Annotated in this window: 42 protein-coding genes (1 of these 42 running past the window's edge); 21 read left to right on the top strand and 21 right to left on the bottom strand. The window is 68.3% G+C overall.

Going from position 1 to position 57,671, the window contains the following annotated elements; all coding sequences use genetic code 11:
- The 3 genes in view from ABIC51_RS19285 to ABIC51_RS19275 are tightly spaced (at most 44 nt apart) and all read right to left on the bottom strand, a layout consistent with a single transcriptional unit that may run on beyond the window.
- Positions 1–316, bottom strand: the 5' portion of a protein-coding gene (locus ABIC51_RS19285) for a metal-dependent hydrolase (protein WP_027789624.1). 590 nt of this gene lie to the left of the window's left edge; only the first 316 of its 906 coding nucleotides appear in the window; its start codon is at positions 314–316; its stop codon lies beyond the left edge, outside the window.
- 30 nt (positions 317–346) lie between these two features.
- A complete protein-coding gene (locus tag ABIC51_RS19280; RefSeq protein WP_027789623.1) occupies positions 347–2,134 on the bottom strand; it encodes an SDR family oxidoreductase in 1,788 nt (595 codons plus the stop codon).
- Between the two features lie 44 nt (positions 2,135–2,178).
- A complete protein-coding gene (locus ABIC51_RS19275) occupies positions 2,179–3,075 on the bottom strand; it encodes a M24 family metallopeptidase (RefSeq protein ID WP_354006587.1) in 897 nt (298 codons plus the stop codon).
- A 427-nt stretch (positions 3,076–3,502) separates the two neighbouring features.
- On the opposite strand from ABIC51_RS19275, the gene ABIC51_RS19270 reads away from it, so the two are divergent.
- A complete protein-coding gene (locus ABIC51_RS19270; protein WP_059698299.1) occupies positions 3,503–4,780 on the top strand; it encodes an HAD family hydrolase in 1,278 nt (425 codons plus the stop codon).
- Positions 4,781–5,235: 455 nt separating this feature from the next.
- Here the strand turns inward: ABIC51_RS19270 and ABIC51_RS19265 are convergent, their stop codons facing one another.
- The 4 genes from ABIC51_RS19265 to ABIC51_RS19250 all read right to left on the bottom strand — a co-directional run bounded on the left by ABIC51_RS19265 (position 5,236) and on the right by ABIC51_RS19250 (position 9,861).
- A complete protein-coding gene (locus ABIC51_RS19265) occupies positions 5,236–6,177 on the bottom strand; it encodes an Abi family protein (RefSeq protein WP_059698297.1) in 942 nt (313 codons plus the stop codon).
- Positions 6,178–6,345: 168 nt separating this feature from the next.
- The gene (locus ABIC51_RS19260; RefSeq protein WP_027789620.1) at positions 6,346–7,119 is read right to left on the bottom strand and encodes a slipin family protein; all 774 of its coding nucleotides are present in this window, start codon (positions 7,117–7,119) and stop codon (positions 6,346–6,348) included.
- A complete protein-coding gene (locus ABIC51_RS19255) occupies positions 7,116–8,705 on the bottom strand; it encodes an NfeD family protein (RefSeq protein WP_175862166.1) in 1,590 nt (529 codons plus the stop codon). The genes ABIC51_RS19260 and ABIC51_RS19255 overlap by 4 nt, the downstream gene beginning before the upstream one ends.
- A 121-nt stretch (positions 8,706–8,826) precedes the next feature.
- Positions 8,827–9,861 (bottom strand): AraC family transcriptional regulator, encoded by a 1,035-nt coding sequence (locus tag ABIC51_RS19250; protein WP_059525454.1) that lies wholly within the window; start codon positions 9,859–9,861, stop codon positions 8,827–8,829.
- A gap of 137 nt (positions 9,862–9,998) precedes the next feature.
- Here ABIC51_RS19250 and ABIC51_RS19245 point away from each other — a divergent pair, with 137 nt between their 5' ends.
- The 6 genes from ABIC51_RS19245 (at position 9,999) to ABIC51_RS19220 (ending at position 17,669) form a co-directional block, all read left to right on the top strand.
- Complete coding sequence (locus ABIC51_RS19245) at positions 9,999–11,132, top strand: acyl-CoA dehydrogenase family protein (RefSeq protein WP_027789617.1); 1,134 nt, start codon at positions 9,999–10,001, stop codon at positions 11,130–11,132.
- Between the two features lie 350 nt (positions 11,133–11,482).
- Positions 11,483–13,189 (top strand): AMP-binding protein, encoded by a 1,707-nt coding sequence (locus ABIC51_RS19240; RefSeq protein ID WP_146254689.1) that lies wholly within the window; start codon positions 11,483–11,485, stop codon positions 13,187–13,189.
- Positions 13,190–13,297: 108 nt separating this feature from the next.
- On the top strand, positions 13,298–14,827 hold the full coding sequence (locus ABIC51_RS19235; RefSeq protein WP_175897649.1) for a CoA-acylating methylmalonate-semialdehyde dehydrogenase: 1,530 nt from the start codon (positions 13,298–13,300) through the stop codon (positions 14,825–14,827).
- A gap of 15 nt (positions 14,828–14,842) precedes the next feature.
- Entirely contained in the window at positions 14,843–15,745 is a 903-nt protein-coding gene (gene mmsB, locus ABIC51_RS19230) for a 3-hydroxyisobutyrate dehydrogenase (protein ID WP_027789614.1), read from the top strand.
- Entirely contained in the window at positions 15,742–16,533 is a 792-nt protein-coding gene (locus ABIC51_RS19225) for an enoyl-CoA hydratase (RefSeq protein ID WP_027789613.1), read from the top strand. The genes mmsB and ABIC51_RS19225 overlap by 4 nt, the downstream gene beginning before the upstream one ends.
- Positions 16,530–17,669: an enoyl-CoA hydratase/isomerase family protein gene (locus ABIC51_RS19220; RefSeq protein ID WP_175854304.1), complete on the top strand. Its 1,140-nt coding sequence runs from the start codon at positions 16,530–16,532 to the stop codon at positions 17,667–17,669. The genes ABIC51_RS19225 and ABIC51_RS19220 overlap by 4 nt, the downstream gene beginning before the upstream one ends.
- A 55-nt stretch (positions 17,670–17,724) precedes the next feature.
- Here the strand turns inward: ABIC51_RS19220 and ABIC51_RS19215 are convergent, their stop codons facing one another.
- A complete protein-coding gene (locus ABIC51_RS19215; RefSeq protein WP_027789611.1) occupies positions 17,725–18,630 on the bottom strand; it encodes a LysR family transcriptional regulator in 906 nt (301 codons plus the stop codon).
- A gap of 178 nt (positions 18,631–18,808) precedes the next feature.
- Here ABIC51_RS19215 and ABIC51_RS19210 point away from each other — a divergent pair, with 178 nt between their 5' ends.
- Entirely contained in the window at positions 18,809–20,347 is a 1,539-nt protein-coding gene (locus tag ABIC51_RS19210; protein WP_175897648.1) for an MFS transporter, read from the top strand.
- 51 nt (positions 20,348–20,398) lie between these two features.
- On the opposite strand, the gene ABIC51_RS19205 is transcribed toward ABIC51_RS19210, so the two are convergent.
- The 7 genes from ABIC51_RS19205 to ABIC51_RS19175 form a co-directional block, all read right to left on the bottom strand.
- Positions 20,399–21,772 carry an efflux transporter outer membrane subunit gene (locus ABIC51_RS19205; RefSeq protein WP_059698284.1) on the bottom strand — a complete coding sequence of 458 codons (1,374 nt, stop codon included), beginning with the start codon at positions 21,770–21,772 and terminating at the stop codon, positions 20,399–20,401.
- A 13-nt stretch (positions 21,773–21,785) separates the two neighbouring features.
- Positions 21,786–23,846, bottom strand: a complete 2,061-nt coding sequence (locus ABIC51_RS19200; RefSeq protein ID WP_027789608.1) for a MacB family efflux pump subunit — start codon at positions 23,844–23,846, stop codon at positions 21,786–21,788.
- A 2-nt stretch (positions 23,847–23,848) separates the two neighbouring features.
- Positions 23,849–25,042, bottom strand: a complete 1,194-nt coding sequence (gene macA, locus ABIC51_RS19195; RefSeq protein WP_027789607.1) for a macrolide transporter subunit MacA — start codon at positions 25,040–25,042, stop codon at positions 23,849–23,851.
- A 284-nt stretch (positions 25,043–25,326) separates the two neighbouring features.
- Positions 25,327–26,055 carry a class I SAM-dependent methyltransferase gene (locus tag ABIC51_RS19190; protein WP_226128034.1) on the bottom strand — a complete coding sequence of 243 codons (729 nt, stop codon included), beginning with the start codon at positions 26,053–26,055 and terminating at the stop codon, positions 25,327–25,329.
- 55 nt (positions 26,056–26,110) lie between these two features.
- The gene (locus tag ABIC51_RS19185; protein WP_226128032.1) at positions 26,111–26,692 is read right to left on the bottom strand and encodes an HD domain-containing protein; all 582 of its coding nucleotides are present in this window, start codon (positions 26,690–26,692) and stop codon (positions 26,111–26,113) included.
- A gap of 82 nt (positions 26,693–26,774) precedes the next feature.
- The gene (locus ABIC51_RS19180; protein ID WP_226128030.1) at positions 26,775–27,332 is read right to left on the bottom strand and encodes a helix-turn-helix domain-containing protein; all 558 of its coding nucleotides are present in this window, start codon (positions 27,330–27,332) and stop codon (positions 26,775–26,777) included.
- An 84-nt stretch (positions 27,333–27,416) separates the two neighbouring features.
- Positions 27,417–28,055 carry a hypothetical protein gene (locus tag ABIC51_RS19175; RefSeq protein WP_146254697.1) on the bottom strand — a complete coding sequence of 213 codons (639 nt, stop codon included), beginning with the start codon at positions 28,053–28,055 and terminating at the stop codon, positions 27,417–27,419.
- 361 nt (positions 28,056–28,416) lie between these two features.
- On the opposite strand from ABIC51_RS19175, the gene ABIC51_RS19170 reads away from it, so the two are divergent.
- Positions 28,417–29,820 carry an HdeD family acid-resistance protein gene (locus ABIC51_RS19170; RefSeq protein ID WP_060198020.1) on the top strand — a complete coding sequence of 468 codons (1,404 nt, stop codon included), beginning with the start codon at positions 28,417–28,419 and terminating at the stop codon, positions 29,818–29,820.
- A 96-nt stretch (positions 29,821–29,916) separates the two neighbouring features.
- On the top strand, positions 29,917–30,495 hold the full coding sequence (locus ABIC51_RS19165; RefSeq protein WP_027789601.1) for a hypothetical protein: 579 nt from the start codon (positions 29,917–29,919) through the stop codon (positions 30,493–30,495).
- Between the two features lie 81 nt (positions 30,496–30,576).
- On the opposite strand, the gene ABIC51_RS19160 is transcribed toward ABIC51_RS19165, so the two are convergent.
- Positions 30,577–30,966, bottom strand: coding sequence for an OsmC family protein (locus tag ABIC51_RS19160; protein WP_124533152.1), 390 nt, complete (start codon positions 30,964–30,966; stop codon positions 30,577–30,579).
- 230 nt (positions 30,967–31,196) lie between these two features.
- Here ABIC51_RS19160 and ABIC51_RS19155 point away from each other — a divergent pair, with 230 nt between their 5' ends.
- Complete coding sequence (locus ABIC51_RS19155) at positions 31,197–31,928, top strand: ribonuclease T2 (RefSeq protein WP_060086230.1); 732 nt, start codon at positions 31,197–31,199, stop codon at positions 31,926–31,928.
- Between the two features lie 164 nt (positions 31,929–32,092).
- Here the strand turns inward: ABIC51_RS19155 and ABIC51_RS19150 are convergent, their stop codons facing one another.
- Entirely contained in the window at positions 32,093–32,731 is a 639-nt protein-coding gene (locus ABIC51_RS19150; RefSeq protein WP_175862171.1) for a cysteine hydrolase family protein, read from the bottom strand.
- A gap of 182 nt (positions 32,732–32,913) precedes the next feature.
- Here ABIC51_RS19150 and ABIC51_RS19145 point away from each other — a divergent pair, with 182 nt between their 5' ends.
- Positions 32,914–33,279: a VOC family protein gene (locus ABIC51_RS19145; RefSeq protein WP_060086232.1), complete on the top strand. Its 366-nt coding sequence runs from the start codon at positions 32,914–32,916 to the stop codon at positions 33,277–33,279.
- Positions 33,280–33,852: 573 nt separating this feature from the next.
- Here ABIC51_RS19145 and ABIC51_RS19140 read toward each other — a convergent pair.
- Positions 33,853–34,767 carry a glutaminase gene (locus ABIC51_RS19140; protein ID WP_027789597.1) on the bottom strand — a complete coding sequence of 305 codons (915 nt, stop codon included), beginning with the start codon at positions 34,765–34,767 and terminating at the stop codon, positions 33,853–33,855.
- Between the two features lie 218 nt (positions 34,768–34,985).
- Here ABIC51_RS19140 and ABIC51_RS19135 point away from each other — a divergent pair, with 218 nt between their 5' ends.
- The 3 genes from ABIC51_RS19135 to ABIC51_RS19125 all read left to right on the top strand — a co-directional run bounded on the left by ABIC51_RS19135 (position 34,986) and on the right by ABIC51_RS19125 (position 37,847).
- Positions 34,986–35,696, top strand: a complete 711-nt coding sequence (locus ABIC51_RS19135) for a response regulator (protein WP_060222264.1) — start codon at positions 34,986–34,988, stop codon at positions 35,694–35,696.
- Positions 35,697–35,760: 64 nt separating this feature from the next.
- Positions 35,761–36,891 carry an ATP-binding protein gene (locus ABIC51_RS19130; RefSeq protein WP_175897646.1) on the top strand — a complete coding sequence of 377 codons (1,131 nt, stop codon included), beginning with the start codon at positions 35,761–35,763 and terminating at the stop codon, positions 36,889–36,891.
- Positions 36,892–37,223: 332 nt separating this feature from the next.
- Positions 37,224–37,847, top strand: a complete 624-nt coding sequence (locus ABIC51_RS19125; RefSeq protein ID WP_027789594.1) for an FMN-dependent NADH-azoreductase — start codon at positions 37,224–37,226, stop codon at positions 37,845–37,847.
- 57 nt (positions 37,848–37,904) lie between these two features.
- Here the strand turns inward: ABIC51_RS19125 and ABIC51_RS19120 are convergent, their stop codons facing one another.
- On the bottom strand, positions 37,905–40,298 hold the full coding sequence (locus ABIC51_RS19120; RefSeq protein ID WP_175897645.1) for a patatin-like phospholipase family protein: 2,394 nt from the start codon (positions 40,296–40,298) through the stop codon (positions 37,905–37,907).
- A gap of 271 nt (positions 40,299–40,569) precedes the next feature.
- Between ABIC51_RS19120 and ABIC51_RS19115 the strand changes: the two genes are divergently transcribed.
- The 5 genes from ABIC51_RS19115 (at position 40,570) to ABIC51_RS19095 (ending at position 54,438) form a co-directional block, all read left to right on the top strand.
- Positions 40,570–41,604: a rod shape-determining protein gene (locus ABIC51_RS19115; protein ID WP_027789592.1), complete on the top strand. Its 1,035-nt coding sequence runs from the start codon at positions 40,570–40,572 to the stop codon at positions 41,602–41,604.
- A 260-nt stretch (positions 41,605–41,864) separates the two neighbouring features.
- Complete coding sequence (locus ABIC51_RS19110; RefSeq protein ID WP_059492091.1) at positions 41,865–42,554, top strand: YdcF family protein; 690 nt, start codon at positions 41,865–41,867, stop codon at positions 42,552–42,554.
- Positions 42,555–43,105: 551 nt separating this feature from the next.
- Positions 43,106–51,712 carry an autotransporter-associated beta strand repeat-containing protein gene (locus ABIC51_RS19105; RefSeq protein ID WP_175897644.1) on the top strand — a complete coding sequence of 2,869 codons (8,607 nt, stop codon included), beginning with the start codon at positions 43,106–43,108 and terminating at the stop codon, positions 51,710–51,712.
- Between the two features lie 155 nt (positions 51,713–51,867).
- The gene (locus ABIC51_RS19100; protein ID WP_027789590.1) at positions 51,868–54,090 is read left to right on the top strand and encodes an amylo-alpha-1,6-glucosidase; all 2,223 of its coding nucleotides are present in this window, start codon (positions 51,868–51,870) and stop codon (positions 54,088–54,090) included.
- A 96-nt stretch (positions 54,091–54,186) separates the two neighbouring features.
- Entirely contained in the window at positions 54,187–54,438 is a 252-nt protein-coding gene (locus ABIC51_RS19095; RefSeq protein WP_006482135.1) for a hypothetical protein, read from the top strand.
- 498 nt (positions 54,439–54,936) lie between these two features.
- Here the strand turns inward: ABIC51_RS19095 and penR are convergent, their stop codons facing one another.
- Positions 54,937–55,827: a beta-lactamase transcriptional regulator PenR gene (gene penR, locus ABIC51_RS19090; protein WP_060066690.1), complete on the bottom strand. Its 891-nt coding sequence runs from the start codon at positions 55,825–55,827 to the stop codon at positions 54,937–54,939.
- Positions 55,828–55,955: 128 nt separating this feature from the next.
- On the opposite strand from penR, the gene blaPEN-bcc reads away from it, so the two are divergent.
- Positions 55,956–56,906 carry a PEN family class A beta-lactamase, Bcc-type gene (gene blaPEN-bcc, locus ABIC51_RS19085; RefSeq protein ID WP_175897643.1) on the top strand — a complete coding sequence of 317 codons (951 nt, stop codon included), beginning with the start codon at positions 55,956–55,958 and terminating at the stop codon, positions 56,904–56,906.
- 479 nt (positions 56,907–57,385) lie between these two features.
- On the opposite strand, the gene ABIC51_RS19080 is transcribed toward blaPEN-bcc, so the two are convergent.
- Entirely contained in the window at positions 57,386–57,586 is a 201-nt protein-coding gene (locus tag ABIC51_RS19080; RefSeq protein WP_027789587.1) for a DUF805 domain-containing protein, read from the bottom strand.
- Positions 57,587–57,671: the final 85 nt, after the last annotated feature.

Raw genomic sequence — 57,671 nt, 5'->3', positions numbered from 1 at the left:
TTTGCGTGAACGGCTTCGTGTCGATCCCGTGCCGGTCGTAGTAGTGCTTCAGCACGCCGCCGTGCGAACGCGAGTGCACGGCCTCCTGCCGCAGGAAGCCTTCGGCCTCGTCGCGCAGGCGCGCGTCGGTGATCAGCGGCAAGGCCTTGTTGTACACGCGGCAGAACCACAGCTCGCCTTCCGGGAACAGCAGGTTCAGCGTGTTGATGATGTGCGTGCTGCCCGGGTCGTTCGGCACCCAGGTGACCGGCGTGTCGCTGAAGTCGAACTTCACGTGCCGGGCCTTGATCTTGTGATAGTCGGCGGTATCGGTCATCTTTGTCTCCCTGTGCGGCGTCGTGCGCCGTCAATGCGATGCCATGCTGACGCGGGCGATCATCCGGCCGAGCCACGGCATGAAGCGGCCGACGAAACGCATGGCATGCGCCTCGCCGCCGACGGCGACGACGGGACGGTTGCGCAGCACGCCGTCGACCATCGCCTGCGCGACGGTTTCGGGTTTCAGGCCGCGCATCTGGTACAGCTTCGTCGCGCGCTTGCGCAGCCGCGCTTCGTCCTGTGCATTGGCGCCCGCGTATTGCGTCGACGCCATGATTCCGGTCTCCGCGAAGCCGGGGCACACGGCCGTCACGCCGATGCCCTTTTCCGCGAGCTCCGCGCGCATGCATTCGCTGAGCATCAGCACGGCGGCCTTCGTCGTCGCATACGCGGGCAGGTCGCGCGACGGCCCGAACGCGGCGGCCGACGCGGTGTTGACGATGTGCCCGCCGGTGCCGCGCGCGGCCATCTGCTGCGCGAACAGCCGCGAGCCGTGGATCACGCCCCACAGGTTCACGTGCAGGATGCGCTCCCAGTGCCGCGTGCTCGTGTCGAGGATGCCGCCGGCCATGCCGATGCCGGCGTTGTTGATCACCACGTCGGCGCCGCCGAGTTCGTCGCCGACCCACGTCGCCAGCGCTTCCATTTCGTCGGCGGACCCGACGTCGACGCGTTTCGCGTGGGCCTGCGCGCCGGTCAGCCCGATCAGCAGCGCGGTGCGTTCGGCGCTCGCGAGATCGATGTCGCACGCGACGATCGTCGCGCCTTCGCGCGCGAACGCGAGCGCCGCGCAGCGGCCGATGCCGCTGCCCGCGCCGGTGACCACCGCGACCTTGCCGCTGAAGCGGCCGCTCGTTGCGCGGCGGCGCGCGTTCGCGAGTGCGGGCGGCTGGTTGCCCGATTCGACCGCGTCGATCAGTTGCCCGGCCAGATCCGCGAAGCGCGCCGGATCGGCGAGCGGCAGCCAGTGGCCGGCCGCGACCTCACGGCGGTAGTACTGCGGCACCCAGCGCGACAGGTTCTCGGACAGCGCGGGGCTCACGTACTTGTCGCCGAGCGGCACGATCGTCTGCACCGGTGCATGCGCATGGCGTTCGCGCGGCGCGAACAGGCAGCGGATGAAATTTGCGCGATAGAGGCGCACGCCGCGCGCGCCGTCGTCGGCTTGCGTCGGGCGCGGCGCGACGGGCGTTTTCTCGAGCCGGCGCAGCAGGCGCGGCCACGCGCGGCCAAGCCACAGCCGCCAGCCGAGCTCCGGGATGAACGGCAGGTGGAACAGGTACACGTACCACGAGCGCACGAGCTGGCCGCCGAGCTTGGCGAGCGACGCGGGCGTCGGGTGCAGCACGCGTTCGCGCAGCCAGAAGCCGACATGGTCGAGGCACGGCCCCGAGCACGACGTGTATGACGCGATGCGGCCGGAAAGGCGCGGATCGGTGACGAATTCCCAGCCCTGGATCGAGCCCCAGTCGTGCGCGACCAGATGTACGGCGCGACCGGGGCAGAGCGCGTCGATCACCGCGACGAAATCGTCGGTCAGCTTCGCGAGGTGGTAGTCGGCCGTGCGCTGCGGCACGCCGGACAGGCCCGCGCCGCGCACGTCGTACGCGATCACGTAGTGCTTGCGCGCGAGCAGCGGCGCGACGTGCTGCCAGACGCTGCTGTCGTCGGGATAACCGTGCACGAGCACGACCGGCGAGCGGGCCGGGTCGCCCCAGGTCCTGACCGCGAGCGTCAGGTCGCCGGAGGCGACCGCCGTTTCGCCATGAACCGATTCGAACAGGGCCAGCGGCGCTTCGTCGGAAAGAGGCTGCATCGTGAGTCCGTCGTTCAGGGAGTGGGGAGAAAGGCGGGTTCGCGTCAGGCGGCGGCCGGCACGGTCGCGACGGCCTGCGCACGCTCGGCCAGGCGGCGCTGCCAGCGGCGCACGTGCGGCAGGTCGTCGTCGAGCCAGTACGCGTCGTCTTCGGTGATCACGAGCAGCTCTTCGAATTTCGCGCCCACGCCGGCGAAGCCGAGATGCGGCTCGACGGCCCACAGGCCCGGCACGGGTGCATGCTCGGAGCGGCGGTCGATCGACCACAGCGGCGACCAGCCTTGCTGTTTCGCCGCGCGCCCCTGGTCGAGCAGCAGGTTGCGCGTCGCGTTCAGCCCGAAGCGCGCGACGAAGCGCGGCTTCGACAGCTTGTGGATCTTCGCGACGCGATGCGCGAGCACCTTGAACGGATAGGCCTTGTGGCGCGGCTCGACGCCCTGGCGGCGGCACAGCGCGTCGACTTCCTGCGCGACCTCGGCCATCGGCCGGTGCGCCTTCACAAGCCGCACGATCAGGTCGCGATGGTCCATCAGGTCGTCCTGCAGCTGCTCGAGGATCGGGTTCTGGCCGAGGCAGTGCGCGTAGCCGACGTCGGCCACGATGCCGTCGAGCACCGGCGCGACGTCGAGGATCACCGGCATGTCGGTTTCGAGCTGCCGGTTGCTCGGGAAGAACGCGAGATTGAAGCCGCCCATGTGCTTGAGGCCCGAGAAGCCCTGGAAGGCGGTGCGGTCGCCGAACCACGCGAACGGCTTGTGCAGCCAGTCCTGCACGCCGTTGTCCTGCAGCCATTCGGTCAGGAGGCGCGCGGCTTCCTTTTCGGTGATGCCGGGGTAGAGCATCGCGCCGACGGTCTCGACACAGCGGTAGGCAAGCTGCTGGACCGCGCGGAATTGCGGCAGCTCGTCGAGGTGGACTTCCGGCAGCGAGTGGTCGGCCATGATGCGTCTCCAAGGGGGCGCTGATCCGGAATCCGTCCGCCGACGTCGCCGTCACGGGTTATTCAGTCAGCATTTAATGTGTCATTGAACAATGTAACGATCATAGACGGTTCCGCGTGCCGGGACGTGAGGATTTGTCCTAATGGCAGGGGGAAATGGAGGGGAGCCTCTAGGTTTCCGGACGATGCCGCAAGCGGGTGCGTCGCCGGCCCGGACGGCCGTGTTCGATCGTTTCGTGATGCCCGGCATGTCGCGCCGGATCAACTCGCCGTCGTGTCGCGGCGTGACGCTGTCAAATTGCCGAAATAATTTCGACACATCATTCGCCCCCGATTCGAAGCCGTCCCGGCTTCGCGGTGGCGATGACCCGCCAGTGCGCCGCACGGGGCAGTGAACGGAACCGATTCGACATTTCCACGGAGAGACCATGCAACGCCGCCAGTTCATGAACACCCTTGCCGCGGCGACCGCTGCGACGTCGCTGATGCTCAAGGCCGGCACCGCCGACGCAAAGAGCGCCACCGCGCCGGACGCGCTGGACCCGGGCCGCTGGTCGCCGTTCAACGCCGCGCGCCTGCAGGCGGTGCTCGACCAGCATGGCGTCGCGAGCGCGCGCTACGACGAAAAGCGCCGCCCGTACGCGGTGTTCGACTGGGACAACACGTGCATCATGAACGATTGCGAAGAGGCGTTGCTGATGTACCAGATCAACCATCTGCAATACAAGCTGACACCGGACGAATTCGTCGGCGTGATGTGGAAGGACGTGCCGAAGGGCGCGTTCATGAAGGACTACACGACCGTCGACGGCAAGCCGGTGACGATGGAGGATCTCGCCGCCGACGTCGAATCCGACTACCGCTGGCTCTACGCGAACTACAAGGGTTTCGGCGGCAGCAAGAGCCTCGACGAGATTCACGAGACCGACCAGTTCAAGGATTTCCGCGCGAAGCTGTACTTCATGTACGACGCGATCTGCGACACGCATCCGCTCGAAGTCGGCTACAAGTGGATCATCTATTTCTACAAGAACATGACGACCGCCGAGCTGCAGGCGATGGCGGAAGCGTCGGACAACTACGGGATCGGCGACGCGCTGCGCAAGGTTCGCTACGAAAGCCCGAAGACGCTGCCGGGCAAGGCCGGCGTCGTGGCCGACACGCATTTCCACGGCATTCGCATCCATGAGGAAATCCGCGCGGTGATGCACACGCTGCGCGCGAACGGCATCGACGTGTACGTGAGCACCGCGTCGCTCGACGATGTGGTGCGCGTGTTCGCCGGCAATCCGAACTACGGCTACGGCGTGCCGCCGGAGAACGTGATCGGCCTGCGCCTCGACATGCAGGACGGCAAGTACACGAGCACCTATCCGGCCGGCTGGCATTTCAACTGGGGGCCCGGCAAGACGGTGGGCATCCGTAACGTACTCGTATCGAAGAAGGGCTACGGCCCGCTGCTGGTGTTCGGCGACAGCGACGGCGACGCGTGGATGCTGCGCGACTTCAAGGACACCGCGGCCGGCGTGATCGTCAACCGGATGAAGAAGGGCGAGATCGGCGCGGACAGCAAGCTCGCGGCCGGGCAGATCGGCCAGCCGGATGCGCGCTTCCTGCTGCAGGGCCGCGACGAGCACACGGGCCTGATGATTCCCGACGAGAAGTCGATCAAGTACGGCAAGAGCGAGCGCAAGCTGCTCGCCTGACGGGTGCCGGGTGCCGGGTGCCGGGTGCCGGGCCGTGGCGGCCCGATGTCCGGCGGGATCGACGGCGGCGCGTCGCGCGGGCCGGAACTCGCGCGTCTCAGCGCTCGCGCGGCGTACCCGGCCGGTCCAGCAACGCCCCCAGCAGATCGATCGGCAGCGGAAACACGAAAATGAAGGAGAAGCGCCGGACCGGGCGCCGGACGATCGATCGGGTGCGGGAGTGGCACCGAATCCGGAGAGGGAAGCGGATCGAGCTCGCAACGGAGGAGGCGGACAATAAAAAAGGACGCTTGCGCGTCCTTTTGCCGTCTGAAGTGTTGCGCATCGTCGAGAGGCGTCCCCAGCGTTTTCATCGGCAATGCTAGCGAAGTATCGAACGAATGTCAAAATGCAGCGCGTCGAAAGCGGAGCGTGACGGGCATCCTGCCGCGTGTTCGGTTGCATCCGTCCTGAACTCACCGCCACGCCGGCGTCGAATGCCAATCGGTCGTGAAGCCGAGATGGGCCGCCGCGTCCACGTGCTCACACCCCGTCAACGTCGCTCGCAAGGCTTCGCGCCATTCGGTCCCATGACCGAGTGGGTCGAGCAGGGCCTTCATCATCGTTGCGCGGGCGTAGAACGTCTCCGGCCGGGTCATTTCCGGGGCATACCGTGCGAGCGTTCGCCCGGCCGGCTTGGCGGGAGGCGATACCGTCAGCTTCATTCCCCAAAGCCGGGCGTGGTGCGCACACGCATTGCGCAGGTCGGTGAGCGATTGAAGCCAGCTGGTGAGCACGGTATCAGGGATGTCCGGCCACGCATGGCGTCCGGCGACCTTGCGGTCGCGCATCGAGAGCGCACTGAAGATTCGGGACAACGCGCCCAGGCTCAGCCGCTCGCAGACCAGCCAGATCGGCGGCAGGTCGGGGCTGGCATAGGTTCGATAGTAGTGAGTCAATGCCGAGCCTTTCCGGGTTTCGCACTCCCGGGCGATCTGATCCAGAATGCGCGCGTAGTGGCGCAGGTCGACGAAACGGTCCCTCTCGACGTACCAGTGGCTGCCGTAGTCGATTGCGAGGGGATTGCTGAGTGCGGCGCGCAGCGCAACCTCGATGCGCTCGACCGCGTCCATCGTGATCGAGCGCAGACGTCGATCGAATGCGTAGAGTTCAACGATGTCGGAGAATCGGGTTCGAGGCCAGAATCGCTTGGTCGTGGGGTTCTGGAACCGCCGCATGTAGACCAGCAACCGGAAATGGCCGATCGACCGGAGCATTCGCAAGTTCGCCGGGCGATCGTCGATGCGCAGGCCGCGTTGCCACAGTCGATGCAGCGTTTCCTCGGCGCTGAGGGCCACCTTGCCATAGGCCCTGGTTGGCGTCGCCGATGCCGTCTTCCTTGTCCGAGTCTTGCCCATCGTTGATCCGTACTGCCATGCATGCGGATCTCGTTGTATACGCCATCGGACCGCGAGCGGCCATCTTCCATACCATTCGGCTGATAGGGGGCGCCGGTCGGTATCGATGCCTGTTGCCCCTCGTCCGGCGAATCCGGTGAGTATCCGGCGAGGATCCGAATGTCTGTCTCACTCCTCCCGCTTCCCGCCCAACCGATCCAGCAACGCCCCCAGCAGATCGATCGGCAGCGGAAACACGATCGTCGAGTTCTTGTCCGCCGCGATCGTCGTCAGCGTCTGCAGGTAGCGCAACTGCATCGCCTGCGGCTGCAGTGCGAGCCGCTGCGCGGCCTGCAGCAGCTTCTCCGATGCCTGCAGTTCGCCTTCCGCATGAATCACCTTCGCTCGCCGCTCGCGTTCGGCTTCGGCCTGTCGCGCGATCGCGCGGATCATCGTCTCGTTCAGGTCGACGTGCTTGATCTCGACGGTCGATACCTTGATCCCCCATGCATCGGTCTGCGCATCGAGCGTCTTCTGGATGTCGGCGTTCAGCTGTTCGCGCTCGGCCAGCAGCGCATCGAGCTCGTGCTTGCCGAGCACCGAACGCAGCGTCGTCTGCGAGAGCTGGCTCGTCGCGTCGAAGAAGCGCGCGACCTGGATCACGGCCTTCTCCGGATCGACGACACGGAAATACACGACCGCATTGACCTTCACCGACACGTTGTCGCGCGTGATCACGTCCTGCGGCGGCACGTCGAACACGACGGTGCGCAGGTCGATCCGCACGACTTGCTGAACGATCGGGATGATCAGCACGAGCCCCGGCCCCTTCACTTTCCAGAACCGGCCGAGCATGAACACGACGCCGCGCTCGTACTCGCGGAAGATGCGGATCGACGACGCGACGAGCACCACGGCGAAGACGATCAGGACGCTGCTGAAGCCGAATGTGTAGCCGATCATGTTGGTTCACCTTGATGTTGTTGTTCCTGCGCCGGCACGTCGTACAGCGGCGCGACGGTGAGCATCAGCCCCTGGCGGCCGGTGACGCGTACGCGGCAGCCGGCTGCGAGCGGCACGCTGCTCGCGACGCGCCAGCGCTCGCCATGCACGCGCGCCCAGCCCGCGGCCGATGGAGCGGTGCCGGCCGCGCCGTGCGGCTGGTCGGCGCGCAGGCCGTCGTCGAGCACCTCGCCGATGCTGCCGACCATCGCCTCGGCACCCGTCACGACCGGGCGCCGCCGCGCGCGCAGCGCGACGCTCGACACCCCCGCGACGAGCAGCCCGCCGCCGAGCGCCAGGCTCGCGATCACGGGCCACGGAATCCCGTAGCCGGGCACGTCGGTGTCGATCAGCATCAGCGCGCCGATCGTGAACGACACGATCCCGCCGAAACCGAGCACGCCGAAGGTCGGCAGGAACGCCTCGGCGACCAGGCAGCCGAGGCCGAGCAGCACGAGGCCGAGGCCCGCATAGCTGATCGGCAGCAACTGCATCGCGAACAGCCCGACCAGCAGGCAGATCGTGCCGGCGACGCCCGGCAGCACGAAGCCGGGGTTCGCGAACTCGAAGAAGAGGCCGTAGATGCCGATCGTCAGCAGGATCAGCGCGACGTTCGGATCGGCGATGATCGCGAGGAAGCGGCTGCGCCAGTCGGGTTCGACGATGACGAGCGGCGCATGCGTGGTCGCGAGCTTCACCGTGCCGGCGGTGGTCGTTGCGGTATGGCCGTCGAGCTGGCGCGCGAGGTCGGCCGGATCTTGCGCGATCAGGTCGACGACGTGCTGCGCGCGCGCCTCGCTGGCCGACAGGCTGACGGCTTCGCGCACCGCGCGCTCGCCCCATTCGGCATTGCGCCCGCGCAGCTGCGCGAGGCCGCGGATGTAGGCGGACGCGTCCTGCATCGCCTTGCGGATCTCGGTCGATTGCGTGTCGGTCGGCAATGCGGCCTGCGTGGCGGCCTCGGACGCACCGGATGCCCCTGACGCACCCGGGGTTCCGGCCGGCGGGCGCGGTGCAGCGGGGTTCGCACCCGGCGGCGCGGCGCCGCCGATGCCGAACTGCACCGGCGACGCCGCGCCGAGATTGGTGCCGGGCGCCATCGCCGCGAAGTGGCTGGCATAGACGATGTAGGTGCCCGCGCTGGCGGCCCGCGCGCCGCCCGGCGCGACGAACGCGGCGACCGGCACGGGCGAGCCGAGGATGGCCTTGATGATCTGCCGCATCGACGTGTCGAGGCCGCCGGGCGTGTCGAGCTGCAGGATCGCGAGCGGCGCGTGCTGGCGTGCCGCACGGTCGAGCGAGCGCACGATGAAATCGGCGCTGGCGGGCCCGATCGCACCGTTGATCGGGATCACGATGACCGGGCGGGCGGCGGGTGCGGCGGGTGTGTCGGCGGACGGCGGCGCGGCGACCGCGGCGACCGCGGCACACACGACGAGCAGCGCCGCGAACAGCGCGGCGCGCGCGACCCGCGCGGACAGCGGGTGACGAGGGTGGCCGCCGGGCGTGGCAGGCACCGGCGACGGCCCGTGACGGTGAACGTGCATCGGGGCGTCCGGGCGGCGCGTGGCCGTGCGCCATCCGGCTTGCGGAAAGGGCGTGGGCCCGATGCTTAAAGATTAGGCGGTTTCGGCGGAAAGCGCGAAGCGAGCGCCGTGCCGGCCGGCCTCAGCTCGCGCCGCCGCCGCGCGCGAGCACTTCGTCGCGATAGTCGGCCGGGCTGCGTCCGCTCCATTTGCGGAATGCGCGGTAGAACGCGCTCGGTTCCGCGAAACCGGTTGCAGCCGCGACGTCGGCGATCGTGCGCGCGGGGTCGGCCAGCGCCTCGAACGCGAGGTCGCGCCGCAGCGTGTCCTTGATCGACTGGTACGCGTGGCCTTCCTGGTGCAGCTTGCGGCGCAGCGTGGCCTCGGCCACGTGCAGCCGCGCGGCCATCCCGCCCGCGCCCGGCCACGCGGCGGGCGGCATCCCGCGCAGCACCGCGCGCACGCGCTGCGCGAGCGCGTTCGGGTTGCGGTACTTGACGATGAAGCTCGCCGGCGCGTTGCGCAGGAACGTCTTCAGCGACTTCGCGTTCTGCACGACCGGCAGCGTCGCGAATTCGGGATCGAAATCGACATACGAATCGGGTTCGTTGAAACGCATGTCGTCGCAGAACATCGACGGATATTCATGGTCGGCGGGCGGCGTGTCGCAGCGGAAGCTCGCATGCAGCAGCGGGATGCGCCGCCCGATCAGCCAGCAGGTCAGCCCGTAGACGATGATGAAATAGGTCGCGTACGTGAACATCGCCGGCGTCGCACCGTTGTTGCGGTGCACGAAGCGCAGCCGCACGCGCTGCGGGTTCGCGTCGAGCTCGGCGTGCAGGTCGTCGAGCACGCAGTGCATGAAATTCACCGCGCGCGCCATCGCGTGCAGGCCGTCGCGCGCGGTCAGCGCCGCCTGGCTCATCGCGATGAAACTGCCGCTGCGCATCGGGTGGCGATCCTGCCCGAAAAACTCGTCGTCGAGCGTGCGCGCGATCGCGTTCCACAGTGCGCCGTATTGTTGCGCGGACACGCGTGCGCGCGGCTGCCCGAGCAGCGCCGGGGCGATGCCGGCCTGCGCGAGCAGCGGTTCGGCCGCGACGCCGCGCCGGGTCGCGAGCGCGACGCTGTAAGCGACGAGGCTGATCGCGACGGTTCCCTTGTCTTCCTGCTTCATCCGTGCCGCCGGTGTGGCAAAAACGCTCAGTGTAAATGAGCGGCGCGAGCATCGAACAGTCGCGCGTGCTTGCCTACACTTGTTGCATCGAAACGCAAGGACGGTCGCGCCCGGCGGCCGCGGGAGACAGCAGCACCATGGACGAGCTTTACACCGAAGACCAGCGGATGATCCGCGACGCCGCACGCGCCTTTGCCACCGAGATGCTGGCGCCGAACGCGGCGCAGTGGGACCACGATGCGCACCTGCCCGACGCCATCGTCGCGCAGCTCGGCGAACTCGGCCTGCTCGGGATGATCGTGCCGCAGGAGCTGGGCGGCTCGTATACGGACTACGTGGCCTACGCGCTGGCGATGGAAGAAGTCGCCGCCGGCGACGCCGCGTGCGCGACGATGATGAGCGTGCACAACTCGGTCGGCTGCGGGCCGATCCTCGGTTTCGGCACGCCCGCGCAGAAAGATCGCTGGCTGGCTGACATGGCGGCGGGCCGCGTGATCGGCGCATTCTGCCTGACCGAGCCGCAGGCCGGCTCCGAGGCGAACAACCTGCGCACGCGTGCGGAACTGCGCGACGGCAAATGGGTGCTGAACGGCGCGAAGCAGTTCGTGACCAACGGCCAGCGCGCCGGGGTGGCGATCGTTTTTGCCATGACGGACCCGGAAGCCGGCAAGCGCGGCATTTCCGCGTTCCTGGTGCCGACCGACACGCCGGGCTTCATCGTCGGCAAGCCCGAGAAGAAGATGGGCATCCGTGCATCGGATACGTGCCCGATCACGTTCGAGAACTGCGCGATTCCGGAAGAAAACCTGCTCGGCAATCGCGGCGAAGGGTTGAAGATCGCTTTGTCGAATCTCGAGGGCGGCCGCATCGGCATCGCCGCGCAGGCACTCGGCATCGCGCGTGCCGCGTTCGACAAGGCGCGTCGTTATGCGGGCGAGCGCGTGCAGTTCGGCAAGCCGATTGCCGAGCATCAGGCGATCCAGCAGAAGCTCGCCGACATGGCCGTGCAGATCAACGCCGCGCGCCTGCTCGTGCATCACGCGGCGAAGCTGCGCACGGCCGGCTTGCCGTGCCTGTCGGAAGCGTCGCAGGCGAAGCTGTTCGCGTCGGAGATGGCCGAGCGCGTGTGTTCGGACGCGATCCAGATCCACGGCGGCTACGGCTACCTGGTCGATTACGAAGTCGAGCGCCACTATCGTGACGCGCGCATCACGCAGATTTACGAAGGCACCAGCGAAGTGCAGCGGATGGTGATCGCGCGGCAGCTTTGAGCCGCGACATTCCGCGTCGAAAGGAAGCATCGCGCAGGGCACGAGGGCAGTGCGGTGAACGCGGCACGCAACGACGTGACCGTGCACCGCGACAGAGGAGACCGGGCATGCGCTGCAGTCATGTTGCCGGTTTACCGCGAGGCATGGGACGAGGGTAAGTGTTGAAGCGTCGACTCTCGTCGACCGCGCAAGGCATGGGACGAGAGCAAGCGCTAAAGCGCCAACTCTCGTCGACCGCACGAGGCATGGGACGAGAGTAAGCGCTAAAGCGCTAACTCTCGTCGACCGCACGAGGCATGGGACGAGAGTAAGCGCTAAAGCGCTAACTCTCGTCGACAGGAGACAAAACGATGACGGTACAGGCATTCCTGAACGCACGCGACTTTCTGCTGCGCCATCGCACCGACTACGAAACCGCATACCGCGATTTCGAATGGCCGGTGCTCGACGCGTTCAATTGGGCGCTCGACTACTTCGACCCGATGGCGCGCGGCAACGACCAGCCCGCGCTGTGGATCGTCGACGCGGCCACCGGAACGGGCGATCCGTATTCGTTCGCGCAGATGTCCGAGCGTTCGTCGCGGATCGCGAACTGGCTGCGCTCGATCGGCGTCGTGCGCGGCGACCGCATCCTGCTGATGCTGCCGAACCGTGTCGAGCTGTGGGACGCGATGCTCGCCGCGATGAAGCTGGGCGCGATCGTCCTGCCCGCCACCACGCAACTGTCGCCCGACGACGTGCGCGACCGCGTGCAGATCGGCGGCGCGAAATACGCGATCGTCGACGAGAACGAAACAGCGAAATTCGACCAGCCCGACCTCGGCCTCGCGCAGAAGATCGTAGCCGGCGCACCGCGCGCGGGCTGGCTCGCGATGAACGACGGTTATGCGGCGAGCGCCGAATTCGAGCCGGACGCCGTCACGCATGCGAACGATCCGATGCTGCTCTACTTCACGTCGGGCACGACGTCGAAGCCGAAACTCGTCGAGCATACGCACCGCACCTATCCGGTCGGGCACCTGTCGACGATGTACTGGGTCGGCCTGCAACCGGGCGACATCCACTGGAACATCAGCTCGCCGGGCTGGGCGAAGCACGCGTGGAGCTGCTTCTTCGCGCCGTGGAACGCACAGGCCTGCGTGTTCGCATTCAACTACGCGCGCTTCGAGCCGAAGGTGGTGCTCGATGCGCTCGTCAAATACCAGGTGACGACGCTGTGCGCGCCGCCGACCGTATGGCGCATGCTCGTGCAGCAGCCGCTCGCGTCGTTCGACGTGAAGCTGCGCGAGATCGTCGGCGCGGGCGAGCCGCTGAATCCCGAGATCATCGAGCGCGTGAAGAAGGCGTGGGGCATCGCGATTCGCGACGGCTACGGCCAGACCGAGACGACCTGCCTGATCGGCAACTCGCCGGGCCAGCCGGTGGTCGCGGGCTCGATGGGCCGGCCGCTGCCCGGCTACCGCATTACGCTGCTCGACCCGGACGGCGCGCCCGTGACCGAAGGCGAGGTCGCGCTGCCGATCGGCGCCGACGTCGCGCGCCCGGTGGGCCTGATGAAAGGCTATGCGAACAACCCCGATGCAACCGCCTACGCGATGCGCGACGGCCACTACCGCACGTCGGACATCGCGATGCGCGGCGACGACGGTTATTACGTCTACATCGGCCGCGCGGACGACGTGTTCAAGTCGTCCGACTACCGGCTGAGCCCGTTCGAACTGGAAAGCGTGCTGATCGAGCATCCGGCGATCGCGGAAGCGGCCGTCGTGCCGAGCCCCGACCCCGTGCGGCTGTCGGTGCCGAAGACCTTCATCACGCTGCGGCAGGGCTACGAGGAAAGCCCCGCGCTCGCGCTGGAGATCTTCCGTTTCTCGCGCGAGAAGCTCGCGCCGTACAAGCGCATCCGCCGCCTGCAGTTCGCCGAGCTGCCGAAGACGATCTCGGGGAAGATCCGCCGCGTCGAGCTGCGCCGCCGCGAGATCGAGCGCGGCGACGACGCGAGCGCGCGCATGCCCGGCGAATACTGGGAAGAAGATTTTGCTGCCGAACTGAAATGACGTGACCGCGGGCCGCGCGCCGCCTGTCGCGGCCGCCGCCCGCAGCCGAATTGAACTGGCCGCGCGGCGATATCGCGCTTCGCGGCCCTCTGCAAGGAGAAGGGATCGATGAACGCGAATCCGACGCCCCGGACGGGGCAAGACGTGCCGACGGTCAAGCTGCTGATCGACGGCGCTTTCGTCGAGTCCGCCACGAAAGAGTGGCGCGACATCGTCAACCCGGCGACGCAGCAGGTGCTCGCGCGCGTGCCGTTCGCGACCGTCGCGGAAGTCGACGCGGCCGTGCAGGCCGCGCACGCCGCGTATGCGACGTGGAAGAACACGCCGATCGCCGCGCGCATGCGCATCATGCTGAAGTTCCAGGATCTGGTGCGCACGAACCAGCAGCGCATCGCGAAGACGCTGACGGCCGAGCAGGGCAAGACGATTCCCGATGCCGAAGGCGACATCTTCCGCGGCCTCGAAGTGGTCGAGCACGCGTGCTCGATCGGTTCGCTGCAGCTCGGCGAATTCGCGGAGAACGTCGCGGGCGGCGTCGATACCTATACGCTGCGCCAGCCGCTCGGCGTGTGCGCGGGCATCACGCCGTTCAACTTCCCCGCGATGATTCCGCTGTGGATGTTCCCGATGGCGATCGTCTGCGGCAACACGTTCGTGCTGAAGCCGTCCGAGCAGGACCCGATGTCGACGATGGAGCTCGTCGAGCTCGCCATCGAGGCCGGCGTACCGAAAGGGGTGCTGAACGTCGTGCACGGCGGCAAGGAAGTCGTCGACGCGATCTGCACGCATCCGCTCGTGAAGGCGATCTCGTTCGTCGGTTCGACGACCGTCGGCACGCACGTGTACAACCTCGGCAGCGCGCACGGCAAGCGCGTGCAGTCGATGATGGGCGCGAAGAACCATGCGGTGGTGTTGCCCGATGCGAACCGCGAGCAGACGATCAATGCGCTCGTCGGCGCCGGCTTCGGCGCGGCGGGGCAGCGCTGCATGGCGACGTCGGTCGCGGTGCTGGTTGGCGAAGCGCGCGACTGGCTGCCCGATCTCGTCGCGAAGGCGAAGCTGTTGAAGGTGAATGCGGGCGCGGAAGCCGGCACTGACGTCGGCCCGGTCGTGTCGAAGGTCGCGAAGGCGCGCATCTTGTCGCTGATCGAAGCGGGCGTGAACGAAGGCGCGAAGCTCGAACTCGACGGTCGCGACGTGAAGGTGGCCGGCTACGAAAGCGGCAACTTCATCGGCCCGACGATCTTCTCGGGCGTGAAGACCGACATGTCGATCTACACGCACGAAATCTTCGGCCCGGTGCTCGTCGTGCTCGAAGCCGACTCGCTCGACGACGCGATCGCGCTCGTCAACGCGAACCCGTTCGGCAACGGCGTGGGCCTGTTCACGCAGAGCGGCGCGGCCGCGCGCAAGTTCCAGAGCGAGATCGACATCGGCCAGGTCGGCATCAACATCCCGATCCCGGTGCCCGTGCCGTTCTTCAGCTTCACGGGCTCACGCGGCTCGAAGCTCGGCGATCTCGGCCCGTACGGCAAGCAGGTCGTGCAGTTCTACACGCAGACCAAGACGGTCACCGCGCGCTGGTTCGACGACGACACGACGGCCGGCCCGGTGAATACGACGATCCGGCTGCATTGAGCCGTGGAGGACAACATGAAAATCGGATTTATCGGCCTCGGCCACATGGGCGCGCCGATGGCGCTGAACCTGCTGAAAGCCGGCCACGAAGTGCACGCGTTCGACCTGAGCGCCGACGCCTTGCGCGCACTGCAGGATGCCGGCGCACAGGTGGCCGCGTCGCCGCGCGATGCCGCCTCGGGCGCGACGTTCGTCATCACGATGCTGCCGGCCGCGCCGCACGTGCGCTCGGTGCTGTCCGGCGAGAACGGCGTGCTCGCCGGACTCGGCGCGGGCGCGACCGTGATCGATTCGAGCACGATCGACCCGGCGAGCGCACAGGCGTTCGGCGCGCTCGTGCGCGAGCACGGCGGCGCGTTCGTCGATGCGCCCGTGTCGGGCGGCACCGGCGGCGCGGCGGCCGGCACGCTGACCTTCATGGTCGGCGGCAGCGACGCGGATTTCGAGCGCGTGAAGCCCGTCCTCGCGGGCATGGGCAAGAACATCGTTCACTGCGGTGCGACGGGCATGGGGCAGGTCGCGAAGGTCTGCAACAACCTCGTGCTCGGCATCTCGATGGCGGCGGTGTCGGAGGCGATGTCGCTCGGCGTCGCGCTCGGCATCGACCCGAAGGTGCTGGCCGGCATCGTCAACACGTCGACGGGCCGCTGCTGGAGCTCGGACACCTACAACCCGTATCCGGGCGTGATCGAGACCGCGCCGTCGTCGCGCGGTTACTCGGGCGGCTTCGGCACCGACCTGATGCTGAAGGACCTCGGCCTCGCGAACGACGCCGCGAAGCAGGCGCGCCAGCCCGTCTATCTCGGCGCGCTCGCGCAGCAGCTGTACCAGACGATGAGCAGCCGTGGCGACGGCCAGCTCGATTTCTCGGCGGTGATCCGCCTGTACCAACCGGCCAGCAAGAAGGACGCGTCATGATCGAACTGGACTACGTCGACGACGGCGCGATCGCGTGCGCGACGCTCAAGCGTCCACCCGCGAACGCCTTTACCGCCGACGGGCTGCGGCAACTGCAGGACACCGTCGCCGAACTGAATGCGAACCCGCGCGTGCGCGCGCTGGTAATCACGGGCGACGGGCCGAAGTTCTTCAGCGCGGGCGCCGACCTCAACACCTTCGCCGACGGCGACCGCGCGGTCGCGCGCGCGATGGCGTCGCGCTTCGGCGCGGCGTTCGAGGCGCTGCACGACGCGCGTGTCGTGACGATCGCGGCGATCAACGGCTACGCGATGGGCGGCGGCCTCGAATGTGCGCTCGCGTGCGACCTGCGGATCGCCGAGACCCATGCGCAGATGGCGCTGCCCGAGCCGTCGGTCGGCCTGCTGCCGTGCGGGCTCGGCACGCAGACGCTGCCCTGGCTCGTCGGTGAAGGCTGGGCGAAGAAGATCATCCTGACCGGCGCGCGTGTCGACGCGGCCACCGCGCTGCGCATCGGCCTCGTCGAGGACGTCGTGGAGTCGGGCGCCTCGCGCGATGCGGCGCTGGCGCTGGCGCGCAACGTCGCGCGGCAGAGCCCGCACGCGGTCGCGTACAGCAAGGAGCTGATCGGCCTCGCGCGCCGCGGCGTGCCGCGCGGCGCGGCGCTTGCGGTCGAGCGCGAACGCTTCGTCGACCTGTTCGATACCAGCGATCCGCGCGAAGGCGTGGCCGCGTTCCTCGGCAAGCGCGCGCCGCAGTGGCACACCGACGGGGAGGGGCAACGATGAGCACGCCGGTCACGAATCACGACGCGTTCGCGGAGCATGCCCCCGAGGTGCTGTTCCGCGTGGTGAATCGCGTGGCGCTGATCACGCTGAACCGGCCGGCCGCGCTCAACGCGCTGTCGTACGCGATGATCGGCGAGCTGGCCGCGATGCTCGAACGCTGCCGCCACGACGACCAGATCGTCGCGGTCGTGCTGCGCGGGGCGGGCGAGAAGGGCTTCTGCGCGGGCGGCGACGTGCGCGCGCTATACAGGATGGTCGCGCAGCGCGAAACCTGGCTGCCGTTCTTCGTCGACGAATACCGGCTCGACTACACGATCCATACGTTCCCGAAGCCGGTGGTCGCGCTGATGGACGGCGTGACGATGGGCGGCGGCATGGGCCTGGCGCAGGGCGCCGCGTTGCGCGTCGCGACCGAGCGCAGCAAGGTCGCGATGCCGGAAACGCGCATCGGCCTCGTGCCCGATGTCGGCGCGACGCATTTCCTGTCGCGCATGCCGGCGGAACTCGAGCTGTACGTCGGGCTGACCGGCGCGATGCTGTCCGGTGCCGACGCGCTGACCGCGAAGCTCGCGGATCTGTGCGTGCCGTCCGCGTGGCTCGACACGTTCGAGACGCGCATCGAAAGCGTCAAGTGGGAAGGCGATGCGTTGCCGCTGCTGCGCAAGGTGTTCGAGCCGCCGTGCAACGTGGTGCCGCATGCGGCGCTCGACGGGCAGATGCCGTGGATCGTGCGTCACTTCGACAAGCGCTCGACCGTCGAGCGGATCGTCGCGACGCTGACGCAGGATCTCGCGCGCGAGGAACTGTCGCGCGAGCACCGTCAATGGCTGCAGGCGACGCTCGATGCGCTCACGGGCCATTCGCCGACGATGCTGTACGTGACGCGCGAGGCGCTGCTGCGCGGCCGCCAGATGACGCTCGCCGAATCGTTCCGGATGGAGCTCGGCATCGTCGCGCGCGCGATCGAGGAAGGCGACTTCTGCGAAGGCGTGCGCGCGCATCTCGTCGACAAGGATCGCAAGCCGCGCTGGGCGCCGGCGTCGCTCGTCGAGCTGCGCGCCGAACGCGTGCGGCATTTCCTCACGTCGCCGTGGAAGCTGTTCGCGCATCCGCTCGCCGATCTCGGCGAGGCGTGAGCGCGTAGCCGGCACGCCGCGCGGACAAACGCTGCCGCGCGGCGCGCGTTGCATCTCACCGCTCGATCATCGGCGGAATCGCCTGCGCGAACGCGTCGATCACGCAGCGCGTCTTGCGCGGCAGGTAGCGCGTCTTCGGCCAGATCGCGTGGATGTCGCCTTCGCAGACGAAGCAGCGGTCGAGCACGACCGTCATCTCGCCGCGCTTCACGTAGTGATCGAGCAGCCAGCTCGGCAGCCAGGCGATCCCGAACCCCGATGCGCCGGCCGCCGCGATCGCCTGCACGTCGTCGAAACTGAGCTGGTGCGGCATGTCGATACGTACCGTCGAGCCGTCCGGCGCGCGCAAGTCCCACGGTTGAACCACGCCCGAGCGTGAATACGCGATCGTCCGGTGATGCTTCAGGTCGTCGAGCGTCTTCGGCATCCCGTGGCGGGCGAGATACGACGGCGCCGCGCCGAGGCTCCCGTATTGCGTGCCGAGCCGCCGCACCGCGAGGCTCGTGCTGTCCGCGAGCGTGCCGATCCGCACCGCGAGGTCGATGCCTTCCTCGACGAGATCGACGAAACGGTCGGTGATCGACACGTCGATCCGCAGATCCGGGTAGGTGCGTGCGAGATCGAGCACGACGGGCGTCACGCAGTGGTGCCCGAACGCGAGCGGCACGCTCAGGCGGAGCTTCCCGCGCGGCTCGTTGCGGCCGCAGTCGAGGTCGGCCTCCGCCGCTTCCAGTTCCGCCAGCGCGCGCACGCAGCGGTCGTAGTACGCCTGGCCGTCGTCGGTCAGGCTCTGGCTGCGCGTCGTGCGCTGCAGCAGCCGCGCACCGAGCCGCTTCTCGAGCCGCGCGACCGCCTTGCCGACGGCCGAACGCGTCATGTCGAGCCGCTCCGCCGCGAGCGCGAAGCTGCCCGATTCCACTACCTGGACGAAGGTCGTCACGCCGTCGAGTCTGTCGGTCATCGGAGGGAGGGGTGATTGAGTCCTGTGCTTCCCCAGTCTGGAGAAATGCCTGCGTCAATGGGGATTGGAATTCTCACTATAGTACCGATTCCGGTTCAGCGTGCGTTGCCGGCCGCGCGCGACCCATCCTTCTCATCTGGAGGCGCGCGGCCCGTTGCCGGGCCGCCGCGCAATACGCATGACGCTATCCGACTCCCGCAGGAATGCGGTCGCGCTCGCGGCCGTCTGTCTCACGTCGCTGATGTTCGGCCTCGAAATCTCGAGCGTGCCGGTGATCCTGCCGACGCTCGAACACGTGCTGCATGGCGATTTCAACGGCATGCAGTGGATCATGAACGCGTACACGATCGCGTGTACGACCGTGCTGATGGCGGCCGGCACGCTCGCCGACCGCTTCGGCCGCAAGCGCGTGTACGTGACCGGCACCGTGCTGTTCGGCGCGACGTCGCTGCTGTGCGGGCTCGCACCGAACGTGCCGGTGCTCGTCGCGGGCCGGCTGCTGCAGGGCGCGAGCGGCGGCGCGATGCTGATCTGCCAGATTGCGGTGCTGTCGCACCAGTTCCGCGAGGGCCGCGAGCGCGGCCGCGCGTTCGGGATCTGGGGGATCGTGTTCGGCATCGGGCTCGGTTTCGGGCCGATCGTCGGCGGCGCGATCGTCGCGCTGGCGAGCTGGCCGTGGGTGTTCCTCGTCCATGCGCCGCTCGCGGCCGTCGCGCTCGCGCTGATCGGCGGCGCGGTGCAGGAGTCGCGCGATCCGCACGCGGGCAGCCTCGACGTGGCGGGCATCGTCACGCTGTCGCTCGCGGTGCTCGGCCTGGCCTTCTACATCACCCAAAGCGCGGAACTCGGGCTGACGAGCGCCGCCGGTCTCGGCGTGCTCGGCGCGACCGTGCTGGCGATGGCCGGCTTCTTCCTCGCGGAACGCGCGAGCGCGCGGCCGATGTTCGACTTCTCGGTGTTCCGGATCCGCGCGTTCACCGGCGCGATCTTCGGCTCGATGGGGATGAACTTCAGCTTCTGGCCGTTCATGATCTACCTGCCGATCTGGTTCCAGGTCGCGCTCGGCTACGACAGCGTGACGGCCGGCCTCGCGTTGCTCGCGTACACGCTGCCGACGCTGGTCGCGCCGCCGTTCGGCGAGCGGCTCGCGCTGCGCTACGGGCCGGGCGTCGTGATCCCGGGCGGCTTGTTCACGATTGCCGCCGGATTTGCGCTGATGCGGATCGGCAGCGCGGCCGACCACGCAAGCTGGGTGACGATGCTGCCCGGCTGCGTGATCGCCGGCATCGGGCTCGGGCTCACGAACACGCCGGTGACCAACACGACGACGGGCGCGGTGCCGAGCGCGCGGGCCGGGATGGCGTCGGGCATCGACATGAGCGCGCGGATGATCTCGCTCGCACTGAATATCGCGGCCATGGGCTTCGTGCTGGTCGCGGGGATCGTCGCGAGCCTGAAGGGCGGTGTCGCGGGCACGATCGGCGACGGGGCGCTGCGCCGGCTCGCGCAGGAGATTGCTTCCGGGCGAACCGACGGGCTGCACGCGATCGCACCGGCGCTCGCGCAGGCCGACCCGACCGGCGCGGTGTTGCATGCGGCGCTCGTGCACGGGTTCGGCTGGGTGATGGTGTACGGCGCGGCCGGCGTGGCCATGCTCGCGACGGCGAGTGCGGTGGCGTTCGCGCCGGCGCGGCGCGGGGCGGCCGTGTGCGAATGACGCCGCGCATGGCCGGCGGGGCGGGGGCGACCGGCCCGGTGCGCGGGCCGGTCAGGACATCCCGCCGCCGAGCGCGCGGTACAGCGTCATCTGGTTGTTGAGCCGGTCCAGCCGCGTCTGTTCGTCGGCGCTTTGCGCATCGCGCAGCCGCTGCTGCTGGTCGAGCCACGGTTGCACGGCGGTCGCGCCGGCCGCGAATTGCGCGGCGGCAAGCCGCTCGGCGCGCTGCGCCTGCGCCAGCGACAGCGCGCGCTGTTCGGCCTCGCGTTCGAGCTGGACGCGCGCCGACAGCGCGTTCTCGACTTCCGCGAGTGCCGTGTAGAGCTTCTGCCGGAACCCGACGACGGCCTCCTCGTACTGCGTCTTCGACACCTTGATCTGCAGCTGCATCGTGTTCCACTGGATGAACGGCAGGGCCAGGCCGAGCCCGAGCGTGCCGACCGGATTCGCGAGCACGCGCTCGAGGCTCGTGCTCGACGTGCCGGCCGCGCCGGTCAGCGTGAAGGTCGGGTAGAAGCTGGTACGTGTCGCGTCGACCTGCGCGAGCGATTCGCGCAGCCTGAATTCCGCCGCGCGCAAGTCGGGGCGCCGGCCGAGCAGGCTGGCCGGCAGGCCGGCCGCCACTTCCGGCGGCGGCGCGTCCGGCAGCGCCGGCGGTTCGGCCGCACGTTGCTGCGGTGGCCGGTCGAACAGGATCGCGAGGGCGTGACGGTTCTCGGTACGCTGCTGGATCAGGCGTGTCTGCGCGGCGCGTTGCGTGGCGAGGCTTTGTTCGGCCTGCGCAAGGTCGAGCCCCGACACGGCGCCGGCCGTGTGCCGTGACCGGACGACCGCGAGCGTGCGGACCGCATACGCGATGTTCGCGTCGCCGAGCGCGATCTGCCGGTTCAGAAAGCCGATCCGCCAGTACAGCGACGCGGTCGTGCCGATCAGCGACAGCCGCGCGGCTTCGAGATCGGCGGCCGTCGCGTCGGCTTCCCAGCGCGCGGCGTCGCGCAGCGCGGCCAGCCGGCCCCACAGGTCGATTTCATAGCTGAGCGAAGCGTTCGCGTTGCTCGACCGGCGCATCTGGTGCGTATCGAGCGTGCGCGACACGGCACCGTTCGCCCCGAGCGTCACGTTGGGCGTCAGGTTCGTATTCGCGAGCCCGGCCTGCAGTTGCGCGCGGTACACGCGGATCGCCGCGATCGCGAGGTCGTTGTTGGCGCGCAGCGCGTCGTCGATCAGCGCGTCGAGTTGCGGATCGCCGAAGCTGCGCCACCAGTCGCGCGTCGTGGCCGGTGCGTCGGCGGAAACCGGCGCCGACCAGTTCGCGGGCATCGCGACGGCGGGCAGCGGATCATGGCGCGCGCCCGCGCAGCCGGCGAGCAGCGCGGCCGCGCATGCGAATGCGCCGAGGCGCTGAAGCGGTGAGGAATGCGTCATGGCGGGCCTTGCGTCAGTCGCGCGCGAGCGCATCGATCGGATCGAGCCGCGATGCGTTGCGCGCGGGCATGAAGCCGAATATCACACCGGTGAGCGTCGAGCAGACGAACGCGGTCACGATCGCGCCGGCCGAGAACACCATCTTCCACTGCGCGACGAACATCGAGAACAGCGCGCCGAGCCCGAACGACAGCGCGATGCCGATCGTGCCGCCGAGCAGGCAGACCAGCACGGCCTCGACGAGAAACTGCTGCAGGATGTCGGACTGGCGCGCGCCGACCGCCATCCGGATGCCGATTTCGCGCGTGCGCTCGGTCACCGACACCAGCATGATGTTCATCACGCCGATTCCGCCGACGACGAGCGAGATCACGGCGATCAGCGACAGCAGCAGCGTCAGCGACTGGCCGGTCTTCTCGACGGTCTTCACGACGCTGTCCATGTTGTACGTGAAGAAGTCCTTGCGGCCGTGGCGCTGCTTCATCAGCGTTTCGAGGCTCTTTTCGGCGGCGGCGCTCGGCTGCCCGTCGCGCACGCGCACGGTGATGCTGTCGAGATAACGCTGCCCGAAGAGACGCCCGCTCGCGGTCGTGTACGGCACCCACACGTTCAGGCTCTTCATGCTGCCGAACGCGCTTTTCTTGTCCGCCGTCACGCCGATCACGACGCACGGCACGTTGTCGACCAGGATCACTTCGCCGATCGGGTTGCGCGTCGCGCCGAACAGCTTGCGGCGCGTGTTCTGGTCGATCACGGCCACCTGCACCTGGCGGCGCACCGCGTCCTCGTCGAATGCGACACCGAGCGCGAAGCGCATCCCGCGCGCCTGGAAGAAGCGGTCGCCGACGCCGCTCACGAGCGCGTTCACGTCGACATTGCGGTAGCGCAGCAGCAGCGTGCGCGACGTTTCGGGCGTCGCGCTGTCGACGTACGGCTGCTCGGCGAGCGCGGCGACATCGGCGGGCACGAGCGTCTGGATCGCATCGGCGCGGCTGTCGCCCCAGTCGGTGCCCGGGTAGATGTTGATCGTGTTCGTGCCGATGCTGCCGATCTCGTCGAGCATGTAGCGCTTCGCGCCTTCGCCGATCGCGACGATCGACACGACCGACGTGATGCCGATGATGATGCCGAGCATCGTCAGCAGCGTGCGCAGCCGGTGCGACACGAGTGCGATCCACGCCATCCGGCAGGCCTCGGCGAAGCGCCCGGAGCCGGCCGCGAAGCGGCGCGCGCGGGGGGCGGCATCGGCCTGCGGATCGGGGGCGACTGCCGCGGGCGGCGACGGCATGTCGCGACGATCGCGGGCGGATGGTGTGCCGGTGGCCGCTTCGCTCGCTTCCGCCGCATCCGCGCCCGCGGCTGCTTCCGCGAGGGCTTCCGCATGGTGGCGGTTCGGCCGGTCGGCGACGATCGCGCCGTCGCTGATCTCGATGATGCGCCGCGCATGGCGCGCGACGGCCTTGTCGTGCGTGACGATGACGATCGTATGGCCGAGCGCGTTCAGCTCGTGCAGGATGCGGATCACGTCCTGGCCGCTTTTCGTGTCGAGCGCGCCGGTCGGTTCGTCGGCGAGGATCACCTGGCCGCCGTTCATCAGCGCGCGCGCGATGCTCACGCGCTGCTGCTGGCCGCCGGACAGTTGCCCGGGGCGATGGTGCGCGCGATCCGCGAGCCCGAGGCGCGCGAGCAGCTCGCGTGCGCGCGCGTGCCGCTCCGCGCGCGGCGTGCCGGCATAGATCGCGGGCATTTCGAGGTTCGCGGCGGCATCGACGTGCGGCAGCAGGTGATAGCGCTGGAACACGAAGCCGAAGTGCTCGCGGCGCAGTTGGGCGAGCTCGTCGCTGTCGAGCATGTGCGTGTCGCGACCGCCGACCGTGTAGGTGCCTTCGCTCGGGTGGTCGAGGCAGCCGAGGATGTTCATCAGCGTCGACTTCCCGGAGCCCGACGCGCCGACGATCGCGACGATCTCGCCCGCGTGGATCGACAGGTTGACGTTGTTCAGCACGACGACGTCCTTGTCGCCGGCCGGAAAGCGTCGTGTGACGGCGGAGAGTTTCAGCAGGGGCTGGCTCATCGTCACACCACGTCCGCCAGCGGCGCGTGGTCGTCTGCGGACGCCTCGCCGATCACGACGCGTTCGCCGTCCTTCAGGCCGGCCAGCACTTCGACGCGCACGTTGTTGTTGATGCCGATGCGGACGTTGCGCGTTTCCGTGCTGCCGTCGGCGCGCAGCACGCGCACCGCGTAGGTGCCGTCCTTGCGCTTCTCGCCGAGCGCGGCGGCCGGAATGCTGAGCGCGTTGCGCGCGTTGCCGAGCACGATGTTGACCTGCGCGGTCATCGAGATGCGCAGCCGGTGCTCGGGATTCGGCACCTCGAACAACGCGTTGTAGAACACTGCCGAATTCGGTTTCGCGCCGCCGCCCGCGCCGCCGCCGAGTGCGCTTTGCGTCTCGGCGTAGTTCTGCGGCGCCGGCTCGATCGCGCGGAGCTTGCCGTAGTGGCGCCTGTCCGGTTCGCCCAGGATCGTGAAATACGCGGTCTGGCCGGCGTTCACGCGGATCACGTCGGCTTCCGACACCTGCGCCTTCACGGTCATCGTGTCGAGATCCGCGAGCTTCAGGATCACCGGCGCCTGCTGTTGCGCGATCACCGTCTGGCCTTCCTGCGTGACGATCGCGACGACCTGGCCGTCGATCGGCGCGACGATGCGCGTGTAGCCGAGGTTGGCCTGCGCGGTCTCGATCTGGATGCGGGCCGAGCGGATCTGCGCGGCGAGCGACGCGAGCGTCGCGCGCTGTACGTCGAGCGTCGCGCGCGCGGCTTCGAACGACTCGCGCGACGTCGCGTCGTCGGGCAGCATGGCCTGCTGGCGCCGGAACGCGAGTTCCGCCTGCGTGAGTTGCGCGGCGGTCGATTGCTGCTGCGCGCGCAGGCTTTCTTCGCTGGCGCGTGCCTGCCGCAGCGCGTTTTCCGAGAGCACGGGGTCGATCTCGGCGAGCCACTGGCCCTTCGTGACTTTGTCGCCGAGCTTGACCTTCAGCGACTTCAACTGCCCCGAGACTTGCGCGCCGACGTCGACCTGCCTGAATGCCTGCAGCGCACCGGTGGCCAGCACCGCGTTTTCGAGGTCGCCGCGCGAGACGGGCGCGGACAGGTATTGCGGATGCTTGTCGGGTGCGCACGCCTTCAGCGTGACACCGGTGGCGATCGCGACGATGGCAACGGTGGCCAGCACGATGCGCCGGCGGCGATGGGTCTTCTGAGTCATGAGCGTGCGGCGAGGATGAAGCGGTGCCGGCGTTGCGTGCGGCCGGGCGGGACGATCCGGCCGGCGTCGCCTGGCGGGCGGGTTGCCCGCGGGCTTCCGCGTACACCTCGCGCGGCCGTGCCGGGTCGAATCAGCCGCTCATGGTAAGCGAGGAATTCACGACAAATCGTGTGGAAATTGTGCTGAATTGTACGGACGCCGTGCAGGAACGGAGGCCGGGCGGCGACATTGTTGCAATCTGTCAGCGCGGCGGGCGAAAGCTCGTGCGCGTGTTGCGGCGTGCGTTATCGCCGTGCGGCGACGAGGGCCATCATCGGCCGGTCGCGTTCCTCGTCGAGCGCGGGCAGGGCATCGACCTGTTCCTGCGTCGGCCCCCATTCGTCCAGGTGCGTGAGCGTGAAGCCGCTGCCTATCAGCAGGTTCACGAGCGTGCCGAGCGTGCGGTGCTGCTTGACGACGCCCGGCGCGAGCCAGTCGGTCACGCGTTCGCCTTCGCGCTGATAGCCGTCGAGCGGCCACGAGCGGTTGCCCTGCGCGTCGACGACGAAACCGGGCCGGCGCGGCGCCGTATAGACCGGATGCTCGATCGAGAACACGAGCCGCCCGCCCGGCACGAGCGCGCGATGGAGCGTGCGGAACAAGGTATCGAGGTCTGCGATGTAATGGAACGCGAGCGCGCTGTACGCGAGATCGAACGCGGCATCCGGCAGCGCGAGCGTTTCGAGGTCGGCGCGACGGTACGTGATTGCCGGATGCGCGGCGTTCGATGCCGCACGTTCGAGCATGCGCTCGGACACGTCGATGCCGAGTACGCATGCCGCGCCCTGGCCGGCGGCCCAGCGGCTGAACCAGCCGTAGCCGCAGCCGAGGTCGAGCACGCGGCGACCGTGCAGGTCGGGCAGCAGCGCGCGCAGCGCGGGCCATTCGGGGGCGCCGTCGAGTCCGTGGATCGAGCGGTTCAGGCGGCTGTAGCCTTCGAAGAAGGCCGGGTCGTCGTAGATGTTCTGCGTCATGCGTAGGGCCTCGTGCGGGCAGGGTGCGCGGTGCCGCGCGCCCGGTTCCGCGAGCTTACGCGTGCTGCCCGCCCGCGTCGATCCGGCGCTGCGTGTCGGCGTCGACGATGTCGCGGATCGCGCTGAACAGCGGTGCGGCGTCGGTATAGCGGCGGCCGTAGTCGAGATTGAACGCGTAGTCGAAATCGGGCGGATTGCTGCCCTGGGTGTGCTGCAGGATCGTCTCCAGCTTGTCGAACGCTTTCGCCGCGCGCGCTTCCGGCGACGCGGCCGCTTCGTATTCATCCCACAGTGCGACGATCTCGTCGCGCTGCACCGGATCGAGCGGCGCGGTCAGCGTCAGCAGGTCGTCGCGTTCGTGCGTGCTCTTGTCGGGGTGCGCGGCCTGCTCGATCGCGGGGATGTCGCCGTGCAGCGCCTCGCCGAGATCGTGGACGACGCACAGCTTCAGCAGCTTCAGCGTGTCGATGCCGGGCAGCGCATCGGCGAATACGAGTGCCATCAGGCACAGCCGCCAGCTATGCTCGGCGGTGCTTTCCGCGCGCCCGGCCGACGTATGGCCGCTGCGCAGCACATTCTTCAGGCGTTCGGCTTCGCGCAGGAACGCGAGCCGCGCGTGGATCGTATCGGGGTTCATGGTCGGTGTCCGTGCGATGAGCCGTCAAGCGTAAGGCGGCCACGCACGGTTCGTCCACGCATGAAATATGCGCGGGGTCGTATTACAGCGTTTCCACAAGCCGCGCGGCCGACCCGTCCGACAACGTCATCCGTGTCCACCGGCACAGGCTGCCGCGGATCGGCACGACGCGCGACGCATTCGCGCCGGTGTTGAATTCGACGCTCGGCGGCCCCGCGCGATCATGCCAGCCGAGCGTATCGAGCGCGGCTTCCATGCGGACGATTTCCGGCGTCGCATAGCGCCACAGCGACGTGCCGAGCAGCGTCGACAGCGGTTGCGAGAATTCGGCTGCTCGCGCGGGCGAACAGGCAAGCAGCCGGTGCGTGAGGTCGCACACGAGATGCATGCGGCCCGCGCTGCCCGCGACGAGCCGCGCAAGCGCGTGATCGCCCGCGGAATCGAGGCGCGCGGCGAGCAGCCGTTCGGCCGTCGCGCGTTCGTCGGGCGACATCTGTTGCAGGCCGGCTTCCCAGCGCGAGATCGTCGATTGCGCCACGCCGAACAGCTCCGCCGCGTGGCTCTGCTTCACGCGGTGCAGCGCTCGCCAGCGCTTGAGTTGCGGGCCGAGTGGTGGTGCGTGTAGCGGTGAGGCGGACATGGCAATGCTCCGGTTGCGGTCGTCGGGTGCGCTCGCGTGCCGCTGCCTGCCGTCACAGGCGCAACAGCGGCGACGCTTGTGCCATTACATGATCCGGAGGCCGCCGTTTGCCTCGATCGCGATGGCTGCGAACGGCACGAGCACGATGCCGCCCAGCACGAGCAGGCCGTCGGCGGCCACCGTGATCGGCGTGGCGAGGATCCGCAGGCCCATGCCGGCGACGGACGGCGATTCCCGGATGTACACCGAGTACCGCTCGTTGAACGGTTGCGTGGCGCCCTTGTCCTTCGCGGCGAAACCCTCCGTCGAATAGCGCTTGCCTTCGATGTCGCCTTCGAGCGCGAGGCCGGCTGTCCCGGCAGTGAATCCGTCGGCGCTCGCGGCTTGCCGGGCGTCGTCCGGCGCGTCCTTTGGCAACACGATCCGGTAGTGGCCGGTGATGCTGCCGCCGCGCGCATGAAAGTCGGCAAACGTCGTGTGCAGCGATTTCCGGTAGGCGGACAGCAGCACCGGCCGCAATTGCGCCGGCAGATCGAAGATGTAGTGGTAGTTCGTGCCGAGGACGACCAGCTTCTTGCCGTCCTGCGTGATCATGAAGCTCGTGACGTATTCGCTGTATGCGTCGTTCTCGTACAGCTTCGGCGTGAAGCAGCCCGACAGCGCGAGGGTGCTCGCGGCCATGCCGGCGGCCAGCAAGCGCCGGCGCGTGATCGATGTTTTCATGGATTATTGTCCCGTCTGATGCGGTTTGGTGGCTTGCGCCCTCGGAAGCCGGATTCTGGCGTATCCGCCGCGCGTTGTCGAACGGGAAATCTGCCTGGGCAGCGCTCGCAATCCGGCCCTGTCCAGCGGCATGCTGCGCTCTCCAGACCCGCCGCCAACGTTTTCGTCGCGCTTTCAACCGCCTCCGCCATATCTTATTATTCGGCCAGTGCGGAGGCGTACCGGCCGCCAACGGTCATGTCGAGGCATGACGCGCCGGCATGAATGACCGCTTTTCGGCCTGTGCGTCGCTCGATGCGCGGTCGAAACGACAGGACCCGCGTGGCCAGCGCGTGTCCCAAAAAAATCACGAGAGGGCGCGATGGTACGACTGGTCTTACTGCTGCTGGGCATCGAATACTTGCGCACCCGCTGGCGCGGCCTGACCGCACTCGGCTGGGTGTGGGTTGTCGCGGGTGTCGTGATCTTCGTCGACGCGCTCGACGGCGCGCTGCATTTTCCGATCCAGATCTTCGCGTGGCTGTTCCTGATCGAGGGGCTCGCGACGCTCGCGGTGGCCGGCAGCGGCGTCGGCGGGCAGCGCGTCCTGCGCTACGTGAAGGGGATCGCGGTCGTGGTGGCCGCCGGGCTCGTGTTCGCGGGGCATCACCACGGCCATTTCCTGCTGTCGATGATCTTCGGCACGCTGTTCCTCGTCGACGGGCTGCTGCAGTGCACCGCCGCGTGGATGGTGCGCTATCGCCGCTGGAACGTCGCCTTCGCGTGGGGCGTCGTCGAGATCCTGCTGGCGATCTTCTTCTACCAGCCGTACCCGACCCACTATGTGGGCACCGTGCCGTACTGCCTCGGCCTGCTGCTGATATTCGGCGGGATGCACATGCTGAGCCTCGCCGCACGCGTGCGGCGACTGACGCGCAATCCGGCGTTCGCGACCTCGCCGGCGCCGGCACTCGCGCCGGACCTCGACGATGCACGCGACCTGCCGCATTTTTCCCAATCCGAATGGGACGGCCCGCCCGCCGACGGCGAGCATGCGCTCACCGTGCACGTGTGGACGCCGACCGGTACGTCGAAAGCCGAAGCGCAACGCTACCCCGTGATCGACCGCTATATCGCGGCGGTGGACGTCAACGGCGTGATCTCGACCGGGCACGCGGCGCTGGAATCGCCGGAGGGCATCTATATCAGCCTGTATCCGGGCGTCGAAATCGATCGTTCTCCGGACGAATTCACGCGCATCCTGCGTGCAACCCGCGAAAACGACGTGCCGGGCCTGTTCCAGCCCGACTACGCGACCGAGTCGAAGGCATGGTGCCCGTCGACCGTGCGCGTGCGGATCCGCAACTACGATCCGGCGAAGCTGGACGCGTTCTGGTCGTCGTACCGGCAGAACGTGACGTACAACCTCACGCACCGCAACTGCTCGAGCACCGTGTCGAACGCACTCGAAGCCGCGCTCGACGGCGCGGTGTGGCGGCTGAAGGGTGCGCGCGCCGGATGGGGCGCGTTCGTGCGGTTGCTGCTCACGCCCGAGCTGTGGGTTGCCGCGCAGATCCGCAAGCGCGCGGTGACGATGGCATGGACGCCCGGGCTCACGCTCGACTATGCGCGCGCGCTCAGCATGCTTGCCGACCCGCGGCCGTTCGCGTGGTGGAAGGTCGCGCGCTCGGCCGTGAAGGCGATCATGGCTTCGCGCCGCACGTGGCGCGAGCAGGACAACGCGGCGCTGTCGCCGGGCGGATCGGAGGCCGCGTCGTTGAAGTGACCGCGTGCCGCCGGACGAGGGCCCGGCGTCGCTGAGGCCGCCACCGCACGGCCCGGCGATGTTGCCCGCCACAAGAACCCACAGATACGAACAACAATGAACAAGACGAGCGCATTCCGCATCCTGATTCCCGCCGCGCTGGCGCTGACGAGCGCCGGCTTCGCGCAGGCGAGCGTGAACGAAGTGCCACGCATGAGCGACGACGTGTACCGCACCTCGGTGTCGTTCTGCTCGAACGTCGCGGCCGCGGAGAAGATCGTGTGCCAGGGCGACATGATCGCCGCGGGCAGCCGGATCGTCGCGGCGATCGGCGGCCTGCCGCCGGCATCCGCCGCGTCGATCGACGAAGGCGCGCGCAACAAGCTGCCGGCGGCGGAGCGCAAGGGGCTCGCGCCTGTCGAGCCGCGCGCGATCGACAAGGACGACGATGTCGCCGGTCTCGCCGGCATGGTGCGCCTGTGCGACGTGTACGAATCCGAACCGGCATCGCGTGCGCGGCATCACGCAGCGTTGAAGCAGCAGGCGCCGGATGCGGCACCGCGCGTCGAGGCGTTGCTGGCCGATGCGTCGACGGCGGCGCGCCAGCGCGTCAGCATCGGCGTGTGGCAGATCCTCGCGCTCGAAGGCCCCGAAGCGTCCGCCCGCGCGTGCACACAGCTCGGCACCGGGTCGTGAGTGCCTGTTCGCCACCGATGTTTGTCGCGTGGCCATCGACGTGCGGGCTTCGATCGTGCCGTGTCCGGCGTGCCGTGACGGTCAGCCGCTCGCGATCGTGGCCGGCCTGACCCGTATCGGCTTGCCGAGCGTCCGGGCGACCGGAGAAGCCCGCACCGCGTCGCGCACGAGTGTCTGCTGCGCGCGCGACAGCGGCGCCGCGAAGCGCAGTGCGATGTCGAAGCCCGTTTCGTGGTCGAGGCGATCGACGGTGACGTCCGCCGTGCACGCGGGCAGCGTCACGCCCGCGCGTCGTGCGGCCAGGTCGATCGACATGCAGACGCAGGCCGCGAGCGCGCTTTCGAGCAGTTCGTGCGGCCGCATGCCGGCGTCGCCGCCCTGGCCGTCCTTGCGCGTGTCCGAGCGCACGACGCTGCGCCCGTTGCCGATCTCGACGCAATATGGCTTGCCGAGCCGTGTCGCGGTCACCATGGCGATGCTCCGTTGCGGGATGAGGGTGGCGACACGGTACGCCGGCGTCGCTTGCGGCGGAAGGCAACCGCTGGTACCGGTACCGGTTGTAACCGGCTCGGCGGCGACCCGCGCGTTCTTTCGTCCACCTTCACATTCGTGCCACGTTGCGACGGCAACAATCGCGGTCGGACATTCGACAACCGTGCGGCGCATCCCGCGACCGCATGCCTTTTCCGAGGAAACACGCCATGCTCAAGACGCTCGCCCGCGCCGCTGCCGCACTCGCCGTTGCTTCCGTGTCGCTGCACGCCGCCGCGCAGACCAGCTACGACTACCTGTTGCTCGCCGCATCGTGGGAGCCCGGCTTCTGTGCGTCTCACGACACGCCGGAATGCACGAACCTCGCCGGCTCGTATGCGGCGACGAGCCTGTCGCTGCATGGCCTGTGGCCGAACCGCTATGACGGCAACCAGCCGTTCTACTGCGGCGTGCCGCAGAACGACATCGACCTCGACAACGCGCACCAGTGGTGCAGCATGGACGCCTACCCGATCAGCAGCGCGACCCGCAACACGCTGTCGACGTACATGCCGGGCGTCGCGTCGTGCCTCGACAAGCACGAATGGTTCAAGCACGGCACCTGCTCGAACTCGGCGACGCCCGATGCTTACTGGAACCAGGCGTCCGGCATGATCAGCCGGCTCGGCAATACGTCGTTCAACGCGTTCCTGCAGGCGAACTCGGGCAAGACGGTCACGCGCAACCAGTTGCTGTCCGCATTCGAAGGCGCGTTCGGCAGCAACACGCGCAGCGCGGTGTCGCTGAAGTGCACGAAGACGAATGGCGTCAGCTATTTCACCGAAGCGTGGATCGCGGTGAAGACCAATGCGACCGCGCAGTTCCCGAGCGCCGCGTCGCTCGTAACCGACGGCAATACGCAGGGCACGTGCCCGACGTCGGGTGTGTATATCGCGAAGTAACGACGAAGGGGGCGGCGCGCGCGGCATCGCGCACGCCGTCGCCCATTATGGGTTCGGCGGGACGCTCGACCACGGCAGCCGGGCCTGGTGGCCGTCAACCTGCAGGTCGACTCGGGTGATGACGTTGGCCCGTCACGCTCGCGCTTGTGCGTGCGTGCGTGCGTTTACGCGAGCAGCCGCAACGCGTCCTCGAGCGACAGCACCGTCGTGCGCGATTCGAAGGCGGTGGCGAACAGGTGCTCGTGAACCACGGGGTCCGGGTCGTAGCAGCAATCCTTGACCGTGTAGAGGCGGAAGTCCGCGTCGCTCGCGTGGGCGATCGACGACAGCATCACGCCCGTCGACGCGATGCCGACCATGATCAGCGAATCGACGCCTTGCTCGACCAGGCGCGCTTGCAGATCGGTACCGAAGAACACGCTGGCGCGGTGCGCGACGATCAGCGGCTCGTCGGCCTGCCGACCCAACTCCGGGCATGGGCCGTCGTCGATGAAGCGGCCGAGCTGCTTGATGCCCTGGCCGTTCTTGTTGCGCGGGCTGACTTCCGGATAGCCGGGGCTGAACCGGAGGTTCGCGAACCAGACGCCGATGCCGCTTGCCCGCGCTGCATCGCAGAGCCGGCGCGTATTGGCGAGCAAACCGTGCGCGACCGACGGGAAGAGGCCGAGGATGTCGGTCTGGTAATGCATGACGAGCAGCGCGGTGCTTGACGGCACGATGGCGGGAATCGGGGCGGATGGGGCGTCGCCGGGGTTCGTGCGGGTTGCCGTTGTGGCGATTTCCGGTGCGTTTTGCCGAGTCATGAACGAGGGTCTCCGATAGCTCGCGGGGAATTTCAGCGTCCCCGATTTGTACCGGAAAATCGGGGTGGTTGCCGATGCGATTTTCGTAGGGGCATTTCAGCGCCAGTACCATTCCATGTTGTTACGGGCGGCTACGGTGCATATAGTTGCCTATCGGCAAACAACCAAGGGAACGGGTACTAATGAGCATTCGAGGGAAAGACCGCCAGATCGATAACATCGAATTCAATGTCGGCGATATTGGACGAAGCAAGGCTTTCTATGGCAGCGTTTTCGGCTGGACTTTCACCGATTACGGCCCGACGTACACCGAGTTTCACGACGGCCGGATCGCAGGCGGATTTACGACGGGTGAGCCTGTCCGGCCAGGCGGCCCGCTAGTCATCCTCTACGCTGATGATCTGGCTGAAATCCAGCGAAGGATCGAGGCGACGGGCGCCACCATCAACCGTCAGGCTTTCTCGTTCCCTGGCGGCCGGCGCTTCCACTTTATTGACCCCGATGGTTATGAACTGGCCGTATGGTCAGCGGACGAATCGTGCCAGTAACCAAAACGAGAATCACCAAACGATGAGATCCGCCGCCTCAAAGACACCCCAAACCGGGGGCTTTGAGGCGTCAGCAATCGACCAGTTGCGGACCTTTGATGTCTCGTCCAAGATTGTGGGCAATCCAGTCATGACTTCGACCTCACCGCTGATGCATTGCCCCTATTGCGCTGCCGAACTCGTCATAGCTGCGGGAGGAGAGCTTCAATGTGCATCGACGGGCGCACTTTTTAGCCGCTCCGTTCGAACGCAGCTCGAAGCACTCAGGACCGGCGGAACGTCCGGTCAACCATCCTGGTCCTATGTGGGGCGCTGGTTTTGTCCATGTTGCGGTGAACAGACCGACGATAGCGTTTGTCCGGGCTGCGGCGTTGTGATTACTGCCAGGTTAGCCCGTGAGCTCATAGAGCTCAATCCACACGTTTCTCCGCAAATGCCGACGTGACTGTCGGCGACCGAGAATGGGGCGGGCCGCTCCGGGTCGATCGCTGCCGAACGACGAATTCGCCATTGAGTGTGCCGGAACTCACCAGCCGCCGTCGCGCCACATGAGGCACGCTTGACTTCGACACCTCAAAAAATCGACCGCCCCGAATAGGTCGTCAACCACTCCAAAGCTAAAGTCCCCGCCAACGAGTTCCCATTAGCATCGAGCCCCGGCGCCCACACACAAACCGCCATCTCCCCAGGCAGCACCGCAACGATCCCGCCACCGACACCACTCTTCGCCGGCAACCCGACGCGATACACAAAATCCCCCGCCGCATCGTAAGTGCCACAGGTCAGCATCAACGCCGACAGCCGCTTGGCGGAACTCGAATCCACGATCCGCTCGCCGGTCACCGGCGCGACACCGCCATTCGCGAGAAACAGCGCGGCGCTTGCCAGCTCGACACAGTTCATCGTGATCGCGCACTGTCGGCAATACGCGTCGATCACCGTGTCGGGCGGCATCTGCATGTTGCCGAAGCTCGCCATGAAGTGCGCCATCGCGCGGTTGCGCTCCGCGTGCTGCAGTTCCGACTGCGCGACGCGCGAATCGTAGTCGATGTCGTTCGCGCCGATCAACCGCCGCACGAATTCGACGAGCGCCGTCTCGGCCTTCACGAAGCGGCGGCACAGCACGTCGGTGACGACCAGCGCCCCCGCATTGATGAACGGGTTGCGCGGCTTGCCGCGCTCGCTCTCGAGCTGGACCAGCGAGTTGAACGCGTTGCCGGACGGCTCGCGGCCGACCCGTTCCCACAGGTCGTCGCCCAGCAGCTGGAACGCGAGCGTGCACGCAAACAGCTTCGAGATGCTCTGGATCGAGAAGCGCTCGTGCGCGTCGCCGACCGTGCAAACGTTTCCGTCGAGTGTGACGACGGCCATTCCGAACTTGTCGGCGGGCACTTTCGCGAGCTCGGGAATGTAATCGGCGACCCGTCCCTGGCCAATCCAGGGGGCGAGTTCGGTGTGGATGCGTTCGAGGATCGTTTGGTAATTCATCAAGTCAGGCGGGCAGGGCATGGCCCGGATTCAGGCGAGCCCGTATGGAACCGTCCCGGCGCCGATTCGTCAAGCTCGGCCGATATCGCTCCCTTATTTTCAAGACCTCTAAACAGGCAATCGGCTGGCGCAGTATCATGCGGTACGTTTCGGCCAATGGCCGGCGTCCGGCACCGGCCGGCGCCGCCGCGGCTTCCCCGATGAACCGACCGCTGCCCATGTCTTTTCGCATCCTGCTCGTCGAAGACGACACCCGCCTGTCCACGCTGATCGCCGGCTACCTGCGCAAGAACGACTATGAAGTCGATACTGTGCTGCATGGTGACGCCGCGGTGCCGGCGATCCTGTCCATTCGTCCCGATCTCGTCATTCTCGACGTGAACCTGCCGGGCAAGGACGGCTTCGAAATCTGCCGGGAGGCGCGCAAGCAGTACGACGGCGTGATCATCATGGTGACGGCCCGCGACGAGCCGTTCGACGAGCTGCTCGGCCTGGAATTCGGCGCGGACGACTACGTGCACAAGCCGGTCGAGCCGCGCATCCTGCTCGCGCGGATCAAGGCCCAGCTGCGCCGCGCGCCCGCGCGCGTGCCCGAGAGCAGCGCGCCGCAGCCCGAGCGCTACGCGTTCGGCAAGTTCTCGATCGACCGCACCGACCGCTCCGTCGTGCTGCCCGACGGCAGCACGCCCGACCTGACGTCGGCCGAATTCGACCTGCTGTGGGCGCTCGTGTGCCATGCGGGCGAAGTCGTCAGCCGCGACGACCTGATGCTGCAGTTGCGCGGCGTCGAGTTCGACGGCCTCGACCGCACGATCGACGGGCGCATCTCGAAGCTGCGCCGCAAGCTGCGCGACGACGCGAGCAACCCGCAGCGGATCAAGACGATTCGCAGCAAGGGTTATCAATTCAGCAAGCACGCGTGGGAATGACGCGGCCTTCGGGCGACGCCGTCACGTTCCGCGCGGGCATTCCCCCTGCCGGCCGGGAGCCGAGATGATCCGACGAACCCGTTCGCACCCCGATGCACCGCCGCTGCCGACGCTGCGCTACGTCAAGTGGCGCTGGCTGCATTTCCGCCGCGCGTGGACCGATACGCGCGCCGACCGCATTCCAAGCTGGTCGCGCCTTTACGTGCGCACCTACCTGCATCTGCTCGGCCTCGTGCTGCTGACCGCGCTCGTGCCGGCGCTCGCGCTGTGTGTCGAATTGTCGCCGCAGGTCGTGTGGCATGCGTTCGATTCGCTGCCCGGCGACATCTGGATCGTGCTCGCGTTCGTGTTCGCCGCACCCGCGCTCGCGGCGTATCGGTGGATGCGGCCGGTGTGGTCGGATCTCGTGATGGTGCGCGAGCGCGCGATCGACTTCACGGGCGGGCGCTTCAACACGCGCGCGCGCGAATCGCACAGCGTGATCATCGGCCCGCTCGCACGGACGCTGAATGCGCTCGCGATGCGGATGGAACGCCTGATCGCCGCGCAGCGCGACCTCACGAACGGCATCTCGCACGAGCTGCGCACGCCGCTCGCACGCGTGCGTTTCGCGCTCGAAATGCTGCGCGAGCCGGGTTCCGCGGCCGAATACCAGAGCGCGCTCGAGAGCATCGCGCAGGACGTGACCGAGCTCGAGGAACTGATCGACATGAGCCTGACGTTCGCGCGGCTCGAATACAGTTCGCTGCAGTCGAACCTCGAGATGACGGCTCCCGTCGCGTGGTTCGAACACCAGGTCAGCGACGCGCAGCTGCTGTATCCGGAACGCGCGATCGAGTCGCGCATCGCGATTGCGTCGGACCTGCGGGTGAAGATGGACCGGCGGCTGATGTCGTACGCGATGCGCAACCTGCTGCGCAACGCGAGCAAGTACGCGAAATCGCGGATCGTCGTCGGGATCTCGCTCGTGCACGGCAACATCGGGATCTTCGTCGAGGACGACGGCCCCGGCGTGCCGGAGAGCGAGCGCGAGCGGATCTTCGACGCGTTCGTGCGCCTCGACCGCCGCACCGGCGGTTATGGCCTCGGCCTGTCGATCACGCGTCAGGTGCTCCACGCGCACAACGGCCGGATCGCGGTCGTCGACCCGGTGGAACTCGGCGGCGCACGCTTCGAGATCAGCTGGCCGGTCTGACGATCCGCAACACGAGTCCCGGGCCTCCGGGACTCGACAGCAACCCCGCACGACCCCACGACCCCACGACAGCCGCGCGCGCCGGATTCGAGCGCGTCGCCGGCTCGTCCCGCCGTCCCTTACCCGTACCGCGTACCGATGTCCGCCCGCACCGCCACCCCATGACGATTCGTTTGCCGCGCGTGCGCGCTTTGCATTACGATTGCAATTGCAACTGTGTGGGCGGGCCGATCCGTGTCAGTGGAGGCGGGCGGCCCGCGACGCAGCCGTGAAGCCGGGGCAGCCACGATGGCCGCTCCGTTGTTCATGCATTCCTGTCAGGGTCATACGTCATGCGGCTTTTGAATATCGTGTCATCTCCCCGCGGCGCGAGGTCGGCGTCGATCGCGGTCGCCAATGCCTTTGTCGATGCGTTCCGGGAAACGGGCGCGTCGATCGACGTCGATACGCTGAATGTCTGGGAAGAAGACTTGCCGGACTTCGACAGCGACGCGATCGGCGCGAAGTACAAAGGCGTCGCCAACGCGCCGATGGACGACGCGGAACAGTCGGTCTGGCGGCGCATCCAGGCGCTGGTGAAGCGCTTTCAGGAAGCGGACCGGATCGTCGTGGGCGTGCCGATGTGGAATTTCGGCTATCCGTACAAGCTCAAGCAGCTGATCGATCTCGTCAGCCAGCGGAACATGCTGTTCACGTTCGACGGCAAGGCCTACGCCCCGCTGCTGGACATTCCGCGCGCACTGGTCATCCATGTTCGCGGACAGAGCCGGGAGACGGGCGCGGGTGCCGACAATCCCGGGTTCCGGCATCAGGCCGACTACATCGAATTCTGGTTGAGGTTCATCGGCGTGAGCGAGGTCCGGAGCCTGACCGTCGAACACACGTGGGGGGCGCGGGCGAGCGACAGCATCGAACGGGCGCAGGCCCGGGCGGTCGCGATGGCCGCGGCGTTCTGATCCGGGCGTGTCGCGCGAAGGCGTGGCGGATGCCGCCGAAGCGGCACCCGCGCACGCTCAGTACGTGCGGCCGAGCTGCAGGTAGAAGTTGCGCCGGCCGCCGGGCGCGAGCGCCACGCCGAGATAGACCGGCCCGAACGCGGTCGACAGGCTCGTGAAGAACGTATAGCTCTGCTTGAGCGCGCCGCCGCCGATCTGCTGCCCGCTCGACCAGACGTTGCCGACTTCCGCGCTGGCGCCCACCGACAGCGCCTTGATCGGCGATGCGTTGAACGTCATCAGTTGGTTCATGTAGGTCACCTGCGCATACGCGAGCTCGTTGCCGTTCAGCTGGTCGGCCGCATACGCGGACAGATGCTGGAAGCCGCCGAGCGTGAAGTTGAACGCGTTGATCAGGTTGGTGCCGCCGATGCTCTTGCCGCCTTCGATCGTCGCGCTGACGCTGTGGCTGCCGAACTGCTGCGCCACCATCGCCTTGCCGTAGATCTCGGTGTAGGGCGCGTTGTTGATGCCGTCGTCGAATTCGCTCGCCGAGCCCCCGTTGCGCGACACCAGCGAGCGCTCGACGCGGAACTCGGTGAAATAGCCCTTGCGCGGGAACAGCGGATCGTCGAGCTGGTCGATGACGAGCCGCGCGCGCGCGATCAGCGCCTGCGACGTGAAGCTCGGCCACAGCAGCGTCCGACCGCTGCCGTCGTCGAACGGCAGGTTGTAGGTCGGCGAGCCGTGCCCGGTCACGTACCCGACGCCGATCCGGAAATCGCCGAGCCGCGCGATCGGCAGGCCGAAATCGAGCCCGGCGCGCGCGGTCTGCATCAGGTACTGCGTGATCTTCACGTCGCCGGAGTCGTCGTACAGGTTCGCGTAGCGGCGCTGGTATTCCGCGTAGGGCGACAGATAGACGCCGTAGGCCATCGACAGCGGCTGGCGGAGTTCGACGCGCGCCGATTGCAGGTCGCTGCCGATCGTCGTGTCCGCGCGGAATTCGAGTCCCGATTCGGTGAGCCACGGGCGCCGGTAGCCGACGTGCAGGCGGAAGCCGCCCTCGTCGGTCGAGCTGCTCGACATGCCGAGCCCGAACAGCAGGAAATTCGGCCCCCAGTATTTCTCGCGGGCGTCGATCTCGAGCACGTTCTCGTCACCGTGGCTCACGATCTGCTGCGTGACGCTCTCGAAGTTGCCGCCCGTCGTGAGGCCGAGCAGATCCTGGCTGACGGTGTTCGGATCGTACGTGTCGCCGGGCTTCACGTGCAGCGCGTTGCTGACGACCCGCTTCGGCACGCCGCCGGAGGTCTTGATCTCGATGCGCGTGATCCGGATCGGCGGCGGCAGCGGTTGCGCGTGCGCGGAGCGGTATGCCGCATATTGTTCCGGCGTGAGCGCGAAGCGCTGCAGCTTCGGCAGCGCCGCGGTCGCGGCGGCCGCGCCGGCGGCGATCGCCTGCTTCGCGTTCTGGAAATCGGTGAACGCGAGCGAGCCGAGATCCGGCGTGAGCAGCACGTCCTGCGCGTCGAGCTGCTTGCGCTGGGCGGTCACGTTCTGGCGGATCAGGATGCCGACCATCTGCTGCATCACATCGGCGGGCGACGCGAGCGCGTCGAGCGGGCGCAGTTGCGAGCCGATGTCGACCGCGATCACGACGTTCGCGCCCATCTGCCGCGCGGTGTCGACGGGCAGGTTGCTGACGAGCCCGCCGTCCACCAGCGCGCGCCCGTTGATCTCGGCCGGCGCGAACAGGCCCGGCATGGCCATGCTCGCGCGGATCGCGAGCGGCAGCGAGCCGTGGTCGAGCACGACCATCTGGCCCGTCTGCAGGTCGGTCGCGACCGCGCGGTACGGGATCGGCAGGCGGTCGAACGGTTGGTTGGTCGGCACGGCGGCCGTCCAGTTCGCGAGCAGCGCCTGCAGCCGGTTGCCCTGCACGAGGCCGACCGGCGCCTTCACGCCTTTCTTGCCGAAGCCGAGCGTCAGCCCGTTGATGTACAGGCGTTCGTCCTCCCGGCTGGTTTGCGGCAGGTCCGCGCGATCCGTCACGTCGAACGCGATGTCAGCGAGGTTGACCTCCGACAGCCGCTTCTGCATCTCGCCGGCGGCCATGCCGCTCGCATACAGCCCGCCGACCACGGCACCCATGCTGGTGCCCGCGATGCAGTCGATCGGGATGCGGTTGTCCTCCAGCACCTTCAGGACCCCGAGGTGTGCGTAGCCGCGCGCGCCGCCGCCGGACAGCACGAGGCCGATCGACGGGCGGCCGGCCGGGCCGCCGTCGGCGTCGCAGGTGTGCCCGGATGCGGCGGGCGTGGCAGCCGGCGCGCTGGCGGCGGTGGCCGGGGCGGCGGCGGATTCGGGGGCCGGCAGCGGTTGCGCGGCGACCGTGCAGCACCAGAAGGCGACGAGCGTCGTGCAAAGCGGGCGCACCCGCGCCCAGCGGAAGGAAACGGTCGCTGTCATGGTGGAAATACCTGGCGTGATCGGGCGTCTGAGGCCTGCCGGGAGCAGGCAAGACCGAGAGATTACCGTGTTTTACAGACGCAATGCGAGAGGCTGCGGCGTAGCCGGATGTGTCCGGAACGGCACATTTGACAATTGCGTCGCGAAAAAATCATCGGAATTGCCTAAAGTATCGGAACGATTTGCCGCTAAGTCCGTGATGGAGCGGCATGGCCGCGCCACGGAAATGCGGCGCGGCTGCCCCGCGTCCGTTCGATTACAAAGGTTTGATATGTCGACACCGCTGTTCGGAAAGTTGTTTGCGCAACCCGTTGCGATCGACCCTGGAACGGCAAGTACGCGGATTTATACGCACGAACGCGGCGTGGTGCTGAACCAGCCGTCGGTCGTCTGCTTCCGCAAGGCCGGTGCGACCGACGCGCGGCCGACGCTCGAGGCCGTCGGCGAGCTCGCGAAGGCGCTGCTCGGCCGCGAACCGGGGCATCTCGAAGCCGTGCGGCCGATGCGGCACGGCGTGATCGCCGACGCGCATGCGGCCGAGCAGATGATCCGCAGCTTCATCGACATGTCGCGCACGCGGTCGCGTTTCGGCCGCCGCGTCGAGGTCACGCTGTGCGTGCCGTCCGATGCGACGGCCGTCGAGCGCCGCGCGCTCCGCGAGGCCGCGTTCGCGGCAGGTGTATCGGAGGTCGAACTGATCGAGGAATCGCTGGCGGCCGGGCTCGGCGCGGGCCTGCCGGTGACCGAGCCGGTCGGCTCGATGGTCGTCGACATCGGCGGCGGGACGACGGAAGTCGCGGTGATCGCGCTCGGCGGCATCGTCTACCGCGAGGCGATCCGCGTCGGCGGCAACCAGTTCGACGCGGCGATCGTCAATCATGTCCGCAACCTGTATGGCGTGCTGCTCGGCGAGCAGACGGCCGAGCACGTGAAGCAGTCGATCGGCTCGGCCACCAGCGCGGTGCCGCGCAGGTCGACGCGCGCGGTCGGGCGCAGCGTCGGCGACGGCCTGCCGCGCTCGATCGAGCTGTCCAACCATGACGTGGCGGACGCGCTGGTCGCGCCGCTCAAGCAGGTGATCGGCGCGGTGAAGTCGGTGCTGGAGAACGCGCCGGCCGAGCTCGTGACCGATATCGCAAATCGCGGCGTGGTGCTGACGGGCGGCGGCGCACTGCTCGCGGATCTCGAGCGCCTGCTGTACGACGAGACAGGCCTCGTCGCCCGGATCGCCGACGAGCCGGCCACCTGCGCGGTGCGCGGCGCCGGCGAGGCGATGGGGCGGCTCGCGATGTGCCCGGTCGACTGATTCGGGCCGGGCCGTGCATCGCGGCACGGTCATTCACATTCTTTCTATCTCCGTAAATCTCCGCAGGTTTTCTCTTTCCAATTGCCTGCCCGCCTCGCCGGGCACGCTGCTCCGGTCGACTTGCCGGAAGGCCGGCCATCGTCCTGCATCGGTCCGCCGCGTGGACACCCGAACGCGCACCGTGCTAGCGTTACGCGCCCGCGCGGGGCCGGGCAAGCCGAAATGCCCGACGAGCCCGACGACCTGAGAGACCGAAAACCTTGAAAAACCGCACCAAACGGGGCTTCTTCGCCCGAACGGGCCGCCTGCTGGCCATCGTTGCCTGCCTGTGGATCGTCGCAGCCGTTGCGCTCGTCGCGCACGGGCTGCGGATGCCGAGCGAGCCGGCCGATGTTGCCGTGATCTTCGGCAATGCGCTCGACGCGACCGGCGCGCCGAAGCCCGTACTCGCCGCCAGGCTCGATGTCGGCGTGCGCTGCTACCGCACGGGGCAGTGCCCGGCGTTCCTGGTCAGCGGCGCGATCGACGGCCCCGGGCTGAACGAGGCGACCGCGATGCGCGACTATCTGGTGGCGCGCGGCGTGCCGGCCGACCGGATCGCGGTGGACGACCAGGGCGACAACACGCTCGCGACGGCGCAGCACACGCTCGCTTACCTGCAGGCGCACCGTGTGTCGCGCGTGCTGATCGTCAGCCAGTTCTATCACCTCGCGCGGGCGCGCCTCGCGTTCGAGCGCGTCGGCATCGCGCGGGCGAACATCTCCGCCGCGTATCCGGCCCGTTTCCAGTTGCGCGACATCTATTCGAGCTGGCGCGAAGTGCCGGCCTACGCGGTGTATGCGGTGCGGTTGTGGGTGAACCCCGATGCGCGACCCGTCTCGTTCCGGCCGATGCTTTATCTGATACGGCTGTTTTCGTCACGCGGTGCGGGTTTTCCGGTCGACGCGTGACGAACATCGACGTAACCCTGGAAGTGCCGGACGTTTCGTCTGATGAATGACGGCGGGTGGATTATCGTGCATCGATCCTTTCCGGGCATGTAGATATTGCATTGCAAAAAAATCTGGCCGCGATAATCGCGTGGATATCGGTGTTTTCACGGATGCGTCATTTTCGCTGCTGTAAATAAATATCCAGGAAATTGACAAAAGGAATACGGATTTACCTGCCAGGCGCGCTCCGATAAGTAAAAAATGCGCGCCCGCCGGACCTCGATCAAATGGGGAAAAGATCGACTGGAAAAGCCTGTTTTTTTGATATAGCCTTGTCTGACAAAAGCAGGGCGGTGATCAAATCAACCAGAAAATCGCTGCAGAAAAACAGGGGCCATCGACATGTCATTCGGCTAGTTTCACGCCTGCCTTCCCGGGCCAATTAAAGATTCGTCCATGAATTAACCGACGTCGCATCGCGACAGCCGGGGCGGACGCTTTTGTCCGCGATTTTATGCTGGCGGCCGTTCGATTTCACGGTAATACCAATTCCAATAACGAGGGAAAGCATGAATCTTGCGCGTTCGAAAAAAGCCGGCGAACCGTTTCCGAGATTGCTGTTGCCGACGGGCGTTTTCCTGGCGTTGTCCGGCGCCGGTATCGTGCCCGCCCAGGCGACCTGCAGCACGGCAGGCACGACGGTAACCTGCTCCGGGGTCGCCAATCCGCTTGCGCCGAGCTATGCGAACAGCGCGAACAACATCCACGCCACCGTCAATCCCGGTGCGAGCGTCGGCGTGCTGCTCGGCGTCGGCGGCACCGCGATGTCGCTGACCGGCAACAACACCATACTGACCAACAACGGCACGATCGACCCGTCCGCGCTTGGTTCCGGGCTCGGCGTGCTGTCGAGCGGTGCGGTGATCGGCAATGCATCGGCGAGCCTCGGCACCAGCGTCACCAACAACGGCACGATGAACGGCACGACCGGCGTGGCGATCAGCGGCGTGACAGGCATGGCGCTGTCGGTCCAGAACGGCACGGGCGGTACGTCGACGATCAACAACACCGGCACGATCGGCTCGAACCCGCTGGTCGGCGCAACCCTCGTCGGCGCGGACGCGCCCGTGGTGGCCGCGTACGGCGGCGCCACGGTCAACATGACGAATAGCGGGACGATCAACGGTCGCGTGTCGCTCGGCTCGAACGGCACGCCCGGCCAGGGCAATACGTTTACCAACTCGGGCACGATCAACGGCGGCGTGTCGATGGGCGCGAACAGCACCAACACGTTCAATGCCGTGACGGGTTCGTCGGTCAATACGGCGGGCGGCACCGGCGGCGGGTTCAACATCACGATCGGCCCGAACACGATCAACGTGGCGGCGACGGGCACGGTCGACGGCGGCGCGGGCGGCGACAACACGCTCAACCTGAAGCAGGGCACCAGCGCGAACGGCACGATCGCGGTCAACAACTACGTCAACTTCAATCACGTCGACGTCCAGGCCGGCAACTGGACGATCAACGGCGCGTCGACCGCGCAGGACACGACGCTGTCGGGCGGCGTCGCGATCATCGGCAACAACGCGTCGCTCGGCACCGGTAACGTCACGGCCAACGGCGGCGCGCTGCAGGCGGGTACCGCCGGGCTCAACGTCGGCAACACCGTGACGCTCGGCGCGGGCGGGCTGACGGTGCAGGGCGCGACCGGGCTCACGCTGTCGGGCGCGGTGACGGGCGGCGGCGCGCTGACGAAGAACGACGGCGCCACGCTGACGTTGACCGGTGCGAACAGCTACACGGGCGGCACGAACCTGAACGGCGGCGGCATCGTCGTCGGCAACAACGGGGCGCTCGGCAGCGGTGCGCTGAACGTCAACGGCCCGGCCTCGCTCGACTCGAGTACGAACACGACGCTCGCCAACAACGTCAATCTCGCCAACGGCACCACGCTGACGGTCGGCGGCAGCAACAATCTCGGGCTGGCCGGCACCATCAACGGCAACGGCGGCATCGTGAAGAACGGCGCGGCGACGCTGACGCTGACGGGCGCGAACACCTACACCGGCGACACGACGATCAACAGCGGCACGCTCGCGGTGGGCGCGGGCGGCAGCCTGGCCTCGACCGGCACGGTGAACCTGACCGGCGCCGGCGCGACGTTCGACGTGAGCAGCGCATCGGGCACGCAGGCGATCGGCGCGCTGGCGGGCTCGGCCGGTACCAGCGTCAACCTCGGCGGCAATTCGCTGACGCTGAACGGCACCGTCAATGCGACGTACGCCGGCTCGATCGGCGGCGCGGGCGGCATCACGCTCTCCGGCAGCGGCACGCAGACGCTGACGGGCACGAACGTGTACACGGGCGGCACGAACCTGAACGGCGGCAACCTCGCGGTCGGCAGCAATACGGCGCTCGGCATCGGCGCGGTGAACGTCAACGGCTCGTCGTCGCTCGATGCGATCGCCAACGTATCGCTCGCGAACAATGTCAACGTCGCCACCGGCACGACGCTCACGCTCGTCGGCAGCGCCGATGTCGGCCTGAGCGGCACGGTCTCGGGCGGCGGCGGTCTCGTGAAGAACGGCGCGGCGACCGTGACGCTGTCCGGCGCGAACAACTACGCCGGCGGCACGACGCTGAATGCGGGCGGCCTGGTGCTCGGCAACAACTCGGCACTCGGCACGGGCGCGTTGACCGTCGGCGGCGCGGCGACGCTCGATACGAGCGCGAACCTGTCGGTCAACAACGCCGTCAACCTCGCCAACAGTTCGACGCTGACACTGGGCGGCAGCCATGCGCTCACGCTGAGCGGCGGCATTTCCGGCGCGGGCGCCCTCGTGAAGGACGGCGCGGCGACCACGACGTTGACGGCCGCGAACACCTACACGGGCGGCACGACGATCAACGCGGGCACGCTGGCGATCAGCGGCGGCGGCAGCCTGGCGTCGACCGGCGCGGTGAACCTGGCCGGCGCGGGCGCGGCGCTCGACCTGAGCGGCGCGACCGGCGCCCAGTCGATCGGCGCGCTGTCGGGCGTGGCCGGGACGAACGTCAACATGGGCGGCAACGGGCTGACGCTGGGCGGGACGGCCAGCGGCACCTTCGGCGGCGCGATCGGCGGCACGGGCAGCCTGACGCTGGCCGGCACCGGCACGCAGACGCTGAACGGCGCGAGCACCTACTCGGGCGGCACGAACCTGAACGGCGGCAGCAGTGTCGTGCTCGGCAACAATGCGGCGCTCGGCACGGGCACGCTGAGCGTCGCAGGCGCGGCGACGCTCGACACGAACACGAGCCTGTCGGTCAACAACGCGGTCGATCTTGGCAACGGTTCGACGCTGACGCTCGGCGGCAGCAACGCGCTCACGCTGAACGGCGGCATCGCCGGCGCGGGCGGTCTCGTGAAGAACGGCGCGGCGACCACGACGCTGACGGGGACGAACACCTACACCGGCGGCACGACGATCAATGCCGGCACGCTCGCGGTGGGCGCGGGCGGCAGCCTGGCGGCGACCGGCGCGGTGAACCTGGCCAACGCGGGCGCGGCGCTCGACCTGAGCGGCGCGACGAGCGCGCAGACGATCGGCGCGCTGTCGGGCGTGGCCGGGACGAACGTCAACATGGGCGGCAACGGGCTGACGCTGGGCGGGACGGCCAGCGGCACCTTCAGCGGCGTGATCGGCGGCGCGGGCAGCCTGACGCTGGCCGGCACCGGCACGCAGACGCTGACGGGCGCGAACGCCTATACGGGCGGCACGAACCTGAACAGCGGCGGCCTCGTGCTCGGCAACGGCGGGGCGCTCGGTTCCGGCGCGCTGAACGTGGGCGGCGCGGCGACGCTCGACACGACCACGAGCCTGTCGGTCAACAACGCGGTCAATCTTGGCAATGGTTCGACGCTGACGCTCGGCGGCAGCAACGCGCTCACGCTGAACGGCGGCATCGCCGGCGCGGGCGGTCTCGTGAAGGACGGTGCGGCGACGACGACGCTGACGGCCGCGAACACCTACACGGGCGGCACGACGATCAACGCCGGCACGCTGGCGCTCGGTGCGGGCGGCAGCCTCGCGGCGACGGGCGCGGTGAACGTGGCCGGCGTGGGGGCGACGTTCGACGTGAGCGGCGCGACGGGCGCGCAGACGATCGGCGCACTGAGCGGCGTGGCCGGCTCGGCCGTGAACCTCGGCGCGAACGGCCTGACGCTGAGCGGGACCGCCAGCGGCAATTTCGGCGGCACGATCGGCGGCACCGGCGGCCTGACCGTGGCCGGCACGGGCACGCAAACGCTGTCCGGCACGAACACCTACACGGGCGGTACGACGATCGACGCCGGCAGCACGCTGGCGCTCGGCGCGAACGGCAGCCTCGCGTCGACCGGTACGGTGGACCTCGCCGGTGCGGGCGCGACGTTCAACCTCGGCGGCGCGTCGGGTGCGCAGACAATCGGCGCGCTGACCGGTGTGGCCAGCACGAACGTGAACCTCGGCGCGAACGGGCTGACGCTGAGCGGCAACGGCAACCACGCGTTCGGCGGGACGATCGGCGGCACGGGCAGCGTGACGTTCGCGGGTGCCGGCACGCAAACGCTGACGGGTGCGAATACCTACACGGGCGGTACGACGATCAACGGCGGCAGCACGCTGGCGCTCGGCGCGAACGGCAGCCTGGCGTCGAGCGGTGCCGTGAACCTGGCCGGCGCAGGCGCGACGTTCAACCTGAGCGGCGCATCGGGCTCGCAAACGATCGGTGCATTGAACGGCGCGGCGAATACGAACGTCGATCTTGGCGCGAACGGGCTGACGCTGAGCGGGACGGCCAGCGGCACGTTCGGCGGCGTGATCGGCGGCACGGGCAGCGTGACGTACGCTGGTACCGGCACGCAAACGCTGACCGGCGCGAACACCTACACCGGTGGCACGACGATCGACGCCGGCAGCACACTCGCGCTGGGTGCGAACGGCAGCCTGGCCTCGGGCGGTGCCGTGAACCTTGCCGGCGCAGGCGCGACGTTCAACCTGAGCGGCGCGTCGGGTGCGCAAACGATCGGCGCGTTGAACGGCGCGGCGAATACGAACGTGGATCTTGGCGCGAACGGGCTGACGCTGAGCGGCACGGCCAGCGGCACCTTCGGCGGCGTGATCGGCGGCACGGGCGGCGTGACGTACGCGGGTACCGGCACGCAAACGCTGACCGGCGCGAACACCTACACGGGCGGCACGACGATCAACGGCGGCAGCACGCTGGCGCTCGGCGCGAACGGCAGCCTGGCGTCGGGCGGTGCCGTGAACCTTGCCGGCGCAGGCGCGACGTTCAACCTGAGCGGCGCATCGGGCTCGCAAACGATCGGCGCGTTGAACGGCGCGGCGAATACGAACGTGGATCTTGGCGCGAACGGGCTGACGCTGAGCGGGACGGCCAGCGGCACGTTCGGCGGCGTGATCGGCGGCACGGGCAGCGTGACGTACGCGGGCACCGGCACGCAGACGCTGACCGGTGCGAATACGTACACGGGCGGCACGACGATCAACGGCGGCAGCACACTCGCGCTCGGCGCGAACGGCAGCCTGGCGTCGGGCGGTGCCGTGAACCTTGCCGGCGCAGGCGCGACGTTCAACCTGAGCGGCGCATCGGGCTCTCAAACGATCGGCGCGTTGAACGGCGCGGCGAATACGAACGTGGATCTTGGCGCGAACGGGCTGACGCTGAGCGGGACGGCCAGTGGCACCTTCGGCGGCGTGATCGGCGGCACGGGCGGCGTGACGTACGCGGGTACCGGCACGCAAACGCTGACCGGCGCGAATACGTACACGGGCGGCACGACGATCAACGGCGGCAGCACACTCGCGCTGGGTGCGAACGGCAGCCTGGCCTCGGGCAGCGCGGTGAACCTCGCCGGCACGGGCGCGACGCTCAACCTCGGTGGCGCATCGGGCGCGCAGACGCTCGGCGTGCTGAGCGGCGGTACCGGCACGAACGTGAACCTCGGTGCGAATGGCCTGACGCTGAACGGCAGCGGCAACAACACGTTCGGCGGGACGATCGGCGGCACGGGCAACGTGACGTTCGCGGGCGCCGGCACGCAGACGCTGACCGGCGTGAACACCTACACAGGCGGCACGACGATCAACGGCGGCAGCACGCTGGCGCTCGGCGCGGGCGGCAGCCTGGCTTCGGGCAGCGCGGTGAATCTCGCCGGCACGGGTGCGACGTTCGACGTGAGCGGCGCATCGGGGGCACAGACGTTTGGTGCGCTGAGCGGCGGTACCGGCACGAACGTGAACCTCGGCGGCAACGCACTGACGTTGAACGGAAGCGGCGGGACATTCGGCGGGGCGATCGGCGGCACGGGCAGCGTGACGTTCGCGGGTGCCGGCACGCAAACGCTGACGGGTGCGAACACCTACACCGGCGGCACGACGATCAACGGTGGCAGCACGCTGGCGCTGGATGCGGGCGGCAGCCTCGCGTCGGGCAGCGCGGTAAACCTCGCCGGCACGGGCGCGACGCTCAACCTCGGCGGCGCGACGGGCGCACAGACGCTCGGCGTGCTGACCGGCGGTACCGGCACGAACGTGAACCTCGGTGCGAATGGCCTGACGCTGAACGGCAGTGGCAACAACACGTTCGGCGGTGCGATCGGCGGCACGGGCAACGTGACGTTCGCGGGCGCCGGCACGCAGACGCTCACCGGCGCGAATACCTACACGGGCGGCACGACGATCAACGGCGGCAGCACGCTGGCGCTGGGTGCGGGCGGCAGCCTGGCTTCGGGCAGTGCGGTGAATCTCGCGGGCACGGGTGCGACGTTCGACGTAAGCGCCGCGACGGGCGCACAGACGATCGGTGCGCTGACCGGCACGGGCGGCACGAACGTGAACCTCGGCACGAATGCGCTGACGCTGAACGGCAGCGGCAACAACACGTTCGGCGGGACGATCGGCGGCACGGGCGGCGTGACGGTTGCCGGTAGCGGCACGCAGACGCTGACGGGCGCGAACACCTACACGGGCGGCACGACGATCAACGGCGGCAGCACGCTGGCGCTGGGTGCGGGCGGCAGCCTCGCGTCGGCGGGCGCGGTGAATCTCGCGGGCACGGGGGCGACGTTCGACGTAAGCGCCGCGACGGGCGCGCAGACGATCGGCACGTTGAACGGTGCGACCGGCGCGACGATCAATCTCGGCGCCAATGCGCTGACGTTGAACGGCAGCGGCAACGGCACGTTCGGCGGGACGATCGGCGGTGCGGGCGGCGTGACGATCGCCGGCACCGGTGTGCAGACGCTGACGGGCGCGAATACGTACACGGGCGGCACCACGATCGCGGCCGGCGGCACGCTGCAACTCGGCAACGGCGGCACGTCGGGCAGCATCGCCGGCAATGTCGTCGACAACGGCGCGCTGATCGTCAATCAATCCGGCAACGTCACGATTGCGAGCGTGCTGTCCGGTGCGGGCTCGCTGACGCAGGCCGGCAGCGGGCAACTGACGTTGACGGGCACCAGTACCCTGAGCGGGCCGACCACGGTCAGCGCGGGCACGCTCGCCGTCAACGGGTCGCTCGGCCAGTCGACCGTCACCGTGCAGAACGGCGCGACGGTCACGGGCACCGGCACGATCGGCGGCCTCGTGGTGCAGGGCGGCGCGACGGCGGCCGCGTCGCAGCCGGGCGCGGCGCTGAACGTGGGCGGCAACGTCACGTTCCAGCCGGGCTCGACGTTCCAGGTCGCGGCTTCGCCGCAGCAAAGCGGCAGCCTTGCGGCAGGCGGCACGGCGACGCTGAACGGCGGCACCGTGCAGGTGCTCGCGAACCAGAGCGGCTACCAGCCGAGCACGACCTACACGATCGTGACCGCGGCATCGGGCGTGCAGGGCGCGTTCAGCCAGGTGAATGCGAACTATGCGTTCCTGATGCCGACGCTCAGCTACGACCCGAATCACGTGTACCTGCGACTGGTCCAGAACGGCACGTCGTTGCCCGACGTCGCGACGACGCCCAACCAGCGCGCGGTCGCGGCCGCGCTCGGCGGGCTCGGCGCCGGCAACCCGCTGTACGACGCAGTCCTGACGACCGACGTGCCGACCGCACGCCGCGCATACGGGCTGCTCGACGGCGAACTGCAGGCGAGCCTGAAGAGCATGCTGCTGCTCGACAGCCGCTACGTGCGCGACGCGGTGACCGATCGCGTCCGCCAGGGCCTCGCGCCCGGATCGGGCCCGCTCGCCGCGCTGTCGTCGGGCGGCGCCGCGCTGTGCGGCGACAACACGGCCGGCGCGGTCGACGCGACGCTGCCGCCGGAACGCCGGATCGGTTCGCGCGAGGGCTGCTACGGCGGCACGCCTTATCAACCGGTGGTCTGGGGGCAGGCGTTCGGCGGCCGCAGCCGGCTCACCGGCGACGGCAACGCGTCGACGATCAACCGCAGCATGACGGGCTTCATCGCCGGTGCCGACATGGCGCTCAACGACAAGTGGCGTGCGGGTCTGGCCGCGGGCGTCACGCACAGCTCGCTCGACAACGCCCAGAGTTCGTCGGCGTCGGTGAACAGCTACTACCTGTCGCTGTACGGCGGCGCGCAGTACGGTGCGCTCGGCGTGCGCGGCGGCGCGTCGTACACGTGGTACCGGATCAACAGCGACCGCAATCCGGGCTTCGCGGGCTTCTCCGATCACGATTCGGCCGGCTACGACGCGAATTCGGCGCAGGTGTTCGGCGAAGTCGGCTACGCGCTGCCGGTCGGGCCCGTGGCGATCGAACCGTTCGCGGGCCTCGCGTATGTGAACCTGCATACCGACGGTTATACGGAAACGGGGGGCGCGGCCGCACTGCGCGCCGGCGGCGAGACGACCCACGTCGGCTTCTCGACGCTCGGCTTGCGCGCGGCGTCGCAGCTCGGCTCGATCGGGAGCGGCACGTTCACCGCGCGCGGGACGGTCGGCTGGCGGCATGCGTTCGGCAACGTGCGGCCGTCGTCGGCGTTCACGTTCGCGAACGGCGGCACGTCGTTCCAGGTGTCGGGCGTGCCGATTGCCCGCGACAGCGCCGTGCTCGAGGCCGGCATCGACGCGAACATCACGAAGCGCCTGACGCTCGGCCTCACGTACAGCGGCCAGTACGGCAGCGGCGTGCGCGACAACGCCATCCTCGGCAACATACTGTGGAAATTCTGATCCGCATTTGATGTGCCTGTAAGCGACGCCAGGCGGCGACGGCAACGTCGCATGGCGTCGCGCTCTTTGCGTCGCTGCGCACGTTCCCCGTTCTGTCCTATCCTGTGCGAACCACGCGGCGCGCCACGCGCGTCGCGCTCGACACAGGAGCATCGATGCCGAATCACGCCGAAGCCACGACGACCCAGGCGCCGCAGGTTGCGCCAACTGCCCCGACCCCCGCGTCGGGCCCCGCATTCATCGCGCCCGAAGCCGATCCGCAGGCGCTGGCGCGCAACAACCAGTACGTGCTGAAATCCGGCAACGCGTTCGTGGTCAGCGACGCGCTCGGCGACATCGGCGGTCATGACGACGGCCTGTTCGTCGACGACATGCGCGTGCTGTCGAAGTGGCGCTTGACGTTCGGCGGCCGCGCGCCGTCGCTGCTGTCAGGCGCGACGAGCGCCGACAACGCGTCGTTCACCGCCCACCTGACGAACCGCCCGCTGCCGCCGCTCGGCGGCCACGAAACGCCCGAGGGCGTGATCCACATCGAGCGGATACGCGTGCTCGCGGGCGACGTGCTTTACGAAGCGCTGACGCTGACGAACTACGGCTCGAGCGAGGCCGAGGTGCCGCTGTCGCTGTCGTTCGCGGCCGATTTCAAGGACATGTTCGAGGTGCGCGGCACGCAGCGCCCGAAGCGCGGCACCGTGGTGGCGCCGCGCGTCGACGCGGGCGCGGTGCGCCTGCGCTACGACGGCCTCGACAGCGTCGAGCGCAACGTGACCGTGCATTTCTCGCCGGCGCCCGACGCGCTGTCGGTCGATCGTGCCGACTACACGCTGACGATCGCCGCGCAGGCATGCGTGTCGATCTACCTGACCGTCGACGCGACGCTCGGCCCGGCGCATGAAGAAGGGCCGGGATGCGGCCGCGTCGCGCTGCGCACCGCGCTCGTCGGCGTGCACCGCGAAATGCGCGCGCGGCGCGAATCGATGGCGCGCGTGAACACCGGCAATCCGCTGTTCGACGCGTGGCTCGACCGTTCGCTCGCGGATCTCGGGCTGCTCACGACGCAGCTCGACACGGGGCCGTACCCGTATGCGGGCATTCCGTGGTTCTCGACGCCGTTCGGCCGCGACGCGGTCATCACGTCGTTGCAGATGCTCTGGCTGCAGCCGTCGCTCGCGCGCGGCGTGCTGCGGTTCCTGGCCGAACACCAGGCGCGCGAGACTTCCGCGTTCCGCGATGCGGAGCCCGGCAAGATCATGCACGAGTTCCGCCGCAGCGAGATGGCCGCGACGGGCGAGGTGCCGTTCGCGCTGTACTACGGCGGTGTCGATACGACGCCGCTGTTCATCGTGCTCGCGGGCGCGTATGTCGAACGCACCGGCGACGATGCGCTGATCGACGAACTGTGGCCCGCGCTCGAGCGCGCCGCGCAATGGGTGATCGACAAGTGCGACCGTAATCCTTACGGACTGCTCGATTACCAGCGCACGTCGGAGCGCGGCCTCGCGAACCAGGGCTGGAAGGACAGCCACGATTCGGTGTTCCATGCGGACGGCCGCTTTCCGGACGGGCCGATCGCGCTCGTCGAAGTGCAGGCGTATGCATGCGCGGCGCTCGATGCGATGTCGATGTGCTCGTACCGGCGCGGCCACGCGGCCGACGCCACGCGTTATGCGTTGCGTGCGAAGGCGCTGCGCGAGCAGGTCGACGCGCTGTTCTGGATGCCGGAAGGCGATTTCTACGGCATCGCGCTCGACGGTCATGGCGACCTGTGCCGCGTGTTCGCATCGAACGCGGGCCACCTGCTCGCGTTCGGGCTGCCCGACGCCGAGCGCGGCGCGGCGGTTGCCGGCGTGCTCGGCTCGGCGCTGTTCCAGACCGGCTGGGGCATCCGCACGCTGGCCGCCGGCCAGCCGCGCTTCAACCCGATGGCGTATCACAACGGCTCGGTGTGGCCGCACGACAATGCGCTGATCGCGCGCGGCCTCGCGCGCTACGGCGACAAGACGGCCGCGGTGAACCTGCTGCGCGCGCTGTTCGAGGCGGCGGTGAGTTTCGAGATGCGCCTGCCCGAGCTGTTCTGCGGGTTTCCGCGCCGGCGCGGCGAACCGCCGACCGCGTATCCGGTGGCCTGCCTGCCGCAAGCGTGGGCGGCGGGCGCGCCGTTCATGATGCTGCAGGCCTGCCTCGGCGTCAGCATCGACGCGTCGCGTCACGAGGTGCGCGTCGAGCGCCCGATGCTGCCGGAAGGCGTCGACTGGCTGCGGATCGACGCGTTGCGCGTCGGTGACGAAACCGTGTCGCTCACGTTCCGCCGCGTCGACGGCCAGGTCGTCGCATCGGCGGAGCAGCCGGGCCGCGTGAAGGTGGTCGCGGTGCTGTAGCGCGGTGCCGCGCGAACGTTGCGCGATGTCGCGCCACGTTCGCGCGACGCGGCATAGAATCGTGACATGACCCTTGAACGATGGCGGAGGTAGACGATGACGACCGACAACCGGCCCGACGACGGCGAGCACAAGCTCGAGAATCTGGAAGCGGCGGTCGACCACCTGCACAAGTCGATCGAATCGCAGAGCATCGCGGTCGGCGCGGCGAAAGGCATTCTGTTCAGCCTGATCGAAACGCTCGGCGCGCTGATCGGCGATCCCGACCTGCCCGAGCACGCGCGCTCGGGTTACGAGGCGCTGCGCGACAAGGCGAGCGAACTGCGCGGCGGGCTTGACCGGCATTGATGCGCGGATGGCGCCGGCGTTGGCCGAAAGGGCTGCGCCGGCGCTGCCCGATTCTGCAGACGAAGCACAAAACCCCGTGCGCTCAATGAGTTAGGTGGCCGATGCGCAGGATATCCACAAGCTTGCCAACACAATCTGTGGAGAACCGTCCGGCCCCGGGCCGGAAGTGCGGCGCATGCCGTGCGAAAGCGCGTGCGGTGCCACACGGTTGACCGCGCAAGGTCCTTGTATCGAATCCCCTTTTGTATCAGCGTGTTACGCGCCGCATCGGCGGGATATCCACAGGCTTGCCAACATATTCTGTGGATAACTCGCAATCGATTGCGTCGCGACAGTTGACGATCGGGCCTCCGAGGGGCCCGCTCGCGAAGCCCGTGCACACGGGCTGCCCGATGTCTGCGTCCGCACGCTAATTCGTGCGCGATCAACGGCTTAGGCCCCGGGTACCCAGGATATCCACATCCTTGCCAACACTTTCTGTGGACAAGCGGGGCCGTGTCATTCGGCCTGCGCCGCGGCGGCTGCTTCGGCCACGATCCAGTCGCGAAAGAGCGTCATTGCCGGCGTGAGCGGCTTCGACTTCAGCGAGGTGAGCCAGTAGCCGCCGGCGCGCACGTCGACGTCGAGCGGCCGTGCGAGCAGGCCGAGCTGAAGTTCGCGTACGAACATGCATGCCGGCGCGAGCGCGACGCCCGCGCCCTGCATCGCGGCCTCGACCATCAGCCGCGACGAATCGAACACGGGCCCGTTGACCGCCCATGGCGCGAGCTGCGCGGCGTCGAACCAGCCGAGCCATTCGTCGGTGCGGTACGAGCGCAGCAGCGTTTCGTTCGCGAGATCGGCCGGTTGCGCGAGGCGTCGCGCGATGTCCGGCGCGCACAGCGCGGTGAGCGGCGCGTCGAGCAGGTGCTCGTTGCGCGTCGCCGGCCAGCTGCCTTCCCCGAAGCGGATCGCGAAGTCGAGGCCCTCGGCGGCGAGATCGACGACGTTGTTGTTGGTCCGCAGCCGCAGCTCGACGAACGGGTGCGTATCGCCGAACTGCTTCAACCGTGGCATTAGCCAGCCTATGGCAAAGGTGCCGACGACGCCGAGCGACAGCACCTCGTGGAAGCGCCCGCCGTCGAACTGCTTGAGCACCGTCTCGATGCGGCTGAACGCGTCGCTCAGCACGGGCAGCAGCGCGCGCCCCTCGTCGGTGAGCCCGAGGCCGCGCGGCAGCCGTGTGAACAGCGTGCAGCCGAGCCGCTCCTCGAGCGAACGCACCTGCTGGCTGACCGCGGCCTGGGTCACGCTCAGTTCGAGGCCGGCGCGCGTGAAGTTCAGGTGGCGCGCCGACGATTCGAACGCGCGCAGGGCATTGAGCGGAAGATGAGGGCGGAGCTTGGTCATAAGATTTTCTTTTCTCAGCGCTCAATTATCGTTGATTGTCAGGCAACCGTAAAGTCACGATAGTGCTGTCTCGGCGGCCGGCCGTTTTCACTATCGATTCGCCTCCATTCCATCACGAGACAACCGACATGACCTACTCATCGAAACGTCGAACCCTGTTGCTGGCCGCCGCGACGGCGCCGCTCGTTCTCACCGCCACCGCGTGCGCGTCGCGGCAGGCCGCTACGCCGGACGAGGCAAGCGCCGCAGCCGCGGCCGCAGCCGCGGCCGCGGCGGCGGCCGTGGCGCCTGCCGCCGCCGGGCAGACGCTGGCCGAGCTCGAAAGCAGCGTGGGCGGCCGCCTCGGCGTGTGCGCAATCGACACGGCGAGCGGCCGGGTCATCGAGCATCGCGCGGACGAACGCTTCCCGTTCTGCAGCACGTTCAAGGCGATGCTGAGTGCGGCGGTGCTTGCGCAGAGCGTCGAGCGGCCGGCGTTGCTGCAACAGCGCGTGACGTATACCCGCGCCGATCTCGTCAACTATTCGCCGGTGTCGGAGAAGCATGTCGGCGAGGGCATGACGGTCGCCGCGCTGTGCGAGGCCGCGATCCAGTACAGCGACAACTCGGCCGCGAACCTGCTGATGAAGCTGCTCGGCGGCCCGTCGGCGGTGACGGCCTACGCGCGCTCGATCGGCGACGACACGTTCAGGCTCGATCGATGGGAGACCGAACTGAATACCGCGCTGCCGGGCGACCTGCGCGACACGACGACACCGGCCGCGATGGCCGCGAGCATGCGCGTGCTGATGGTCGGCGATGCGCTGCCGGCCGCGCAGCGTGCGCAGCTCGTTGCGTGGATGCGTGGCAACAAGGTGGGCGACAAGCGGCTCCGCGCGGGCGTGCCGGCCGGGTGGACGGTCGGTGACAAGACGGGCACCGGCGACTACGGGACGACCAACGACGCGGGTGTCGTATGGTCGCCGTCGCGTGCGCCGATCGCGGTGGCCGTGTACTACACCCAGGCGCGTGCCGATGCGCGCTCGAAGGACGACGTGATCGCGTCGGTCGCGCGCATCGTGGTTCAGGCCTTCGGTTGACGCGGGCGGTGCGGCGCGCGTGACGCGATGCGCAGGCGGGCCGTGCCGCAGCCGTGACCCGCGCGATCAAACGTTGTGCGATCAACGACTTAGGTCACGCATGCTCAGGATATCCACATGCTTGCCAACAAAAATTGTGGACAAGCCCGCGCGCGGCCGCGCACGGCGTGGCGCGGGCCACCGTGCCGCATTTGAGGCGGCGCGGACAAAGCCTTTCGGATCAAGCGCTTGGTCGCGGTATGCGCAGGCTATCCACACGCTTGCCAACACAATCTGTGGACAAGCCGGTTCGCCTGCGCGGAAGGCGGCCCGTCACGTGGCGCGACGACGTGCGAGCGGCACTTTGCCGGCCGCGTGCCGCATTTGAGGCGGCGCGGACAAAGTCTTTCGGATCAAGCGCTTGGTCGCGGTATGCGCAGGCTATCCACATGCTTGCCAACACAATCTGTGGACAAGCCCGGCAGCCGCGCGGGCGACGGTCAGGGCTGCCGATCGTCGACCGTGGGCCAGCGCACGAACGCGAACACCCACAACATGACGAAGTTCAGGATCGGGACGAACATCGTCAGGATCCACCAGCCCGAATGCCCGGTGCGCCGGACGATGCGGACGTACGGATAAACGACGACGGCGACGAGCACGAGTGAGACGACCAGCTGCCACGCGGTGAAGTGTTCCATGGCCTTCCTCGGAGTGAAGTGTCGGGCGGAACGGCCGGCCCGTCGAACCGTCGCGCGAAGCCGGCGATGCACGGCCGCGTGCGGC

It is taken from the genome of Burkholderia sp. 572, from assembly GCF_040545135.1.
GTDB classification, from domain to species: Bacteria; Pseudomonadota; Gammaproteobacteria; order Burkholderiales; family Burkholderiaceae; genus Burkholderia; species Burkholderia cepacia.
Note: the sequence above shows the minus strand (reverse complement) of the source record. Positions and strands in the feature narration are given on the sequence as shown.

Excerpts from the sequence above, each read along its gene's own strand:
- ABIC51_RS19100 (WP_027789590.1), top strand. The coding sequence starts at position 51,868 with ATGCCGAATCACGCCGAAGCCACGACGACCCAGGCGCCGCAGGTTGCG.
- ABIC51_RS19270 (WP_059698299.1), top strand. The coding sequence starts at position 3,503 with ATGCAACGCCGCCAGTTCATGAACACCCTTGCCGCGGCGACCGCTGCG.
- ABIC51_RS19220 (WP_175854304.1), top strand. The coding sequence starts at position 16,530 with ATGAGCACGCCGGTCACGAATCACGACGCGTTCGCGGAGCATGCCCCC.
- ABIC51_RS19105 (WP_175897644.1), top strand. The coding sequence starts at position 43,106 with ATGAATCTTGCGCGTTCGAAAAAAGCCGGCGAACCGTTTCCGAGATTG.
- ABIC51_RS19265 (WP_059698297.1), bottom strand. The coding sequence starts at position 6,177 with ATGGGCAAGACTCGGACAAGGAAGACGGCATCGGCGACGCCAACCAGG.
- ABIC51_RS19235 (WP_175897649.1), top strand. The coding sequence starts at position 13,298 with ATGAACGCGAATCCGACGCCCCGGACGGGGCAAGACGTGCCGACGGTC.
- ABIC51_RS19185 (WP_226128032.1), bottom strand. The coding sequence starts at position 26,692 with ATGAACCCCGATACGATCCACGCGCGGCTCGCGTTCCTGCGCGAAGCC.
- ABIC51_RS19275 (WP_354006587.1), bottom strand. The coding sequence starts at position 3,075 with ATGGCCGACCACTCGCTGCCGGAAGTCCACCTCGACGAGCTGCCGCAA.
- ABIC51_RS19165 (WP_027789601.1), top strand. The coding sequence starts at position 29,917 with ATGAACAAGACGAGCGCATTCCGCATCCTGATTCCCGCCGCGCTGGCG.
- ABIC51_RS19175 (WP_146254697.1), bottom strand. The coding sequence starts at position 28,055 with ATGAAAACATCGATCACGCGCCGGCGCTTGCTGGCCGCCGGCATGGCC.
- ABIC51_RS19140 (WP_027789597.1), bottom strand. The coding sequence starts at position 34,767 with ATGAATTACCAAACGATCCTCGAACGCATCCACACCGAACTCGCCCCC.
- ABIC51_RS19170 (WP_060198020.1), top strand. The coding sequence starts at position 28,417 with ATGGTACGACTGGTCTTACTGCTGCTGGGCATCGAATACTTGCGCACC.
- mmsB (WP_027789614.1), top strand. The coding sequence starts at position 14,843 with ATGAAAATCGGATTTATCGGCCTCGGCCACATGGGCGCGCCGATGGCG.
- ABIC51_RS19250 (WP_059525454.1), bottom strand. The coding sequence starts at position 9,861 with ATGAAGCAGGAAGACAAGGGAACCGTCGCGATCAGCCTCGTCGCTTAC.
- ABIC51_RS19200 (WP_027789608.1), bottom strand. The coding sequence starts at position 23,846 with ATGAGCCAGCCCCTGCTGAAACTCTCCGCCGTCACACGACGCTTTCCG.
- ABIC51_RS19255 (WP_175862166.1), bottom strand. The coding sequence starts at position 8,705 with ATGCACGTTCACCGTCACGGGCCGTCGCCGGTGCCTGCCACGCCCGGC.
- ABIC51_RS19245 (WP_027789617.1), top strand. The coding sequence starts at position 9,999 with ATGGACGAGCTTTACACCGAAGACCAGCGGATGATCCGCGACGCCGCA.
- ABIC51_RS19150 (WP_175862171.1), bottom strand. The coding sequence starts at position 32,731 with ATGACTCGGCAAAACGCACCGGAAATCGCCACAACGGCAACCCGCACG.
- ABIC51_RS19205 (WP_059698284.1), bottom strand. The coding sequence starts at position 21,772 with ATGACGCATTCCTCACCGCTTCAGCGCCTCGGCGCATTCGCATGCGCG.
- ABIC51_RS19240 (WP_146254689.1), top strand. The coding sequence starts at position 11,483 with ATGACGGTACAGGCATTCCTGAACGCACGCGACTTTCTGCTGCGCCAT.
- ABIC51_RS19160 (WP_124533152.1), bottom strand. The coding sequence starts at position 30,966 with ATGGTGACCGCGACACGGCTCGGCAAGCCATATTGCGTCGAGATCGGC.
- ABIC51_RS19130 (WP_175897646.1), top strand. The coding sequence starts at position 35,761 with ATGATCCGACGAACCCGTTCGCACCCCGATGCACCGCCGCTGCCGACG.
- ABIC51_RS19125 (WP_027789594.1), top strand. The coding sequence starts at position 37,224 with ATGCGGCTTTTGAATATCGTGTCATCTCCCCGCGGCGCGAGGTCGGCG.
- ABIC51_RS19215 (WP_027789611.1), bottom strand. The coding sequence starts at position 18,630 with ATGACCGACAGACTCGACGGCGTGACGACCTTCGTCCAGGTAGTGGAA.
- ABIC51_RS19210 (WP_175897648.1), top strand. The coding sequence starts at position 18,809 with ATGACGCTATCCGACTCCCGCAGGAATGCGGTCGCGCTCGCGGCCGTC.
- ABIC51_RS19095 (WP_006482135.1), top strand. The coding sequence starts at position 54,187 with ATGACGACCGACAACCGGCCCGACGACGGCGAGCACAAGCTCGAGAAT.
- penR (WP_060066690.1), bottom strand. The coding sequence starts at position 55,827 with ATGACCAAGCTCCGCCCTCATCTTCCGCTCAATGCCCTGCGCGCGTTC.
- ABIC51_RS19145 (WP_060086232.1), top strand. The coding sequence starts at position 32,914 with ATGAGCATTCGAGGGAAAGACCGCCAGATCGATAACATCGAATTCAAT.
- ABIC51_RS19225 (WP_027789613.1), top strand. The coding sequence starts at position 15,742 with ATGATCGAACTGGACTACGTCGACGACGGCGCGATCGCGTGCGCGACG.
- macA (WP_027789607.1), bottom strand. The coding sequence starts at position 25,042 with ATGACTCAGAAGACCCATCGCCGCCGGCGCATCGTGCTGGCCACCGTT.
- ABIC51_RS19190 (WP_226128034.1), bottom strand. The coding sequence starts at position 26,055 with ATGACGCAGAACATCTACGACGACCCGGCCTTCTTCGAAGGCTACAGC.
- ABIC51_RS19155 (WP_060086230.1), top strand. The coding sequence starts at position 31,197 with ATGCTCAAGACGCTCGCCCGCGCCGCTGCCGCACTCGCCGTTGCTTCC.
- ABIC51_RS19080 (WP_027789587.1), bottom strand. The coding sequence starts at position 57,586 with ATGGAACACTTCACCGCGTGGCAGCTGGTCGTCTCACTCGTGCTCGTC.
- ABIC51_RS19260 (WP_027789620.1), bottom strand. The coding sequence starts at position 7,119 with ATGATCGGCTACACATTCGGCTTCAGCAGCGTCCTGATCGTCTTCGCC.
- ABIC51_RS19180 (WP_226128030.1), bottom strand. The coding sequence starts at position 27,332 with ATGTCCGCCTCACCGCTACACGCACCACCACTCGGCCCGCAACTCAAG.
- ABIC51_RS19280 (WP_027789623.1), bottom strand. The coding sequence starts at position 2,134 with ATGCAGCCTCTTTCCGACGAAGCGCCGCTGGCCCTGTTCGAATCGGTT.
- ABIC51_RS19115 (WP_027789592.1), top strand. The coding sequence starts at position 40,570 with ATGTCGACACCGCTGTTCGGAAAGTTGTTTGCGCAACCCGTTGCGATC.
- ABIC51_RS19135 (WP_060222264.1), top strand. The coding sequence starts at position 34,986 with ATGTCTTTTCGCATCCTGCTCGTCGAAGACGACACCCGCCTGTCCACG.
- ABIC51_RS19120 (WP_175897645.1), bottom strand. The coding sequence starts at position 40,298 with ATGACAGCGACCGTTTCCTTCCGCTGGGCGCGGGTGCGCCCGCTTTGC.
- blaPEN-bcc (WP_175897643.1), top strand. The coding sequence starts at position 55,956 with ATGACCTACTCATCGAAACGTCGAACCCTGTTGCTGGCCGCCGCGACG.